Source organism: Ectopseudomonas oleovorans (assembly GCF_029845265.1).
GTDB classification, from domain to species: Bacteria; Pseudomonadota; Gammaproteobacteria; order Pseudomonadales; family Pseudomonadaceae; genus Aquipseudomonas; species Aquipseudomonas oleovorans.
Genome location: NZ_JAOCLK010000015.1, coordinates 1 through 57,051 on the forward strand (window position 1 = coordinate 1; position 57,051 = coordinate 57,051).

At 63.4% G+C, this 57,051-nt stretch carries 53 protein-coding genes and 1 other RNA gene (1 of these 54 only partly in view); 21 read left to right on the forward strand and 33 right to left on the reverse strand.

The features are described 5' to 3' along the window. Positions 1-443 (reverse strand): response regulator (locus N5J71_RS09890; RefSeq protein ID WP_279916780.1); only part of this gene is annotated, 443 nt, incomplete at its 3' end. Between the two features lie 202 nt (positions 444-645). Between N5J71_RS09890 and N5J71_RS09895 the strand changes: the two genes are divergently transcribed. The 4 genes from N5J71_RS09895 (at position 646) to rmf (ending at position 5,366) form a co-directional block, all read left to right on the forward strand. Continuing rightward, the gene (locus N5J71_RS09895) at positions 646-2,973 is read left to right on the forward strand and encodes a Tex family protein (protein WP_279916781.1); all 2,328 of its coding nucleotides are present in this window, start codon (positions 646-648) and stop codon (positions 2,971-2,973) included. Further along, positions 2,970-3,365, forward strand: a complete 396-nt coding sequence (locus N5J71_RS09900; RefSeq protein ID WP_092379401.1) for a PaaI family thioesterase — start codon at positions 2,970-2,972, stop codon at positions 3,363-3,365. Before N5J71_RS09895 ends, N5J71_RS09900 begins: the two co-directional genes overlap by 4 nt. 103 nt (positions 3,366-3,468) lie before the next feature. Next, positions 3,469-5,049: a glutamate--cysteine ligase gene (gene gshA / locus N5J71_RS09905; RefSeq protein ID WP_279916782.1), complete on the forward strand. Its 1,581-nt coding sequence runs from the start codon at positions 3,469-3,471 to the stop codon at positions 5,047-5,049. Positions 5,050-5,174: 125 nt separating this feature from the next. Next, a complete protein-coding gene (gene rmf / locus N5J71_RS09910; protein ID WP_279916783.1) occupies positions 5,175-5,366 on the forward strand; it encodes a ribosome modulation factor in 192 nt (63 codons plus the stop codon). Between the two features lie 207 nt (positions 5,367-5,573). On the opposite strand, the gene argA is transcribed toward rmf, so the two are convergent. The 4 genes from argA to N5J71_RS09930 form a co-directional block, all read right to left on the reverse strand. Next, the gene (argA, locus tag N5J71_RS09915; RefSeq protein ID WP_279916785.1) at positions 5,574-6,872 is read right to left on the reverse strand and encodes an amino-acid N-acetyltransferase; all 1,299 of its coding nucleotides are present in this window, start codon (positions 6,870-6,872) and stop codon (positions 5,574-5,576) included. Positions 6,873-6,935: 63 nt separating this feature from the next. Then, positions 6,936-8,102, reverse strand: a complete 1,167-nt coding sequence (gene argE, locus N5J71_RS09920) for an acetylornithine deacetylase (RefSeq protein ID WP_279916786.1) — start codon at positions 8,100-8,102, stop codon at positions 6,936-6,938. A 68-nt stretch (positions 8,103-8,170) separates the two neighbouring features. Continuing rightward, positions 8,171-9,442, reverse strand: a complete 1,272-nt coding sequence (locus N5J71_RS09925; protein WP_279916787.1) for an inorganic phosphate transporter — start codon at positions 9,440-9,442, stop codon at positions 8,171-8,173. Positions 9,443-9,480: 38 nt separating this feature from the next. Further along, positions 9,481-10,158, reverse strand: coding sequence for a TIGR00153 family protein (locus tag N5J71_RS09930; protein WP_279916788.1), 678 nt, complete (start codon positions 10,156-10,158; stop codon positions 9,481-9,483). 113 nt (positions 10,159-10,271) lie between these two features. On the opposite strand from N5J71_RS09930, the gene N5J71_RS09935 reads away from it, so the two are divergent. Further along, entirely contained in the window at positions 10,272-11,636 is a 1,365-nt protein-coding gene (locus tag N5J71_RS09935) for a CYTH domain-containing protein (protein WP_279916789.1), read from the forward strand. Positions 11,637-11,754: 118 nt separating this feature from the next. On the opposite strand, the gene N5J71_RS09940 is transcribed toward N5J71_RS09935, so the two are convergent. The 7 genes from N5J71_RS09940 to N5J71_RS09970 form a co-directional block, all read right to left on the reverse strand. Further along, the gene (locus tag N5J71_RS09940; RefSeq protein WP_024306476.1) at positions 11,755-12,642 is read right to left on the reverse strand and encodes an ABC transporter permease subunit; all 888 of its coding nucleotides are present in this window, start codon (positions 12,640-12,642) and stop codon (positions 11,755-11,757) included. 82 nt (positions 12,643-12,724) lie between these two features. Beyond that, positions 12,725-13,633, reverse strand: a complete 909-nt coding sequence (locus N5J71_RS09945; RefSeq protein WP_424960564.1) for an ABC transporter permease subunit — start codon at positions 13,631-13,633, stop codon at positions 12,725-12,727. Further along, positions 13,630-14,784 carry a polyamine ABC transporter ATP-binding protein gene (gene potA / locus N5J71_RS09950; protein WP_147809435.1) on the reverse strand — a complete coding sequence of 385 codons (1,155 nt, stop codon included), beginning with the start codon at positions 14,782-14,784 and terminating at the stop codon, positions 13,630-13,632. The genes N5J71_RS09945 and potA overlap by 4 nt, the downstream gene beginning before the upstream one ends. A gap of 53 nt (positions 14,785-14,837) precedes the next feature. Further along, positions 14,838-15,917, reverse strand: a complete 1,080-nt coding sequence (locus N5J71_RS09955; protein WP_371821443.1) for a polyamine ABC transporter substrate-binding protein — start codon at positions 15,915-15,917, stop codon at positions 14,838-14,840. A 221-nt stretch (positions 15,918-16,138) separates the two neighbouring features. Next, the gene (locus N5J71_RS09960; protein WP_279916790.1) at positions 16,139-17,236 is read right to left on the reverse strand and encodes a polyamine ABC transporter substrate-binding protein; all 1,098 of its coding nucleotides are present in this window, start codon (positions 17,234-17,236) and stop codon (positions 16,139-16,141) included. Positions 17,237-17,367: 131 nt separating this feature from the next. Next, positions 17,368-18,741: an aspartate aminotransferase family protein gene (locus N5J71_RS09965; RefSeq protein ID WP_279916791.1), complete on the reverse strand. Its 1,374-nt coding sequence runs from the start codon at positions 18,739-18,741 to the stop codon at positions 17,368-17,370. Positions 18,742-18,859: 118 nt separating this feature from the next. Continuing rightward, positions 18,860-20,218, reverse strand: coding sequence for a glutamine synthetase family protein (locus N5J71_RS09970; protein WP_074855158.1), 1,359 nt, complete (start codon positions 20,216-20,218; stop codon positions 18,860-18,862). Between the two features lie 942 nt (positions 20,219-21,160). On the opposite strand from N5J71_RS09970, the gene N5J71_RS09975 reads away from it, so the two are divergent. The 4 genes from N5J71_RS09975 to aguA all read left to right on the forward strand — a co-directional run bounded on the left by N5J71_RS09975 (position 21,161) and on the right by aguA (position 25,608). Continuing rightward, positions 21,161-22,540 carry a glutamine synthetase family protein gene (locus N5J71_RS09975; RefSeq protein ID WP_279916792.1) on the forward strand — a complete coding sequence of 460 codons (1,380 nt, stop codon included), beginning with the start codon at positions 21,161-21,163 and terminating at the stop codon, positions 22,538-22,540. Positions 22,541-22,647: 107 nt separating this feature from the next. Continuing rightward, positions 22,648-23,289, forward strand: a complete 642-nt coding sequence (locus N5J71_RS09980) for a TetR/AcrR family transcriptional regulator (protein ID WP_074855156.1) — start codon at positions 22,648-22,650, stop codon at positions 23,287-23,289. Between the two features lie 260 nt (positions 23,290-23,549). Continuing rightward, on the forward strand, positions 23,550-24,431 hold the full coding sequence (gene aguB / locus N5J71_RS09985; protein ID WP_084342368.1) for an N-carbamoylputrescine amidase: 882 nt from the start codon (positions 23,550-23,552) through the stop codon (positions 24,429-24,431). 70 nt (positions 24,432-24,501) lie between these two features. Further along, the gene (gene aguA / locus N5J71_RS09990) at positions 24,502-25,608 is read left to right on the forward strand and encodes an agmatine deiminase (protein ID WP_128578417.1); all 1,107 of its coding nucleotides are present in this window, start codon (positions 24,502-24,504) and stop codon (positions 25,606-25,608) included. Positions 25,609-25,709: 101 nt separating this feature from the next. Here the strand turns inward: aguA and N5J71_RS09995 are convergent, their stop codons facing one another. The 13 genes from N5J71_RS09995 to N5J71_RS10055 form a co-directional block, all read right to left on the reverse strand. Next, positions 25,710-26,699 (reverse strand): cytochrome-c peroxidase, encoded by a 990-nt coding sequence (locus tag N5J71_RS09995; RefSeq protein ID WP_279916793.1) that lies wholly within the window; start codon positions 26,697-26,699, stop codon positions 25,710-25,712. Positions 26,700-26,816: 117 nt separating this feature from the next. Next, positions 26,817-27,005, reverse strand: coding sequence for a YgaP family membrane protein (locus tag N5J71_RS10000; protein ID WP_003458674.1), 189 nt, complete (start codon positions 27,003-27,005; stop codon positions 26,817-26,819). Between the two features lie 14 nt (positions 27,006-27,019). After that, positions 27,020-27,439, reverse strand: a complete 420-nt coding sequence (locus N5J71_RS10005) for a DUF6691 family protein (protein ID WP_279916794.1) — start codon at positions 27,437-27,439, stop codon at positions 27,020-27,022. Between the two features lie 2 nt (positions 27,440-27,441). Further along, entirely contained in the window at positions 27,442-27,876 is a 435-nt protein-coding gene (locus N5J71_RS10010) for a YeeE/YedE family protein (RefSeq protein WP_106735105.1), read from the reverse strand. Next, a complete protein-coding gene (locus tag N5J71_RS10015) occupies positions 27,873-28,187 on the reverse strand; it encodes an ArsR/SmtB family transcription factor (protein ID WP_279916795.1) in 315 nt (104 codons plus the stop codon). The genes N5J71_RS10010 and N5J71_RS10015 overlap by 4 nt, the downstream gene beginning before the upstream one ends. A gap of 322 nt (positions 28,188-28,509) precedes the next feature. Beyond that, the gene (gene gcvH / locus N5J71_RS10020) at positions 28,510-28,899 is read right to left on the reverse strand and encodes a glycine cleavage system protein GcvH (protein WP_003458665.1); all 390 of its coding nucleotides are present in this window, start codon (positions 28,897-28,899) and stop codon (positions 28,510-28,512) included. 94 nt (positions 28,900-28,993) lie between these two features. Beyond that, entirely contained in the window at positions 28,994-30,076 is a 1,083-nt protein-coding gene (gene gcvT, locus N5J71_RS10025; RefSeq protein WP_279916796.1) for a glycine cleavage system aminomethyltransferase GcvT, read from the reverse strand. Between the two features lie 377 nt (positions 30,077-30,453). Then, complete coding sequence (locus N5J71_RS10030; protein WP_125874201.1) at positions 30,454-32,070, reverse strand: ABC transporter permease; 1,617 nt, start codon at positions 32,068-32,070, stop codon at positions 30,454-30,456. A 94-nt stretch (positions 32,071-32,164) separates the two neighbouring features. Beyond that, positions 32,165-33,166 carry an extracellular solute-binding protein gene (locus tag N5J71_RS10035; protein ID WP_279916797.1) on the reverse strand — a complete coding sequence of 334 codons (1,002 nt, stop codon included), beginning with the start codon at positions 33,164-33,166 and terminating at the stop codon, positions 32,165-32,167. A 110-nt stretch (positions 33,167-33,276) separates the two neighbouring features. After that, the gene (locus tag N5J71_RS10040) at positions 33,277-34,494 is read right to left on the reverse strand and encodes a 2-octaprenyl-3-methyl-6-methoxy-1,4-benzoquinol hydroxylase (RefSeq protein ID WP_279916798.1); all 1,218 of its coding nucleotides are present in this window, start codon (positions 34,492-34,494) and stop codon (positions 33,277-33,279) included. A 16-nt stretch (positions 34,495-34,510) separates the two neighbouring features. After that, positions 34,511-35,695: a 2-octaprenyl-6-methoxyphenyl hydroxylase gene (gene ubiH / locus N5J71_RS10045; RefSeq protein WP_279916799.1), complete on the reverse strand. Its 1,185-nt coding sequence runs from the start codon at positions 35,693-35,695 to the stop codon at positions 34,511-34,513. 4 nt (positions 35,696-35,699) lie between these two features. Next, positions 35,700-37,034 carry a Xaa-Pro aminopeptidase gene (gene pepP, locus N5J71_RS10050; protein ID WP_074857480.1) on the reverse strand — a complete coding sequence of 445 codons (1,335 nt, stop codon included), beginning with the start codon at positions 37,032-37,034 and terminating at the stop codon, positions 35,700-35,702. Between the two features lie 18 nt (positions 37,035-37,052). Further along, entirely contained in the window at positions 37,053-37,607 is a 555-nt protein-coding gene (locus N5J71_RS10055) for a YecA/YgfB family protein (protein ID WP_084341090.1), read from the reverse strand. Positions 37,608-37,956: 349 nt separating this feature from the next. Between N5J71_RS10055 and N5J71_RS10060 the strand changes: the two genes are divergently transcribed. The 4 genes from N5J71_RS10060 to N5J71_RS10075 all read left to right on the forward strand — a co-directional run bounded on the left by N5J71_RS10060 (position 37,957) and on the right by N5J71_RS10075 (position 39,366). Next, positions 37,957-38,166, forward strand: coding sequence for a TIGR02449 family protein (locus N5J71_RS10060; RefSeq protein WP_074857487.1), 210 nt, complete (start codon positions 37,957-37,959; stop codon positions 38,164-38,166). Then, entirely contained in the window at positions 38,163-38,468 is a 306-nt protein-coding gene (locus N5J71_RS10065; protein WP_074857491.1) for a cell division protein ZapA, read from the forward strand. Before N5J71_RS10060 ends, N5J71_RS10065 begins: the two co-directional genes overlap by 4 nt. A gap of 67 nt (positions 38,469-38,535) precedes the next feature. Continuing rightward, a non-coding RNA gene (gene ssrS, locus N5J71_RS10070) (6S RNA) lies at positions 38,536-38,714 on the forward strand. A gap of 55 nt (positions 38,715-38,769) precedes the next feature. Beyond that, on the forward strand, positions 38,770-39,366 hold the full coding sequence (locus N5J71_RS10075; protein ID WP_074857494.1) for a 5-formyltetrahydrofolate cyclo-ligase: 597 nt from the start codon (positions 38,770-38,772) through the stop codon (positions 39,364-39,366). Positions 39,367-39,420: 54 nt separating this feature from the next. Here the strand turns inward: N5J71_RS10075 and N5J71_RS10080 are convergent, their stop codons facing one another. Further along, on the reverse strand, positions 39,421-39,552 hold the full coding sequence (locus tag N5J71_RS10080) for a hypothetical protein (RefSeq protein WP_104728536.1): 132 nt from the start codon (positions 39,550-39,552) through the stop codon (positions 39,421-39,423). A gap of 195 nt (positions 39,553-39,747) precedes the next feature. Between N5J71_RS10080 and N5J71_RS10085 the strand changes: the two genes are divergently transcribed. The 5 genes from N5J71_RS10085 (at position 39,748) to N5J71_RS10105 (ending at position 47,064) form a co-directional block, all read left to right on the forward strand. After that, on the forward strand, positions 39,748-40,197 hold the full coding sequence (locus N5J71_RS10085) for an EVE domain-containing protein (protein WP_084341089.1): 450 nt from the start codon (positions 39,748-39,750) through the stop codon (positions 40,195-40,197). 49 nt (positions 40,198-40,246) lie between these two features. Beyond that, a complete protein-coding gene (locus N5J71_RS10090) occupies positions 40,247-42,103 on the forward strand; it encodes a sensor domain-containing diguanylate cyclase (protein WP_279916800.1) in 1,857 nt (618 codons plus the stop codon). Positions 42,104-42,170: 67 nt separating this feature from the next. Continuing rightward, entirely contained in the window at positions 42,171-43,238 is a 1,068-nt protein-coding gene (locus tag N5J71_RS10095) for an HlyD family secretion protein (protein ID WP_279916801.1), read from the forward strand. Further along, positions 43,235-45,940: a ribosome-associated ATPase/putative transporter RbbA gene (gene rbbA / locus N5J71_RS10100; protein ID WP_279916802.1), complete on the forward strand. Its 2,706-nt coding sequence runs from the start codon at positions 43,235-43,237 to the stop codon at positions 45,938-45,940. Before N5J71_RS10095 ends, rbbA begins: the two co-directional genes overlap by 4 nt. Beyond that, positions 45,940-47,064: an ABC transporter permease gene (locus tag N5J71_RS10105; RefSeq protein WP_279916803.1), complete on the forward strand. Its 1,125-nt coding sequence runs from the start codon at positions 45,940-45,942 to the stop codon at positions 47,062-47,064. Before rbbA ends, N5J71_RS10105 begins: the two co-directional genes overlap by 1 nt. A 151-nt stretch (positions 47,065-47,215) precedes the next feature. Here the strand turns inward: N5J71_RS10105 and N5J71_RS10110 are convergent, their stop codons facing one another. Then, positions 47,216-47,620, reverse strand: a complete 405-nt coding sequence (locus N5J71_RS10110) for a flagellar basal body-associated FliL family protein (protein ID WP_279916804.1) — start codon at positions 47,618-47,620, stop codon at positions 47,216-47,218. Between the two features lie 155 nt (positions 47,621-47,775). Here N5J71_RS10110 and N5J71_RS10115 point away from each other — a divergent pair, with 155 nt between their 5' ends. Continuing rightward, entirely contained in the window at positions 47,776-48,756 is a 981-nt protein-coding gene (locus N5J71_RS10115; protein WP_279916805.1) for an NADPH:quinone oxidoreductase family protein, read from the forward strand. Positions 48,757-48,921: 165 nt separating this feature from the next. On the opposite strand, the gene N5J71_RS10120 is transcribed toward N5J71_RS10115, so the two are convergent. The 5 genes from N5J71_RS10120 to N5J71_RS10140 all read right to left on the reverse strand — a co-directional run bounded on the left by N5J71_RS10120 (position 48,922) and on the right by N5J71_RS10140 (position 54,495). After that, on the reverse strand, positions 48,922-49,890 hold the full coding sequence (locus N5J71_RS10120) for a CDP-6-deoxy-delta-3,4-glucoseen reductase (RefSeq protein WP_279916806.1): 969 nt from the start codon (positions 49,888-49,890) through the stop codon (positions 48,922-48,924). Further along, positions 49,890-51,356 carry a 4-hydroxy-3-polyprenylbenzoate decarboxylase gene (gene ubiD / locus N5J71_RS10125; protein ID WP_116617666.1) on the reverse strand — a complete coding sequence of 489 codons (1,467 nt, stop codon included), beginning with the start codon at positions 51,354-51,356 and terminating at the stop codon, positions 49,890-49,892. The genes N5J71_RS10120 and ubiD overlap by 1 nt, the downstream gene beginning before the upstream one ends. Before the next feature lie 318 nt (positions 51,357-51,674). Further along, positions 51,675-52,934 carry a transcription termination factor Rho gene (gene rho / locus N5J71_RS10130; protein ID WP_104728523.1) on the reverse strand — a complete coding sequence of 420 codons (1,260 nt, stop codon included), beginning with the start codon at positions 52,932-52,934 and terminating at the stop codon, positions 51,675-51,677. 322 nt (positions 52,935-53,256) lie between these two features. Then, a complete protein-coding gene (trxA, locus tag N5J71_RS10135; protein ID WP_003458627.1) occupies positions 53,257-53,583 on the reverse strand; it encodes a thioredoxin TrxA in 327 nt (108 codons plus the stop codon). A gap of 171 nt (positions 53,584-53,754) precedes the next feature. Next, positions 53,755-54,495, reverse strand: a complete 741-nt coding sequence (locus N5J71_RS10140; RefSeq protein ID WP_411161673.1) for a FadR/GntR family transcriptional regulator — start codon at positions 54,493-54,495, stop codon at positions 53,755-53,757. A gap of 89 nt (positions 54,496-54,584) precedes the next feature. Between N5J71_RS10140 and N5J71_RS10150 the strand changes: the two genes are divergently transcribed. Both N5J71_RS10150 and ppx read left to right on the forward strand, forming a co-directional pair. Further along, complete coding sequence (locus N5J71_RS10150) at positions 54,585-55,094, forward strand: ureidoglycolate lyase (protein ID WP_247722963.1); 510 nt, start codon at positions 54,585-54,587, stop codon at positions 55,092-55,094. Positions 55,095-55,192: 98 nt separating this feature from the next. After that, positions 55,193-56,695 carry an exopolyphosphatase gene (ppx, locus tag N5J71_RS10155; protein WP_279916808.1) on the forward strand — a complete coding sequence of 501 codons (1,503 nt, stop codon included), beginning with the start codon at positions 55,193-55,195 and terminating at the stop codon, positions 56,693-56,695. Between the two features lie 315 nt (positions 56,696-57,010). Here ppx and ppk1 read toward each other — a convergent pair whose 3' ends face one another. Beyond that, a protein-coding gene (ppk1, locus tag N5J71_RS10160; protein ID WP_247722961.1) for a polyphosphate kinase 1 crosses the window boundary here: on the reverse strand, positions 57,011-57,051 show its end. Its footprint extends 2,143 nt past the window's final position; only the last 41 of its 2,184 coding nucleotides appear in the window; the start codon falls outside the window, past its right edge; it ends in the stop codon at positions 57,011-57,013.

The following is a 57,051-nucleotide window of genomic DNA, read 5'->3' on the forward strand; positions in this document are numbered from 1 at the left end:
CCGAAGGTCACACTTTCGTCTTCGGTGCCCGGCGCGCCCGGTACCACCGGTGCCTGACGGCGCAGTACGGCCTTGATCCGCGCCAGCAGTTCGCGCGGGTTGAAGGGCTTGGCCAGGTAATCGTCGGCGCCCAGCTCCAGCCCCTGGATGCGGCTGCCTTCGTCACCCTTGGCGGTGAGCATGATGATCGGCATTTGATTGCCGGCCTCACGCAGGCGGCGGCAGGCGGACAGGCCGTCTTCACCCGGCAGCATCAGGTCGAGCACCACCAGATTGAACAGCTCGCGGGCCAGCAGACGATCCATCTGCTCGACGTTTTCCACCGCGCGCACGCGATAGCCCTGCTCATCGAAGAAGCGCTCGAGCAAGCGGCGCAAACGGGCGTCGTCATCGACGATGAGGATCTTCTCGCCTTCGGCGACAGGGGCAGCGGACTGGGTCATGGCGTCTCCTTGGACAGCCGTACTGTGGACGGCAAGTGGCGGCATTATCGCTCAGGCGCATGGGTGGGCGCTCTAGCCATTGTTAGCAGATTTTTCCCCAACGGTTCGCAGCGCTCGCGAATGCGGTGTTTATAATGCGCCGCTTTCGTCTCTGGCCAGCATCTTTGCGGCCGCCCTGTCGCTTCAGTGGGTAGCTTTATTTATGGACAGTATCAACAACCGCATCGCCGATGAACTGGGCGTGCGCCCGCAGCAAGTCGCCGCCGCCGTGGCCCTGCTCGACGAAGGCTCCACCGTGCCCTTCATCGCCCGTTACCGTAAAGAGGTGACCGGCAGCCTCGACGACACCCAGTTGCGCCACCTGGAAGAGCGCCTGCGCTACCTGCGCGAGCTGGACGAACGCCGCGTGGCGATCCTCGCCAGCATCGAGGAGCAGGGTAAGCTCACCCCCGAACTCAAGCGAGAGATCGACCTGGCCGACACCAAGACGCGCCTCGAAGACCTCTACCTGCCGTACAAGCAAAAGCGCCGTACCAAGGGCCAGATCGCCCTGGAAGCCGGCCTTGGCGAGCTGGCCGATGCGCTGTTCAACGATCCGAATCTCGCACCGGAACAGGAAGCCGAGCGCTTCATCGACGCCGACAAAGGCTTCGCCGACGTCAAGGCCGTGCTCGAAGGTGCCAAGTACATTCTCATGGAGCGCTTCGCCGAAGACGCCGCGCTGCTCGACAAGCTACGCAGCTTCCTCAAGGACAACGCCACCCTCAGCGCCCGCCTGGTGCCGGGCAAGGAAAACGAAGGCGCCAAGTTCAGCGATTACTTCGAGCATGACGAGCCGCTCAAGGGCGTGCCGTCGCACCGTGCGCTGGCGATCTTCCGCGGGCGTAACGAAGGCATTCTCAGCGCCAGCCTGAAGGTCGGCGAAGAGCTGCCCGGCGCCATGCATCCGTGCGAGTTGATGATCGGCGAGCGCTTCGGCATCAGCGCACAAGGCCGTGCCGCCGACAAGTGGCTGGCCGAGGTGGTGCGCTGGACCTGGAAGGTCAAGCTGTACAACCACCTGGAAACCGACCTGCTCGGCGAGCTGCGCGAGAAGGCCGAGGACGAGGCGATTGCCGTGTTCGCCCGCAACCTGCACGACCTGCTGCTGGCCGCCCCGGCCGGCCCGCGTGCCACCCTGGCGCTCGACCCGGGCCTGCGCACCGGCTGCAAGGTGGCCGTGGTCGATGCCACCGGCAAGGTGCTGGAAACCGCCACCGTCTACCCGCACGCGCCGCGCAACGACTGGGACGGCACCCTGGCCATCCTCGCCAAGCTCTGCGCCAAGCACGGCGTCGACCTGATCTCCATCGGCAACGGCACCGCCAGCCGCGAGACCGACAAGCTGGCCGCCGAGCTGATCAAGAAGGTGCCGGGCTTGAAGCTGACCAAGGTAATGGTCTCCGAGGCCGGCGCCTCGGTGTACTCGGCCTCGGAGCTGGCCGCCCGCGAATTCCCCGATCTCGACGTCTCCCTGCGCGGCGCGGTGTCCATCGCCCGTCGCCTGCAGGACCCGCTGGCCGAGCTGGTGAAAATCGACCCGAAATCCATCGGCGTCGGCCAGTACCAGCACGATGTGTCGCAGCTCAAGCTGGCGCGCAGCCTGGACGCCGTGGTCGAGGACTGCGTGAACGCCGTCGGCGTGGACGTCAACACCGCCTCTGCCGCCCTGCTGGCACGCATCTCCGGGCTGAATGCGACCCTGGCGCAGAATATCGTCGCCCACCGCGACCAGAACGGTGCGTTCAAGACCCGCGCCGAGCTGAAGAAGGTGCCGCGCCTGGGCGAGAAGACCTTCGAACAGGCCGCTGGCTTCCTCCGCGTGATGAACGGTGACAACCCGCTGGACGCCTCGGCGGTGCACCCGGAAACCTACCCACTGGTCGAGCGCATCGCCCAGGACACCGGCCGCGATATCCGCTCGCTGATCGGCGACTCGAGCTTCCTCAAGCGCCTCGATCCGGCCAAGTTCACCGACGAGCGCTTCGGCCTGGTCACCGTCGGCGACATCCTCAAGGAACTGGACAAACCCGGCCGCGACCCGCGCCCGGAGTTCAAGACCGCCGAGTTCCAGGAAGGCGTGGAAACGCTGAACGACCTCAAGCTGGGCATGGTGCTCGAAGGCGTGGTGACCAACGTCACCAACTTCGGCGCTTTCGTCGACATCGGCGTGCATCAGGACGGCCTGGTGCACATCAGCGCGCTGTCGGAGAAATTCGTCAAGGATCCGCACGAGGCGGTCAAGGCCGGCGACGTGGTCAAGGTCAAGGTGATGGAGGTGGATATCCCGCGTAACCGCATCGCCCTGTCCATGCGCATGGGCGACACCCCCGGCGAGAAAGTCGAGGGCGCTCGCGGCGGTCAGCGTGGCAACGGCAACCGTGGCGGCAACACACCGCGCAGCGAGCGCCATTCCAGCCAGGACAAACCGGCACCCGCCACCGGCGGCATGGCCGCCCTGTTCGCCAACGCCAAGCAGTTGAAGAAATGAACATGACCGACAACACCGACAACGTAGGCGCCAGCAGCGCCTTTTCCCGCCTGCTCGGCCTGGAGATCCTCCAGGTCGGCGGCGGTGAGGCGCGCGTGCGCCTGACCCTCACCGACGAGCTGCGCAACCTGCACGGCAAGCTGCACGGCGGCGCGCTGTTCTCGCTGATCGACACCGCCATGGGTCAGGCCAGCCACAGCCTGGGCGATGGCGGCCCCAGCAGCGTGACCCTGGAGTGCAAGATCAACTACATCCGCCCGGTCTCCGAGGGCAGCGTGCTGTGCCACGCCAAGGTACTGCACGCAGGTCGCCGCACCCAGGTGGTGGAAGCCGAAGTGCTGCAGGGCGACAAGCTGATCGCCAAGGCACAAGGCACCTTCGCCTGCGTGTAATCGGCACCCCGCTCGCTGATCTAATCTGGGTAAGCGTTCGCCCCCTTGCAGAGTGCGGGGGCGATCCCCATATTATGGCGACTGCCCAGTTAGGAATTGCATCTTGAGCGACCTTCTCTCCCGCCGCCTGGCCCAGCTCGGCGAGCCGGCCAACCTGTCCCTGCTGGGCGAGTGTCTGCATGGCATCGAGCGCGAATGCCTGCGCGTCACTCGCGACGGCCAGCTGGCCCTGACTCCGCACCCGCAGGCACTAGGCTCGGCGCTGACCCATGCGCAGATCACCACCGACTATTCCGAGTCGCTGCTGGAGTTCATCACCGGCACCGCCAATGATCCGGCCGCCACCCTCGCCGAACTGGACAGCATCCACCGCTTCGCCTACGACAAGCTCAATGGCGAACTGCTGTGGAGCACGTCGATGCCCTGCCAGTTGCCGGACGAAGAGACCATTCCCATCGCCCGCTACGGCAGCTCCAATATCGGTCGCCTCAAGTACGTGTACCGCAAGGGTCTGGCGCTGCGCTACGGCAAGACCATGCAGTGCATCGCCGGCATCCACTACAACTTCTCCCTGCCGGAAAAACTCTGGCAACTGCAGCAACAGAGCGAAGGCAGCGAGCAGAGCGCGCGCGACTACCAGTCGGCACGCTACATCGCGCTGATCCGCAATTTCCGCCGCTACAGCTGGCTGCTGATGTACCTGTTCGGCGCCTCGCCGGCGCTGGACAAGGGCTTCATGCGCGGCCGCCCGCACCAGTTGCAGGAGCTGGACGCCGACACCCTGTACCTGCCGTACGCCACCAGCCTGCGCATGAGCGACCTGGGCTACCAGAGCAATGCGCAGTCTGGCCTGACCCCCTGCTACAACGATCTGGCCAGCTACACCGACAGCCTGCGCCTGGCCGTCGGCACGCCCTATCCGGACTATGTCGAGGCGGGCACCAAGCGTGGCGACGAGTGGCTACAACTGAACACCAACATTCTGCAGATCGAGAACGAGTACTACTCGAGCATCCGCCCGAAACGCGTGACCCGCAGCGGTGAGCGACCGATCCAGGCCCTGATGAGCCGTGGCGTGCAGTACGTGGAAGTACGCTGCCTGGACATCAACCCCTTCCTGCCGCTGGGTATCGACCTGGCGCAGGCGCGCTTCATCGACGCCTTCCTGCTGTTCTGCGCACTGGAAGACAGCCCGCTGCTGGGCAATGGCGAGTGCAGCAGTTGCACCGACAACTTCCTCAAGGTGGTCAAGGAAGGTCGCCGTCCCGGTCTGCACCTGGACAAGGGCAGTCAGCAGGTGGAACTCAAGGTCTGGGCCAGCGAGTTGCTCGAACGCATCCTGCCGCTGGCCGAGCTGCTCGACCGCCACCAGGGTAGCGCCGCACACGTCGAGGCACTGGCGCAACAGCAGGCCAAGGTCGCCGACGTGGCGCTGACCCCATCGGCGCAGGTGCTGGCGATACTCCGTCAGGGGCAGAGCTTCACCGACTTCGCCCTGCAGCAGAGCCTGCGCCATGCCGAGTATTTCCGTGGCCAAGCACTCCCAGCCGAACAGCAACAGGCCTTCGAACAGGCGGCCAGGGACTCGCTGGCGGCACAGGCAGAGCTGGAAGCACAGCCCGAGGGCGATTTCGATGCCTTCGTCGCGGCGTATCAGGCCAGCATTCTGGCGTTGGCCGTGTAAGGCGACGAAGCGTCGACTGCGTCACAAAGCCAACCAGCGGAGCAAAAGCCAGGATGGGCGGCCACTCCCACGGCCGCCCTGCAAGCTAGCATTGCCGGGTAAAGGACGATAGATGAGCAGCGCCCATGGCCGAAGAAGCCACGCCGCAATGGAGCCTGGAGAGCCTGACCAAGGCCTACCAACAAGGCTATATGGCCGGCCTCACCGGCCAGCCGAGAACCCGCCAGCCCTACCCTGACGAAACCCCTGCTGCGGCCTGGGAGGCCGGCTGGGACGATGGCTTCGAACAGATGCGCCTACAGCAGCACAGTGCCTGAGTCCTGAACGCATCGTGGGAGGGGCGTTAGCCGCGAGCGGTGAACCCGTCGCGGCTAAAGAGAGGTAGCCCGGATGAAATCCGGGGGTATTCTGCCTCACGCTCGCGGATTGCGGTCTCCTGCATCGCTCCAGTGTAGGAGCGACTTCAGCCGCGAAGCTCGCGGATAAATCCGCTCATACAGTTCGCTGCGATTCATACCCCTCGCTTACAACGTCTTCTCGAATACCTTCGAGTTGCGCTGGTAGTTGTACAGCGACGCCCGCGCGGCCGGCATGCGCTCGACACTGCTCGGCTCGAAACCGCGCTCGCGGAACCAGTGCGCGGTACGCGTGGTGAGCACAAACAGGGTCTTGATCCCCTGCGCCCGCGCCCTGGCCTCGATCCGCTCGAGCAATGCGTCGCCGCGACCGCCGTGACGGTATTCGGGATTGACCGCCAGACAGGCCAACTCACCGCAGTCGGAATCGGCGATGGGATAGAGCGCCGCACAGGCGATGATCAGCCCTTCGCGCTCAACGATGCTGAACTGCTCGATCTCGCGCTCCAGCACCTCACGCGAACGACGCACCAGAATGCCCTGCTCTTCCAGCGGGCTGATCAGCTCAATCAGGCCACCCACATCCTCGATGGTCGCCTCGCGCAGTGATTCGAACTGCTCCTGCGCCACCAGCGTACCGTTGCCAGTGCGGGTGAACAGCTCGCTGAGCAGTGCGCCATCGGTGGCGTAGCTGACGATATGGCTGCGTTTGACGCCGCCCCGACAGGCCTCGGCAGCGGCGTCGAGCAGCTCGCCCTGATAGTTGCTGCCCAGCCGTGCCAGGTGCGCGGGCACCTGCTGCGGACGCAGTTCGCGCACCAGCTTGCCCTGCTCGTCGAGCAGGCCATCCTCGGCGCCGAACAACAGCAGCTTGTCTGCGCCCAGGTCGATGGCAGCGCGGGTGGCGACATCCTCGCAGGCCAGGTTGAAGATTTCCCCGGTGGGCGAATAGCCCAGCGGCGACAGCAGTACGATGCTGCGCTCGTCGAGCTGGCGATTGATGCCCTTGCGGTCAATGCGCCGCACTTCGCCAGTATGGTGGTAATCGACCCCGTCGAGCACGCCGATCGGCCTGGCAGTGACGAAGTTGCCGCTGGTCAGGCGCAGGCGCGAACCCTGCATCGGCGAGGCGGCCATGTCCATCGACAGACGCGCCTCGATGGCGATGCGCAGTTGGCCAACAGCATCGATCACGCACTCCAGGGTCGGTGCATCGGTGATGCGCAGGTCGCGATGATAGTGCGGGGTTAGGCCGCGGGCAGCGAGGCGCGCCTCGATCTGCGGGCGCGAGCCGTGCACCAGCACCAGACGCACGCCGAGGCTGTGCAGCAGCACCAGGTCGTGGACGATATTGGCGAAATTCGGATGGGCAACGCCCTCGCCCGGCAACATGACCACGAAGGTGCAGTCACGATGAGCGTTGATGTAGGGCGAGGCGTGGCGTAGCCAGTTGACGTAGTCGTGCATGAGCAATCCATTAACGTAGAGACTAAGACGGCATGGCCGTCATGTTCGGTTAGAGAGTCGCTCTCATCGTCGCTGCACGTCTTCGCTCCGGGTCAGGCAATAGTGTTGAATCAATTGGCGCAACAGCGCCATGGTAGGTTCGATGCGGGCCAGTTCCAGGTGCTCCCCGGGTTGGTGCGCACAATCGATATCGCCGGGGCCGAGCACCAGCGTCTCGCAGCCAAGCTGCTGAAGATAAGGCGCTTCGGTACCGAATGCCACTGCCTGGGCCGTGTGCCCGGTCAGACGCTCGGCCAGACGCACCAGTTCGGCATCGGCGCGCTGCTCGAAGGGTGGCACTTCCGGGAACAGCGAGCCGTAATCGATACGCACCTGATGCTTGAGCGCCAGCGGCTGCAACTTGCCACGAATCGCCTCACGCAGCTGCTCCGGGTCCATGCCCGGCAACGGGCGCAGGTCGAACTCCAGCGCGCATTGGCCACAGATGCGGTTGGGGTTGTCGCCACCGTGGATGCAGCCGAGGTTCAGTGTCGGTTCTGGCACGCTGAATTGCGGGTTGTTGAACTCACGCTGCCATTGCGCACGCAGGCCGCGCAGCTCACCCATGACATCCTGCATGGCCTCCAGCGCACTGTGGCCAAGAGCCGGATTGGAGGAATGGCCACTTTGCCCAAGAATATCGATGCGCTCCATCATCACGCCCTTGTGCAGGCGTATGGGCTTGAGGCCTGTCGGCTCGCCAATCACTGCAGCCCGGCCAAGCGGTCGGCCGGCAGCGGCCAAGGCACGGGCGCCGGCCATCGAGCTTTCTTCGTCACAGGTGGCGAGAATCAGCAGCGGCTGCTGGAAGGGCTGATCGAGCAGCGGCCGTACGGCTTCGATGGCCAGGGCGAAAAAACCCTTCATGTCGCAACTGCCCAGCCCCACCCAGCGGTCGCCCACTTCGCTCAGCTTGAGCGGATCGGTCTGCCACAGGGCCGCATCGAAGGGCACGGTATCGCTGTGCCCAGCCAGCACCAGACCACCAGGGCCGGAGCCATAACTGGCGAGCAGGTTGAACTTGCCGGGGGCGATCTGCTGGGTTTCGCAGGTGAAGCCCAGATCACCGAGCCAGGCAGCGAGCAGCTCGATGACCGGCGCGTTGCTCTGGTCCCAATTGGGCTGGGTGCAGCTCACCGAGGGCGCGGCGATCAGCGCGGCGAACTGCTCTCGGAAGGACGGCAAGGGCATCGGCGCTCTCCTGGGTCGGAGCTCCATAATAGGAGCATCCAACCTCAGGGGAAACCGTCAGGCCGGGATCAAACCCCGCCGAACAGCGAGCGCAGAATGAAGAAGAAGATGATCGACAGGATCGCACCAGCCGGCAGGGTGATGATCCAGGACAGGAAGATCTTGCCGATCATGCCCAGGTTCAGCGCACCGATGCCGCGCGCCAGGCCGACCCCAAGAATGGCGCCGACCAGGGTGTGGGTGGTTGATACCGGCAGGCCGAGACCCGAGGCACTGACCACGGTGGTGGCGGCAGCCAGTTCGGCGGCGAAGCCGCGGCTGGGGGTCAGCTCGGTGATTTCCTTGCCGATGGTGGCGATCACCTTGTAGCCGTAGGTGGCCAGACCGACCACGATACCCAGCGCACCGAGCAGCAGGATCCAGCCCGGCACCAGCGACTTAGCGCCAGCGGCCATCTCGCCACCGCTCTGAATCACGCCGACGATGGCGGCCAGCGGCCCAACGGCGTTGGCCACGTCGTTGGAGCCGTGGGCGAAGGCCATGGAGCAGGCGGTGAAGATCATCAGGATGGCGAACACCTTCTCCACGCTGGAGAAGTGGAAGGCCTTGTCGGCTTCGGCGTCGACATGAATGCGGCTGAGCAGCGCGATACCGATCAGCATGACCAACACACCGATGCCGATCGAGAGCAGGAAGCCTTCGGTGCTGGAAAGTTTCAGGCCGACATGCTTGAGGCCCTTGGTCATGGTCATCAGCGAAATCATGAAACCGGTGATGAACATGTACAGCGGCACATAACGCTTGGCGTTCATGAACGGATTGTCGGTATCGATGATCAGCTTCTGCACGCTGACGAACAGGCAGAAAGAGATGATCCCGGCCAGCATCGGCGTAACCACCCAGCTGGCGACGATGGGGCCGACGCCGCTCCAGTGCACCGCATCCATCGACACGCCGACCGCGGCGAAACCGATCACCGCACCGACGATGGTATGCGTGGTCGAAACCGGCCAGCCGCGGGTCGAGGCGACCAGCAGCCAGGTGCCGGCAGCCAGCAATGCCGACATCATGCCCAGCACCATGAGGTTGGGGCTTATCAGGTTGGCATCGACGATGCCGTTCTTGATGGTTTCGGTTACCTCACCACCGGCCAGATAGGCGCCGGCGAATTCGAAGACCATGGCGATGATGATCGCCTGCTTGATGGTCAGTGCACGCGAGCCAACGGATGTACCCATAGCATTGGCTACATCGTTGGCTCCAACACCCCAGGCCATGAAAAAACCGAAAAGGCAGGCAAGAACGAGCAGAACCAGCCCGTAGTCCGCAATCAGAGACATAAATTAGTTTCCGTAGATCCCAGAAAGGACACTGGCGCTTAGCGCGCCAGCAGTTGTTCCAGTCGGTTGCCCACTCGTTGGGCACGGTCGGCGACGTCGCCGATCCAGTCGATGATCTGATAGAGGAACATCACATCGACCGGGGGAAGGTCCTTCTCCAGCTTGAACAGGTTGCGGCGTACCTCGATCTGCAGGCGATCGGTGTCGTTTTCGATCGACCCGAGCTCCTCGATCAGGGTTTCCACCAGCACCGCTTCACGGCCGGCGAAACCGGTCTCGAGCAGCTCGTCCAATTCGTTCATCGCCTTCAGCGCCTGGGCGCTGGCGTCCACACTGCGCTGCACGTAGGTACGCATCAGCGGCTGCAGCGGCTGCGGAATGGCCATCTGCCGACCGAGCATCAGGCCGGCGATGTCCTTGGCACGGTTGGCGACTTTGTCCTGTACACTGAGCAGCTCCAGCAGGTCCGAACGCGGCACCGGCAGGAACAGGCTCTTGGGCAGGTGCAGGCGCACGCTTTTCTTCAGCTTGTCGGCCTCGTGCTCCAGCCGGGACATCTCCTGTTGTACCTGTTCTACCTTGGCCCAGTCTTCGACCATTACGGCCTCGAAGAAAGGCACCAGGTTCGCCGCGCACTCATGGGCCTTGGCGATATGCTGTTGCATGGGGCCGATGGGTGAGCGGCCGAACAGGCTGACAAAGGGATTGATAGGCATAGGGTAAGCCCCTGTTTTGAGAAGGTCGCAAGTATAGGGATCGGCTTCGTCATTCGCCAGCGCGCGTCATCGGTCTGTCACATTTTCATAATAAGGCTACATAGCTCCCCATCATGGTCAAAGAAACCGAAATCAAACTGCGTGCCAGTCGCGCCACCCTGGCCGCCCTGCGCGAGCACCCGCTGCTGAAGAAACGCAACAAGAGCGGCTGGCAACGCAGCGAGCTGTTCAATCAGTACTACGACACCCCGGACCGCGACCTGGCCCATGCCAAGGTCGCGCTGCGCCTGCGCCGCGACGGCGAGCAGTTCATTCAGACGCTGAAAAGTCGCGGGCAGAGCGTTGCCGGCCTGTCCGAGCGCAACGAGTGGGACTGGTACCTGAGCAAGGCCAAGCTCGACCTGAAAAAGCTCGACGACAGTTGCTGGCCGGCCAGCCTGGCCGAGCTGGACAAGAAAACCCTGCAACCGCTGTTCACCACTGATTTCGTCCGCGAGAAGGCCGAGATCGCCTGGGGTCGCGGCAAGGCCAAGGTGGTCATCGAAGCCGCGCTGGACCTGGGCAAGGTAATCGCCGGCGAAGGTGAAGAAGAGATCTGCGAACTGGAGCTGGAACTGCGCCAGGGCGAACCCGCCGCGCTGCTGGAGCTGGCCTGCGAACTGGCCGCCGAACTGCCGCTGATGCCCTGCGACATCAGCAAGGCCGAACGTGGCTATCGCCTGTTCGATGCCGGCAGTTACAGCCTGAGCCTGCCGCCCCCCGAGCTGAACGCCGAGATGAGCCTGGACGACGCCTTTGCCGCCCTCGCCTGGCATCTGCTCGGCGCCAGCCAGCGCCTGGCCGAGCAATATCGCTGGAACGGCCACTGGAGTCTGTTGCAGCAATGGCTGGAGCAACTGATCGATCTGCGCGCCCTGCTTGCCAGCCTCGGCCAGGCCGCACCGCGCGCCAGCTCACGCGAACTGCGCGAAGCCCTCGACGCCCTGCTCGACGACTGGCGCCCGCGTCTGGCAGCCGGGCAGCACGACGACAGCATGCGCCGTAATGCGCCGGCACTGTTCGCCGCTGAGCTGGATGGCTGCCGTTGGGGCCTGCTGTCGCTGAAGCTGTCGCACTGGTTGCTGCAACGCAGCTGGACGCAAGCACGCAACAGCCGTGGCGATCGCCAGGGCAACGCGGCACTGGGTAACTGGCTGCCAACCCTGCTGGGCGAAGAAGGCACGGCCCTGCAGCTGCGCCGCTATCAGCAGCAGCCAGAGGATCTGGCCGAGCAGATGCCACGCCTGGAGCGCCTGCTGGTCTGGCTGCGCCTGGCGCGCGGCGTGCTGGAAGTGCCGGAGACTGACCGCCTGTATGGCGAGCTGAACAAGCTGTATGGCCTGGCACAGCAAGATCTGGATGACGAGCAACGGCAACTGCGGGCAACTCAGACGCAGATCGTCAGCAGCCTCAAGGGGTGGAAGGCGCTGGTGAAATAGCGGCTGAGCCTCACAACCTTCGCGGCTGAAGCCGCTCCTACAGATCGCGGTACTGCCCCGATCAGTGACACCATGAAAAACGGGCCCCGCGGGGCCCGTTCTGCTTTCAGCCAGAAGCTCAGTTGCTGCCAGGATTGCGACGGCTGTCGATGACCTGCTGCCAGGACGGATTGGCGGTCTCGTCCATGGCCTGCTGCATGGCCTTCTTGCGTTTTTCCTCGGCGCGATGGGCGAAGAACCAGGCCAGGAAGGTGGCGAACGACACCGCCAGCAGGATCAGGCTGGCCACCGCGTTGATCTCCGGTTTGACCCCCAGGCGCACGGCGGAGAAGATCTCCATCGGCAGGGTGGTCGAACCCGGACCGGAGACGAAGCTGGCCAGCACCAGGTCGTCCAGCGACAGGGCGAAGGACATCATCGCGCCCGCTGCCAGCGACGGCGCGATCATCGGCACGGTGATCAGGAAGAACACCTTCCACGGCCGCGCGCCCAGATCCATGGCCGCCTCTTCGATGGACATGTCCAGCTCACGCAGACGCGACGACACCACCACGGCCACATAGGCCGAGCAGAAGGTGGTGTGGGCGATCCAGATGGTGGTCATGCCGCGCTGCATCGGCCAGCCGATCAGTTGCGCCATCAGCACGAACAGCAGCAGCAGAGACAGACCGGTGATCACTTCCGGCATCACCAGCGGCGCGGTAACCAGGCCACCGAACAGCGTGCGTCCCTTGAAGTGGGTGATGCGAGTCAGCACGAAGGCCGCCAGGGTGCCCAGCGCCACCGCCGCGATGGCGGTGTAGCAGGCGATTTCCAGCGAGCGCATCACCGAGTTCATCAGCTGGGTGTTGTCCAGCAGGCCGACGTACCACTTCACCGACCAGCCGCCCCACACCGTTACCAGCCGCGAGGCGTTGAACGAGTAGATGACCAGGATGACCATGGGCAGGTAGATGAATGCCAGCCCCGCCCAGAGCATGATGCTGGAGAAACTGAAACGCTTCATGGGCGGCCCTCCAGCTCTTTGGCCACGCTTCTGGTTAAAAAGCCGGTTGAACAGGATGACGGGCTCATTGCGATTAGCTCAGTCATGGCCGGCCCTCCAGCTCTTTCGCCTGGTTACGGTTGAACAGGATGATCGGCACGATCAGGATCGCCAGCATCACCACCGCCAGGGCGGACGCCACCGGCCAGTCGCGGTTGTTGAAGAACTCCTGCCACAGCACCTTGCCGATCATCAGGGTCTCCGGGCCGCCGAGCAGTTCGGGGATGACGAACTCACCCACCACCGGGATGAACACCAGCATGGAGCCGGCGATGATGCCGTTCTTCGACAGCGGCACGGTGATCCGCCAGAAGTTGTTGAAGTTGCTCGAACCCAGGTCGGAGGCAGCTTCCAGCAGGCTGAGATCGTGCTTCACCAGGTTGGCGTAGAGCGGCAGGATCATAAACGGCAGGTACGAATAAACCACACCGATGTATACCGCGGTGTTGGTGTTGAGGATCTGCAGCGGCGTGTCGATCAGGCCGATACCCATCAGCAGGCTGTTGAGCAGGCCGTTGTTGCCGAGAATGCCCATCCAGGCATAGACGCGGATCAGGATCGCGGTCCAGGTCGGCATCATGATCAGCAGCAGCAGAACGGTCTGGCGTTCCTTCGGCGCGCGGGCGATGGCATAGGCCATCGGATAGCCGATCACCAGACACAGCAGCGTGCTGAAGAAGGCGATCTGCAGCGAGCCCAGATAGGCCGACAGGTACAGGGCATCTTCGCTGAGGAAGATGTAGTTGCCGAAGTTCAGCAGCAGCGTCAGCTTGTTGTCCGCCCACTGGTAGATTTCCGTGTAGGGCGGAATCGCCACATCGGCCTCGGCGAAGCTGATCTTCAGCACGATGACGAAGGGCAACAGGAAGAACAGGAACAGCCAGAGGAAGGGTATGCCGATCACGGCATGCCGCCCACTGGGCAGATAGCGCGCCAGTTTGCTCGGTTTCATGATTGCAGTACCACGCCGCTGTCGTCTTCCCAGTACACCACCACCGGATCGTCCCAGGTCGGGCGCTTGCCGCGGCGCTCGGCGTTGGCGATGAAGCACTGCACGATCTGCCCGGAGGTGAGCTTGACGTGGTACACCGAGTGGCCACCGAGGTAGGCGATGTCGTGTACGTGGCCGCGGCTCCAGTTGTACTCGGGGTGCTCGTGGTCGGCCGGCAAGGCGGTGGCCATCAGCAGTTTTTCCGGGCGCAGGGCGTAGCTGACCTTCTTGTCCTCGGCACGGGTGCTGACGCCGTGGCCAATGTAGATCGGCTTGTCCAGGTGCGGACAATCGATGATCGCGTGGTCGGCCTCGTCGCTGACGATCTGACCGTCGAACAGGTTGACGTTGCCGATGAATTCACACACCAGGCGGCTGGTCGGGGTCTCGTAGATGTCCACCGGGCTGCCGGTCTGGGCGATCCAGCCCAGGTGCATGATGGCGATGCGCTGGGCCATGGTCATGGCCTCTTCCTGATCATGGGTGACCATCACGCAGGTCACGCCGACACGCTCGATGATCTCTACCAGCTCCAGCTGCATCTGCGAACGCAGCTTCTTGTCCAGCGCGCCCATTGGCTCGTCGAGCAGCAACAGCTTGGGACGCTTGGCCAGGGAGCGGGCCAGGGCCACACGCTGACGCTGACCGCCCGAGAGCTGGTGCGGCTTGCGCTTGGCGTACTGGGTCATGTGCACCAGCTTGAGCATCTCGGCCACGCGCTCTTCGATCTCGGCCTTGGGCAGCTTGTCCTGCTGCAGGCCGAAGGCGATGTTCTGCGCCACGGTCATGTGCGGGAACAGCGCGTAGGACTGGAACATCATGTTGATCGGCCGCTGGTAGGGCGGCATGTCGGTGATATCGACGCCATCGAGAATGATGCGCCCGGAGGTGGGCCGCTCGAAGCCGGCAAGCATGCGCAGCAGCGTGGATTTACCGGAGCCGGAGCCACCGAGCAGAGCAAAGATTTCGCCCTTGTTGATGGTCAACGAGACGTCGTCGACGGCCACGGTCTCGTCGAACTTCTTGGTCACCCGATCGATCTTGACCAGCACCTCTTTCGGTGTCTGATCCCCCTCGAGGGCTTTTTTGTAGGCGCTGGAGGCAACAGCCATTTAGGAAAACTCCCGGAAGATTGTGCCCGACCCCTGCGGCCGGGCAGGAACGATTACTGACCCGACTTGACCTTGGTCCAGGTGCGAGTCATCAGACGCTGAGCCTTGGGCGGCAGTTCGGCCATCACGTACAACTTGTCCAGCACGGCCTGCGGTGGATACACCGATTCGTCCTGACGAATGTCCTGATCCATGATCTCCCCTGCATTGATGTTGGGGTTGGCATAGCCGACATAGTCGCTGACCCCGGCGATCACCTTGGGATCGAGGAGGTAGTTGATGAAGGCATGGGCTTGCTCGACATTGCGGGCATCCTTGGGAATGGCCAGCATGTCGAACCACAGATTGGCGCCCTCCTTGGGAATCGCATAGGCGATTTCGATGCCCTTTCCGGCCTCCTCGGCGCGGTCGGCCGCCTGTAGAACGTCCCCCGAATAACCGAACGCCACGCAGATGTTGCCGTTGGCCAGATCGGAGATGTATTTCGAGGAGTGGAAGTAGCTCACGTAGGGACGCACTTCCATCAGCTTGGCTTCGGCCTTGGCGTAGTCATCGGCACTCTGGCTGTTCGGATCCAGACCCAGGTAGTTGAGCACCGAGGGAATCATCTCGTCGGCCGAATCCATGAAGGACACGCCACAGCTGGCGAGCTTCTTCATGTTCTCCGGTTCGAACAACACTGCCCACGAGTCGATCTTGTCGACGCCCAGCGCCGCCTTGACCTTCTCGACGTTGTAACCGATGCCGTTGGTACCCCACAGATAGGGTACGGCGTACTGGTTGCCCGGATCGTTGGCTTCGAGCTGCTTGAGGAGGGCTGGGTCGAGGTTGCTCCAGTTCGGCAGCTTGGTACGGTCCAGCGGCTGGAACGCGCCGGCCTTGATCTGCTTGCCGAGAAAATGATTGGACGGCACCACCACGTCATAACCGGTACGACCGGCGAGCAGCTTGCCTTCCAGCGTTTCATTGGAGTCGAAGACGTCGTAGACCGGCTTGATGCCAGTGGCCTGTTCGAAGTCGGCCAGCGTCTCTTCGCCGATATAGTCGCTCCAGTTGTAGATGTGCACCGTCTGCTGAGCCAGAGCGGCTCCACTCAAGGTAGCGGCTGCCAGGGCGATCAGAGTCTTGGGCAGGGTTACTCGCACAGTTTCATCCTCGCTTTGGTGCGCCGCTGAAAAAAGCGCGGCACTTTATAGGAAAACGCGTTGGGAATCAGCGACTGCCAGATCAAGCCGCACCGGCATCATCCAAGGCTCTCGGCCTGAACACGCGCACATCGATGGCCATCGTGGCCCTGTAAAGGGTCCATGAGAAACCTGGCGGGCGTGCCCGCCAGGTCGTACTGCTGCTGCGATCAGCGACCGGACTTGATCTTGGTCCAGCTGCGGGTCATGTTGCGCTGCACCGCCGGCGCCAGGTCCGGGAAGGTGTAGATCTTCTTCAGCACTTCCGGCGTCGGGTATACACCCGGGTCGTTACGCAGGGCTTCATCCACCAGCGGCGTGGCCGCGGCGTTGCCGTTGGGGAACTGCACGTAGTTGGTGATGCTGGCCATCACCGCCGGCTCCATCAGGTAGTTGAGGAACACGTGTGCAGCCTCGACGTTCTTGGCATCAGCCGGCACGGCCAGCATGTCGAAGAAGGAGCCGGCGCCTTCTTTCGGAATGTTGTAGCCGACTTCCACGCCGTTCTTCGCTTCCTCGGCACGCGCCTTGGATTGGTAGATATCACCCGAGTAGCCGATAGCGACGCAGATGTTGCCGTTGGCCAGGTCGGAGATGTACTTGGAGCTGTGGAAATAGGCCACCGAAGGACGAATGGAGAGGAACAGCTCCTCGGCTTTCTTCAGCTCTTCGGTATTGCTGCTGTCCGGAGCGTAGCCCAGGTAGTGCAGGGCGGCCGGCAGGATCTCGGTCGGCGAATCGAGGAAGGAAACGCCGCAGGACTTCAGCTTCTCCATGTTCTCGGGCTTGAACACCAGATCCCAGGAGTCGACCGGCGCGTCTTCGCCGAGCACGGCCTTGACCTTCTCGACGTTGTAGCCGATGCCGATGGTGCCCCACATGTAGGGGATCGAGTACTGGTTGCCCGGGTCGCTCGGGTCCAGCGCCTTGAGCAGATCCTTGTCCAGGTTCGACCAGTTCGGCAGCTTGGACTTGTCCAGTTTCTGGAACACGCCGGCCTTGATCTGCTTGGCCAGGAAGGGGTTGGAGGGCACGACGACATCGTAACCGGAGCTGCCGGCGAGCAACTTGGCTTCCAGCACTTCGTTGCTGTCGAAGACGTCGTAGACGACCTTGATGCCGGTTTCCTTCTCGAAATTGGCCAGGGTGTCTTCGGCGATGTAATCGCTCCAGTTGTAGACATGCAGCACCTTGCTGTCAGCCTGAGCAGCGCCTGCCACGGCTGCGGTCAGGGACAACGCGAGAAGGGTCTTGCCGAATGTTTTCATGCGTACAGCTCCTGTTGTTGTGTCGGTAGTCCAGAGGTCGCGCAAACCGTTCCAATCAGGACGGCTCACGCATTCTGGCGCAGTCTGGCAAGGTCATGGCACCGCTGACAACTTTCCGTGACTGCAGGCTTTCAGACCGACAGGTCACGCAGGGTCAGATCCAGGCACTTGCGTGCTTTATCTACCAGCTCATCCACTTCCGCCTGGCTGATCACCAGAGGCGGCGCAATGATCATGGTGTCGCCCACGGCGCGCATGATCAGACCGTTATTAAAGCAGTGGCCGCGGCAGATCATGCCTACCGCCTTGTCACCCGGATAACGCGTGCGCGTCGCCTTGTCCTGCACCAACTCGATGGCGCCGAGCATACCGACGCCGCGTACTTCGCCCACCAACGGGTGATCCGCCAGCTCACGCAGACGACGTTGCAAATACGGTGCCGTTTCCGCTTTAACCCGCTCGACGATGCCTTCTTCCCTGAGAATGCGCAGGTTCTCCAGGCCCACCGCAGCGGCCACCGGGTGGCCGGAATAGGTGAAGCCGTGGTTGAAGTCGCCATGCGCCTCGATCACTTCGAACACCTTGTCGCTGACAATCAGCCCGCCCATCGGCACGTAACCCGAGGTCAGGCCCTTGGCGATGGTCATCAGATCAGGCTTGAGGTCGTAGTACTGGCTGCCGAACCACTCGCCGGTACGGCCGAAACCGCAGATCACCTCGTCGGCAACGAACAGGATGTCGTATTTGCCGAGGATTTCCTTGATCCGCGGCCAGTAGGTTTCCGGCGGGATGATCACGCCACCGGCGCCCTGGATCGGCTCGGCGATAAACGCTGCAACATTTTCTTCGCCCAGTTCGAGAATCTTCTTCTCCAACTGGTCGGCAGCCCAGATGCCGAACTCTTCCGGCGACTGCTCGCCACCCTCGCCGAACCAGTACGGCTGCGGAATATGGGCGATGCCCGGAATCGGCAGGTCGCCCTGCTCGTGCATGAACTTCATGCCGCCGAGGCTAGCCCCGGCCACGGTGGAGCCGTGGTAGCCGTTGTCGCGGCCGATGATGATTTTCTTGTTCGGCTGGCCTTTGCATGCCCAGTAGTGGCGCACCAGACGCAGCATGGTGTCATTGCCTTCCGAACCCGAACCGGTGAAGAACACATGGTTCATGCCGGCCGGCGCCAGCTGGGAAATGGCGCGGGCCAACTCAAGCACCGGCGGGTGCGCGGTCTGGAAGAAGGTGTTGTAGAACGGCAGTTGACGCATCTGCGTAGCGGCGGCTGCGACCAGCTCCTCGCGACCATAGCCGATGGCCACGCACCACAAGCCGGCCATGCCATCGAGGATTTTGTTGCCCTCGCTGTCCCACAGATGCACGCCCTTGGCCTCGGTGATGATGCGCGGGCCCTTCTCGGCCAGCTGCTTGTAATCACTGAACGGCGCCAGGTGGTGGGCCTGGCTCAGCGCCTGCCACTGCGCAGTCTTGGGGTTGTTCGCTTGCTGGTTCATTACCACACCTTCTTCTGTGAACGCTGCCGGCCACGGACTTGTAGAGCGGGCCGGGCGGCGATCCGCTTCAGCCCACCGAGTCGGCATGCAATGGTGGGCTGAAGCCCACCCTACCCTGCTAAACCGACAGCAGCAGGAACTCGCGTTCCCAGGAGCTGATCACGCGCTTGAAGTTCTCGTGCTCGGCACGCTTGACCGCGACATAGCCACGGATGAACTTCTCGCCGAGGAATTTCTCGGCGTCCTTGCAGGCTTCCATCCGCTCCAGAGCGCTCTCGATGGTCACCGGCAGGCGCAGGTTGCGACGCTCGTAACCACGGCCCTTGACCGGTGCACCGGGCCTCACCCCGCCGACCATACCCATGTAGCCGCACAGCAGAGTAGCTGCCAGCACCAGGTACGGGTTGGCGTCAGCGCCGGCCAGGCGGTTTTCCACACGACGGTTCTGCGGAGTCGCCTCAGGCACGCGCAGGCCGACGGTGCGGTTCTCCTCGCCCCACTCCACGTTCACCGGCGCCGAGGTATCGGGCAGGAAGCGGCGGAACGAGTTAACGTTCGGCGCGAACAGTGGCAGCAGCTCGGGGATGTACTTCTGCAGCCCCCCGATGTGATGCATGAACAGCTCGCTCATGGTGCCGTCTTCGTTGGAGAAGATGTTCTTGCCGGTTTTGATGTCGACCACGCTCTGGTGAATGTGCATGGCGCTGCCAGGCTCGTCGGTGATCGGCTTGGCCATGAAGGTGGCCGCCACGTCATGTTTGAGCGCGGCCTCACGCATGGTGCGCTTGAACACCAGAATCTGGTCAGCCAGGTGCAACGCGTCGCCGTGACGGAAGTTGATTTCCATCTGCGCCGGACCTTCTTCGTGGATCAGGGTGTCCAGATCCAGGCCTTGCAGTTCGCACCAGTCGTACATGTCTTCGAACAGCGGGTCGAACTCGTTGGCCGCATCGATGGAGAAGCTCTGACGGCCGGTTTCCGGACGGCCGGAGCGGCCAACAGGCGCCACCAGCGGGAAGTCCGGGTCGCTGTTGCGCTTGGTCAGGTAGAACTCCATCTCCGGCGCGACGATGGGCTTCCAACCCTTGTCGGCATACATCTGCAACACCTTCTTGAGGATGTTGCGCGGCGACAGCTCGATGGGGTTGCCCTGCTTGTCGAACGTATCGTGGATCACCATGGCGGTGGGCTCGATGGCCCAGGGCACGACGAAGACAGCGTTGGGGTCCGGACGGCAGAACATGTCGATGTCCGCCTCGTCCAGCAGGTCGTAATAGATATCGTCCTCGACGTAGTCGCCGGTCACGGTCTGCAGCAGCACGCTCTCGGGGAGGCGCATGCCCTTCTCGTCGAGAAACTTGTTGGTCGGCGAGATCTTGCCGCGGGCAATGCCGGTCAGGTCGCTGATCAGGCATTCGACTTCGGTGATTTTGCGTTCTTTCAGCCAGCTCGTGAGCTGGTCTAGCTTGGTACTCATAGAGACCTCAGGGTTGTAGAACCTGCTAGCAGGCTGTTGAAAAACTATCTGCGTTGGCAATGCTGCGTTAAAAACGGCCTCAAAATGCTCATTTACAACGCGTAAACTGCGCTTTTTCGGCCGTTTTTGCCTTGCCTTGCCTGCCTCGCCTACGTTTTTCAACGGCCTGCTAGACGTATAGCGGGTTCAGCGTTGCCCCGCCTTCCCCCTGCAAGCCTCACCAAAGGCCTGGAAGAAGACGAGATATTCAGGTGGATGCTACTAGGAGCAGAGCACCTCCGACACCCGAGTTTGCATACCAGGCAAAGAAAACTGCGTCCTCTTCGGCAGTTGCAGCAATGCCTCTGGCACGTGCAATGGCGGGCATTCGGCAGCTTCGGCAGATGCAGCAGGCGTCGCACTGGCCCGCACAAGCGGCCGACAGGGACGCGCCATGGCGTCGTGTGCGCTTTCGTGCAGGTTATCGAACGAAGGGAAAGCCCGATCAGGCAGGCCGAGCGGCGCTGCAAGGGCGAAAAGGCGAGACTGCTGCGTCACACCCTGGCGAGGCGCACTGCTACAGGTAGCTCGCCGCTTGCGCACACTCATTTCGAGGCAGCGCAAGGGATTGGCAAAACCCGTGACACTGGTACAAACGCTGACGCCGGTGGTCGGCAGGCAAAACATGAGGCACCCGTATTATTGCTGTTAGTGGGTTTGAGCCGAGCTTAGCTTTGTTCATTTTTTTACACAATAGCCCTGTAAAAAATTGAACACACCCCACTGAGCAGTCCGGCTGCTCAGCCTCTGAGGCGTACTGAAAGGCTCTGAAATGCCCCAAAAACGGCCATGACGCTCCAACGTAGAGCACGACGGGGCCAGCTTGACAGTAAAGAGCGTTTCGGATTGACTCACACCCATGCAGTTGCATGATTGATATATTTAACAAAAAGGTGTTGCATCATGTCGGTACCCCCGCGTGCCGTTCAGCTCAATGAAGCGAACGCGTTCCTCAAGGAACATCCCGAGGTCCAGTTCGTCGACCTTCTTATTGCAGATATGAATGGTGTGGTGCGCGGCAAGCGCATCGACCGCAATGCCCTGCACAAGGTGTACGAGAAAGGCATCAACCTGCCGGCCTCGCTCTTTGCCCTGGACATCAACGGCTCCACCGTCGAAAGCACCGGCCTCGGCCTGGACATCGGCGACGCCGACCGTATCTGCTTCCCCATCCCCAATACCCTGTGCAACGAACCCTGGCAGAAGCGCCCGACCGCGCAACTGTTGATGACCATGCACGAGCTGGACGGCACGCCTTTCTTCGCCGACCCGCGCGAGGTATTGCGCCAGGTGGTGCAGAAGTTCGACGAACTGGGCCTGCGTATCTGCGCAGCCTTCGAACTGGAGTTCTACCTGATCGACCAGGAGAACGTGAACGGCCGCCCGCAGCCGCCGCGCTCGCCGATCTCCGGCAAGCGCCCGCATTCCACCCAGGTCTATCTGATCGACGACCTCGACGAGTACGTCGACTGCCTGCAGGACATGCTCGAAGCCGCCAAGGAACAGGGCATCCCGGCCGATGCCATCGTCAAGGAAAGCGCCCCGGCACAGTTCGAGGTCAACCTGCATCACGTCGAAGACGCCATCAAGGCCTGCGACTATGCGCTGCTACTCAAGCGTCTGATCAAGAACATCGCCTACGACCATGAGATGGATTCCACCTTCATGGCCAAGCCCTACCCGGGCCAGGCGGGCAACGGTCTGCACGTGCACATCTCGCTGCTGGACAAGAAAACCGGCAAGAACATCTTCGCCGCCGACGATCCGCTGCAGAACAGCTCGCTGCGCCATGCCGTGGGCGGCATCCTCGATACCATGGCCGCGTCGATGGCCTTCCTCTGCCCCAACGTGAACTCCTACCGCCGCTTCGGCGCGCAGTTCTACGTGCCCAACGCGCCGAGCTGGGCGCTGGACAACCGCACCGTGGCCGTGCGCGTGCCCACCGGTAGCGCCGACGCCGTGCGCATCGAACACCGGGTGGCCGGCGCCGACGCCAATCCCTACCTGATGCTGGCGTCGATCCTCGCCGGCATCCACCACGGCCTGACCAACCAGATCGAACCGGGCGAGCCGATCGAAGGCAACTCCTACGAGCAGCTCGAACCCAGCCTGCCGAACAACCTGCGCGATGCCCTGCGCGAGCTGGACGACAGCGAGGTGATGAACAAGTACATCGGCTCGAAGTACATCGACATCTTCGTCGCCTGCAAGGAAGCCGAGCTGCAGGAGTTCGAGACCACCATCTCCGACCTCGAATACAACTGGTACCTGCATACCGTGTAAGCGCAGAAGCCGCCCACACCCGCTCAAGCGTGCCGGGCGGCTCAGCCTGCTTGCCCAAGTGACCGCGCCTGACGTCCAATAGCGCCTCACAACCGAGGAGCTTGTTCATGTCGCGCACTGCCAGCCCGCGCAAACCCCGCGCCAGCAGCCAGGCGAGGATCGCCCAGATCCTCACGGCAGCTCGCGAGCTGTTGGCCGAGCAAGGCATGGCCACCCTGTCGATCTACACGGTGGCTGAACGCGCCGGCATCCCGCCCTCGTCGATCTACCATTTCTTCGCCAGCGTACCGGCCCTGCTCGAAGGGCTGACCGCCGACGTGCATGCAGCCTTTCGCGCCAGCCTGCAGCAGCCGATCGATCACACTGCCCTGCGTAGCTGGCACGACCTCTCGCGCCTGATCGAGCAGCGCATGCTGGCCATTTATGCCGAGGATGCTGCAGCGCGCCAACTGATCCTGGCACAGCACGGCCTGGCCGAAGTGACCCAGGCCGATCAGCAGCACGACCTGGAATTGGGCCGATTGATGCATGCACTGTTCGACCGTCACTTCCCCCTGCCGCAATTGCCGACGGATATCGACGTTTTCAACCTGGCGATGTCGCTGGGTGATCGTGTTTATGCGCGTTCCGTGCAGTTGCACGGCCACATCACCCCGCGCCTGGCCGAAGAAGGCATGCGCGTATTCGATGCCTACCTCGGCCTGTACCTGCCGGCCGCGCTGCCGAAAAGGCCTGCACCGCTGACGTAATCCACCGTAGGGTGCGCCGTGCGCACCGATGGCATCTGACGCCGCGACCATCGTGTTGCCCAACCAAGCCCCCGCCACCTACGGCCCGAACCAATATAAATTCGATAAAAATCGCACTTATTTCGCCCTGACGACCAAATGCATCTTCTAATACCGATATTTATCGGATATAAATCGGATATCCCGCCCTGGTCGATGTTCAGCCACGGCACTCTGGATGGGCCGCCGAAGCGGCCTGCGAACGAGCCAAGAGGTGCTTCATGTCCCGTATCGTTACCGTCGCTGCGACCCAGATGGCCTGCTCCTGGGATATTCCCGCGAACATCGCCAACGCCGAGAGGCTGGTACGCCAGGCGGCAGCCCAGGGCGCCCAGATCATCCTGATCCAGGAGCTGTTCGAGGCGCCCTACTTCTGCCAGAAACCGAACGCCGACTACACCCAGCTGGCCACCACGGTGGCGGAAAATCCGGCCATCCAGCACTTCCAGAAGGTCGCTGCCGAGCTGCAGGTGGTGCTGCCGATCAGCTTCTTCGAGCGCGCCGGCCGCGCGCGCTTCAACAGCATCGCCATCATCGATGCCGACGGCAGCAATCTCGGTATTTATCGTAAAAGCCATATCCCGGACGGCCCCGGCTACCACGAGAAGTATTACTTCAACCCCGGCGATACCGGCTTCAAGGTCTGGGATACCGCTTATGCCCGCATCGGTGTCGGCATCTGCTGGGACCAATGGTTCCCGGAATGCGCGCGTAGCATGGCGCTGATGGGCGCGGAAATCCTCTTCTACCCCACCGCCATCGGCAGCGAGCCGCATGATGCCAACATCAGCTCGCGCGATCACTGGCAGCGTGTGCAGCAGGGCCATGCCGGCGCCAACCTGATGCCGCTGGTGGCCAGCAACCGCATCGGCCGCGAAGAACAGGACGGCTACGAGATCACCTTCTACGGCAGCTCGTTCATCGCCAACCAGTTCGGCGAGAAGGTCGAGGAGCTGAACCAGACCGAGGAAGGCGTGCTGGTGCACAGCTTCGATCTGACCGAGCTGGAGAAGGTGCGCACGGCCTGGGGTGTGTTCCGCGACCGCCGGCCGAACCTATACTGGCCGCTTTCCACACTCGATGGTGAAACCCTATCCGAATGAACGCAGCCCGGATGCAATCCGGGGCTTTTTCTCACGACTCCCCGGATTGCATCCGGGCTACAGGTGAAATATGACCACGCTGAACACCACGCCACGCGCCGATGGTTTCCGCATGCCGGCGGAATGGGAAACCCACAGCCAGACCTGGATGGTCTGGCCCGAACGCCCGGACAACTGGCGCAACGGCGGCAAGCCGGCGCAGGCGGCCTTCACCGCCGTGGCCAAGGCCATCGCCGAGTTCGAGCCGGTGACCGTGTGCGTATCCGCAGCGCAGTACGAGAACGCCCGTGCGCGCCTGGATGACGCCAACATCCGCCTGGTGGAAATCACCACCGATGATGCCTGGGTGCGCGATACCGGGCCGACCTTCGTCACCAACGCCAGCGGCGAAGTGCGCGGCGTGGACTGGGCCTTCAATGCCTGGGGCGGCTTCGATGGCGGCCTGTACTGGCCGTGGCTGCGTGACGACCAGGTGGCGCGCAAGATTCTCGAGATCGAAGGCTGCAAGCGCTATCGCACCGAGGGTTTCGTGCTCGAGGGTGGCTCGATCCATGTCGATGGTGAAGGCACCCTGATCACCACCGAGGAGTGCCTGCTGAACAAGAACCGCAACCCGCACCTGTCGCGCGAAGAGATCGAGAATGTGCTGCGCGACCACCTCTCCATCGACACGGTGATCTGGCTACCCGACGGCCTGTACAACGATGAGACCGACGGCCACGTCGACAACTTCTGCTGCTACGTGCGCCCAGGTGAGGTGCTGCTGGCCTGGACCGACGATGCGAACGACCCCAACTATCCGCGCTGCCAGGCCGCCATGCGCGTGCTGGAAAACGCGCGCGACGCCAAGGGCCGTCAGCTGACCGTGCACAAGATGCCGATCCCCGGCCCGATCCATGCCAGCGCCGAAGAATGCGCGGGCGTCGACATCGTCGACGGCAGCCAGGAGCGTAGTCCGGAGGTTCGCCTGGCCGGCTCCTACGTCAACTTCCTGATCGTCAACGGCGGCATCGTCGCGCCGAGCTTCGATGACCCGAAGGACGAAGAGGCCCGCGCCATTCTCCAGCGCATCTTCCCCGAGCATCGCGTGGTGATGGTGCCGGGCCGCGAGATTCTGCTCGGTGGCGGCAATATCCACTGCATCACCCAGCAGCAGCCGGCGCCGCAAGGGCGCTGAACCATGTAGGGCGTGTGCAGCCCGCACCGCTGCTGGCGGGTTTTACCCACCCTAGATCCATGAACGCCCGGCACATGCCGGGCGTTTCCGTTAGCGCCAACTCACTCGAACGGCTGCGGCCGCGGCGTATCGTTGTGCGACGGCGGAAGGATCGGCAAGGCGAAGCTCGGCTGCTCGCCGGTCAGGGTCTTTAGAAAGGCGGTGATCTTGCCGATCTCCTCCTCGCTCAGCTTACGACCCAACTGCAAGCGAGCCATGATGTCTACCGACTCTTCCAGCTTCCAATAGGCACCGTCGTGGAAGTAGGGATAGGTCAGTTCGACGTTGCGCAGGGTCGGCACCTTGAACTTGAAGCGGTCGGCATCCTTGCCGGTCAGGCCAGCCACCCCCTCGGCCGGATTGCTGGTTTCATAGGGTTCGACCAGCCCCATCTTCTGGAACGAGTTGCCGCCCAGCGCCGGGCCGTTGTGGCAAGCCACGCAGCCGATGGACTTGAACAGCTCGTAACCTTCCAGCTCGGTTTTGGTGATGGCCTCAGCATCCCCCTTGAGCCACAGGTCGAAGCGCGAGTTGGGCGTGACCAGGGTCTTCTCGAACTCGGCGATAGCATCGGTCACTTCGTCCAGGGTGATCTCGTCGGTTTTGTACACGGCCTTGAACGACTCGCGGTATTGCGGGATCGAGCGCAGCACGTCGACGGCGAGAATGTGGGTAAAGGCCATTTCCATCGGGTTGGCGATAGGGCCGGCGGCCTGTTCCTTGAGGTCGGCGGCGCGGCCATCCCAGAACTGCGCGAGGTTGAGACTGGAATTGAGCACGGTCGGCGAATTGATCGGCCCTTGCTGCCAGTTATGGCCGATGGAGCTCGGCAGGTTGTCGCTGCCGCCCATCGACAGGTTGTGGCAGGAGTTGCAGGAAATAAACCCCGAGCGCGACAGGCGCGGGTCGAAGAACAGCTGCTTGCCCAGCTCCACCTTGGCCGGATCAGTGATCTCGGCCGGTGCGATCGGCTCGACGGGTTCGTTGGCCGGTAGATTGGCCCAGGCGCTGGCGCCCAGGCACAACCCGGCCAGCAGGGTCAGAGTGCGCATGCGTGTATCTCCTCAGATATTGGCTGTTCTGGTTATGTCTCGACCATGCCCAGCGCACACCCGGGGCGACTTGATCTGCATCAAGCCGCATGCGCATCTCGCCTCAGTGGATATGTTTCATTTTATTTTGCAGGTGTTGATACCCAGCAATGGATACGCCGGGCAGAAACGCAAGATGCCGGTCGCCAGTGGCACCACACCGATCCAACCCCACAGACCGATGACACCGGCAAGACTCAGCGCGATAAGAATCAGACCTGCGGCGATGCGCAGACTGCGGTCGAGCGTTCCAACATTGGCTTTCATCGAGGTTCTCCAGGTCAACGTCCGCGCCAGCCTTCCAGCGCAGTAAAGATCAGCATGCCGGCGAGCATCGCCGCGACGAACAGCAGGGCCTGCCAGTGCCCGGTCAGCAGGATGGCAACAGCCGGCCCCGGACAGATGCCAGCGATACCCCAACCGACCCCGAACAGCAGGCTGCCGCCAATCAGGCGAGCATCGAGGTCACGACGCGTCGGCAACTGCATGGCGCCGCCGAGCAGTGCCTTGGTGCGCCGTTGCGCCAGATTCAACGGTAACGCTGCTACGCCTATGGCCCCGGCCATCACCAGCGCCAGCGAGGGATCCCAATTGCCGGCCAGATCGAGAAAAGCCAGCACCTTGGCCGGGTCGGCCATGCCCGCCAGCAGCAGGCCCAGACCAAACAGCAGGCCGCAGACGAATGCACTGAGTCTGGCCATGTTCAAGCTCCCAGCAGATGACGCAGGACAAAAACCGTGACGAAACCCGTGGCCATGAAGCACAGGGTTGCCAGCATCGAGCGCGGCGACAGGCGGGAGATACCGCAGACACCGTGGCCGCTGGTGCAGCCCGAGCCATAACGGGTGCCGATACCGACCAGCAAGCCGGCGACGATCAAGCCGAGACTGCTCGTCTCGAAATGAATCGACGGTAATGCCGCGAACAATCCCCAGAGCAGGGGCGCCAGGAGCAGGCCAACAAGGAACGCTGCTTTTTCGCCGCGCCCTTCGCCCTGACGCTGCAGCAGGCTGCCGAGCAGGCCGCTGATACCCGCTACCCGGCCATTGGCCAAGGCGAATATGGCAGCCGCCAGACCAATCAGCGCCCCCCCAGCCAGGGCGCTCCAGGGTGTGAAGCTGGCCCAGTCGATGTTCATTGCCGGCTCTCGCAGAACAGGCGGTAGAGCGTCTCGATCACCGCCAGCGCCGCCGGGCTGCTGATGCGATAGAAGATCTGCTTGCCGTCACGACGAATCTTCACCAACCCCTCGCGGCGCAACACCGCCAGTTGCTGGGACAGCGTCGGCTGCTGGATACCGAGCAGCGCCTCCAGCTCGCTGACGTTGCGCTCGCCTTGCGACAGCTGGCAGAGCAGTAACAGGCGATCAGGATTGGCCAACGCCTTGAGCAGTTGCCCGGCGGCGTCGGCATTGGCACGCAGCTGCTGGATATCGATGGGCTCAGTCATGGAACACCCTCACTTAATACAATATGTATTTATATATATTGTATTTCGAACAAATGTTAGCCCAACCGACCAGCGGTTAAAGAGGGAGTTGAACGGGCCTTACAAGAACGCGCCTACCTGCATCAACCGATGCATGCACAGCACAAATCGTGGGAGGGGCTTTAGCCGCGAAAAGAACTCGCCGCTAAAGCGCCTCCTACAGGGGGTATTACTCCCAGGGTTACATACGGGCTATCACTGACGCCCTGGACGCGAATTCATTAGCAGAGCCCAGAAACGCAGAAACCCGCCGCAGCGGGTTTCTGGATCGAGGCCTGATGAATCAGGCGTCGGCGTCAGCAGCAGCCTGATAGGCGGCAGCGTCCAGCAGCTTGTCCAGCTCGCTGGTGTCGCTTGGCTTGAGCTTGAAGAACCAGCTGCCGTACGGATCGCTGTTAACGCTTTCCGGGCTGTCGGCCAGTGCCTCGTTGATGGCGATCACTTCGCCGCCAACCGGTGCGTAGATGTCGGAAGCAGCCTTGACCGACTCCACCACGCCAGCTTCCTGGCCAGCGTTCAGCTGCTTGCCAACTTCCGGCAGCTCGATGAACACCACGTCACCAAGGGCTTCCTGGGCGTGGTCGGAGATGCCCACGGTCACACTGCCGTCAGCCTCCAGGCGCGCCCACTCGTGGCTGGCGGCATAACGCAGATCGGCGGGGATATTGCTCATGTGTCTTTCCTCGTAAGCGATGACGGCAAGTGGGCCGTCAGGACAATTTAGCAGGCCGCGGCGCCAGGGGAAGCCAGCACCGCGACCTGATGATTCAGATAAGGGTTTTACCGTTGCGCACGAAGCCCGGCCTGACCACACGCACCGGGTACCACTTGCCGCGGATCTCCACCTCGGCACGATCCCCGGTGGCTGCCGGCACCCGTGCCAGCGCGATGGATTTGTTCAGCGTAGGCGAGAAGCTGCCGCTGGTGATCTCACCGTCACCGATACCTTCGACGCGCACCACCTGGTGCGCGCGCAGCACGCCACGCTCCTCCAGCACCAGGCCAACCAGCTTGCTCGAGCAGCCGGCGGCGCGCTGCGCTTCCAGCACTGGACGACCAATGAAGTCGCGCTCGGCTGGTTCCCAGGCGATGGTCCAGGCCATGTTGGCAGCCAGCGGGCTGACCTGCTCGTCCATGTCCTGGCCATACAGGTTCATGCCCGCCTCCAGGCGCAGGGTGTCACGCGCGCCCAGGCCAATCGGCGAAATACCGGCACCGACCAGATCGTTGAAGAAAGACACCACCTCTGCCGCCGGCAGCACGATTTCCAGACCATCCTCACCGGTATAACCGGTTCGGGCGATGAACCAATCACCCTCGGGCAGACCCTGGAACGGCTTGAGCTCGTGAATCAGTGCGGCACGGGCCTGGCTCAGCAGCTCGCAAACCCGTGCGCGCGCCTTCGACCCCTGAATGGCGAGCATGGCCAGATCGCGACGCTCGCGCAGTTGCACGTCGAAGTCACCCGCTTGCGCATGCATCCATGCCAGGTCCTTGTCACGGGTACCAGCGTTGAGCACCAGACGGTAGCCGCCTTCGGTGAGGTAGACGATCAGGTCATCGACCACCCCGCCCTGCTCGTTGAGCATGGCGCTGTACAGCGCCTTGCCGGGCGTCTGCAGGCGCGCCACGTCATTGGCCAGCAGGTGCTGCAGGTAGGCCTGCGCCTGCTCACCGCTGACGTCCACCACACACATGTGCGAGACATCGAACACGCCGCACTCGCGGCGCACCTGATGATGCTCCTCCACTTGCGAACCGTAGTGCAGCGGCATGTCCCAGCCGCCGAAATCCACCATCTTGGCCCCCAGTGCCAGGTGCAGGTCATAGAGGGGGGTGCGCTGTCCCATGGGTAAATCTCCTTCCGGGCTTGGCGAAGCGATTCAGACCCCCGAGAAGCTAGCTGCGTTGCCATTGCTGCGTTGCAGCCAGGCTCAAAATGCTCATGTGTATGAGCACAGTCGGGCGCGACCCCGGCCGTTTTTCACCTGCCTGCGCCTTGCACTGGCGGCCTCGGCTCGAGCATCCTGCTTCGCTCTACCTCCTGCATCCATGCAGTCGTCGCCTACGCTTCTCGGCACGTCCGCCGGGTTACCCCGGCTCGCGAATGGCGCGCATTGTAGCCGCATGCGTCCGGGGGGTCATCCTGGCTTCAGGTCGTAGGGCGGGTGCAACCCGCCATGCCCCGACACTGGCGGGTTGCACCCGCCCTACATCGTTGTCTTGATCAACCGAAACCGCGGGCCGAACGGCGGATCAGCAGGATCACCGGCAACAGGCCGACCAGCACCAGGGTCAGCGCCGGCAGCGAGGCGCGTGCCCATTCGCCTTCGCTGGTCATTTCAAATACCCGTACCGACAGCGTGTCCCAGCCGAACGGGCGCATCAGCAGGGTAGCCGGCATTTCCTTGAGCACGTCGACGAATACCAGCAGCGCGGCCGACAGGGTGCCTGGCAGCAGCAGCGGCAGATAGACCTTGAAGAACAGCCCGAAGCTGCCAACACCGAGGCTGCGCGACGCCTCCGGCAGCGACGGACGAATCCGCGCCAGGCTGGTTTCCAGCGGCCCGAATGCCACGGCCATGAAGCGGATCAGATAGGCCACCAGCAGCGCCGTGAGGCTACCCATCAGCAGCGGCTTGCCGGCTCCACCCAGTGCCGTGGATAGCGGAATCACCAGTTCACGATCAAGGAAACTGAAGGCCAACATGATCGCCACCGCCAGCACCGACCCCGGCAGGGCATAACCGAGGTTGCCCAACGCCACACCGAAACGCACGCCGCGATTCGGCGCCTGACGCCGGGCGAAAGCCAGCAGCATGGCCACACTGACGGTGATCAGCGCCGCCATGCCGCCCAGATAAAGGGTATGCAGAATCAGCCCGGCGTAGCGCTCATCAAGGTCGAAGCGACCGCGTTGCCAGAACCAGGCCAGCAGTTGCAGCAGCGGGATGACGAAGGCGCAGGCGAACACTAGGCCGCACCAGGCGCTGGCGGCAAAGGCCTTCCAGCCATGCAGGTGGTACAGCGCCTTGCCGCGTGGCCGCTCGTTGGCAGGCCGTGCGGCACCACGCGCACGGCGCTCGCCATAGAGCACCAGCGCCACCGCCAGCAGCAGCAGGCTGGCCAGCTGGGTGGCACTGGTCAGGCTGTAGAAGCTGTACCAGGTCTTGTAGATCGCCGTGGTGAAGGTGTCGAAGTTGAACACCGACACCGCACCGAAATCGGCCAGGGTTTCCATGATCGCCAGGGCTAGACCGGCGCCAATGGCCGGCCGCGCCATCGGCAGCGCCACCCGCCAGAACGCCTGCCAGGGGCTCTGCCCGAGCACCCGGGCCGCCTCCATCAAGCCCTTGCCCTGAGCCAGGAAGGCGCCACGGGCGAGCAAGTAGACGTAGGGGTAGAAAACCAGCACCAGCACGATGATCACACCACCGGTGGAGCGCACCCGCGGCAAGCGCAAGCCGCTGCCGAACCATTCGCGCAGCAGCGTCTGCACCGGGCCGGCGAAATCCAGCAAGCCGACGAAGACGAAGGCCAGGACATAGGCGGGAATGGCGAAGGGCAGCATCAGCGCCCAGTCCAGCCAGCGCCGACCCGGGAACTCGCAAAGGCTGGTGAGCCAGGCCAGGCTGACGCCCAGCAGTGTCACGCCCACACCGACGCCAATCACCAGCGTCAGCGTGTTGCCAATCAGCCGCGCCATCTGTGTCTGCCACAGGTGCGCCCAGATCTGCTGATCCACCTCATGCCAGCTCAGCAGCAATACCGACAACGGCATCAGCACCAGAACGGCGACGGCAAGGACGATGGGGTACCAGCGACGCTGGACGGGATGCGGCACGCGGATTCCTCGACTACGGAAATGACGACGCCCCGGCTAGGCGGGGCGTCGCAGTATAACGGCAGCGCTGTGCTCGTCGATGATCGTTACGCGCTTACTGCCAGCCAGCACGATCCATCAGCATGGTCGCTTCGGCCTGGCGCTTGCCAGCCACTTCGGTGGCCACGGTATCGGCCTTGAAAGTGCCCCAGGAAGCCACCTCGGCAGACGGTTTCACCGCCGGGTTGGCCGGGTACTCCTGGTTAACACCGGCGAAGATGCTCTGCGCTTCTGCGGTGGTCATCCATTCCAGCAGCTTCTTGGCCTGTTCGGCATGCGGTGCATGCTTGGTCACACCGGCACCGGCCAGGTTGACGTGCACGCCACGGTCGTTCTGGTTCGGCCAGAACGGCTTGACCTTCAGATCCGGCTGCTGCTTGTGCAGACGGCCGTAATAGTAGGTGTTGGTGATACCCACGTCGCACTGGCCGGCGTCGATGGCCTGCAGCAGCGCGGTGTCATCCGGGAATACGTCGGTGGCCAGGTTGTTGACCCAACCCTTGACGATTTCTTCGGTCTTCTCGGCGCCGTGGGCTTCGATCAGGGTAGCGGTCAGCGACTGGTTGTAGACCTTCTTGCTGGTGCGCAGGCACAGACGGCCTTCCCAGTTCTTGTCGGCCAGGGCTTCGTAGGTGGACAGCTCCTCCGGCTTGACGCGCTCGGTGGAGTAGAAAATCGTCCGTGCGCGCAGCGACAGGCCAGTCCAGCTGTCGGTGCTGGAACGGTACTGAGCGGGGATGTTGGCATCGATCACGGCGGACTTGGTCGGCTGCAGCACGCCTTCCTGCTCGGCCTGCCAGAGGTTGCCGGCGTCGACGGTGATCAGCAGATCAGCCGGGGTGTTGGCACCTTCAGCCTTGAGGCGGGCGATCAGAGGGGCTTCCTTGTCGGTGATGAACTTCACCTTGACCCCGGTTTTCTCGGTATAGGCATCGAATACCGGCTTGATCAGCTCATCGATACGGGCGGAATAGACCACCACTTCATCGGCAGCCTGGACGGCAGTTGCCAGGGTGCTGAGCGTGAATGCAGCGAGAAGCGCGTTGCGAGCCTTCATGGGACCAGCCTCTTGTGGATTACAAAGTGGCTGAATAGTAGTGAATGTTATTTGCCTTCTCAACGTAAACAGCAAGACCACACACAGCAGTTATTACAAGTTGCGTCAGCTCAGACTCGTGCCAGCTCCGGCAAGTCGCCCGTTAGCCCAAGCGCCTGACGCACGAACAGCGCCTTGGCCTCGGCCTGGCTGTCGACCAGATCGAGGCCGACGTTGCGCAGCAGGCGCAGCGGCAGCGGGTCGGCCTGGAACAAACGCTGGAAGCCCTCCATCGCCCCCATCATCGCCAGGTTGTGCGGCATGCGCCGACGCTCGTAGCGGCTCAGCACGCGCTCATCACTGAGGTTCTCACCTCGCATAGCGGCATGCAGCAGCACCTCGGCCAGCACCGCCGCATCGAGAAAGCCCAGGTTGACGCCCTGCCCCGCCAGCGGGTGGATGGTGTGTGCGGCATCGCCGATCAGCGCCAGCCCCGGCTCCACGTAGCGCTTGGCATGGCGTTGACGCAGCGGGATGCACAGACGGCGATCGGCATGCAGCACCTTGCCCAGACGGGATTCGAAAGCCTTGCCCAGCTCGGCGCAGAAGGCCTCATCATCCAGCGCCATCAAGCGCTCGGCTTCGACCGGTACGGTGGACCAGACGATCGAGCACCAGTGCTCGCCGGCCGGCCCGGCCAGCGGCAGGAAGGCCAGCGGCCCATCATCGGTGAAACGCTGCCAGGCAGTGGCCTGGTGCGCACGCTCGCAGCGCACGCTGGTCACGATGGCGTGGTGCAGATAATCCCATTCGCGCGTCGCGCAACCGGCCAGGCGGCGCACCGCGGAGTTGGCGCCGTCGGCCGCGACCAGCAACGGTGCGCGCAACTGACGGCCATCGGTAAGCGTCAGCAGCCATTCATCGCCGCTGCGGCGCAGTTGCTCCAGGCGTGCGCCGGGCAGCAGGCCGATCTGGCTGTCGTGCAAGCGCTCGAGCAGGGCATCCTGCACCACGCGATTCTCGACGATATGGCCCAGCGTCTCGGCATGCACGCTGGCGGCAGCGAAGTGAATGCTGCCGGTACCGGAGCCATCCCACACGCGCATCTCGCCATAGGGGCAAGCACGCCGTGCAGCGATGCCTGGCCAGGCGCCCAGGCGCTCGAGAATGCGCTGGCTGGCCATCGACAATGCGCTGACGCGCGGCTCGAACGGCGCCTGCGCATCGAAGGGCGACACGCTCAGCGGGCTGCCGTCGACGATCAGGATGTCCAGACCGCTGTGCTCCAGCGCCAAGGCCAGGGTACTGCCAACCATACCGGCGCCGACGATGATCAGATCCGCTCGCATATTCATTCCTTGGCTGTCACAGACTTCGCGTACCCATGCCCATCGCCTGCCGGGCGAACCAGCGCTTGGCCGGCGGCAGCAGGTCGAGGCCGAGCAAACCCAGGTTGCGCCCGGCAGTCAGCAGCGGCTGGGCGTTGCTGAACAGACGCGTCACCTGGTCGGAGAAGCCGACGGTCATCTGTTGATCGAGCTGCTGCCGTTGCAGGTAACGCTGCAGGGTGGCGAAATCGCCCAGTGTTGCCTCGCTATCGATCAGCACCTCGGCCAGCGCCAGGGTATCGCGCAGCGACAGGTTGTAGCCCTGGCCGGCGATGGGGTGCAGGCTGTGCGCGGCGTTGCCCAGCACCACCAGATGCGGACGCACCTGCTCCTGCGCCTCGACCAGGCTCAGCGGATACAGATGCCGCGCACCCACCTGGCGCAAGGCGCCCAGGCGATAACCGAAGGCCTGCTGCAACTCGCTTAGAAAACTCGACTCGCTGGCGCGCAACAGACGTTCGGCGTCAGCCGCGGCGCGTGTCCAGACCAGTGCACAGCGGTTATCGCTCAACGGCAGCAGCGCCATCGGGCCGTCATCGGTGAAACGCTCGAAAGCCTGCCCACGATGCGCTTCCAGCGGGCTGACGTTGGCGATCAGCGCACTCTGCCCGTAAGGCTTGCTGCTGACGCCGATGCCGAGCTGCTCGCGCAGGCCGGAACGCCCACCATCGGCAAGAATCGCCAGGTCGCAGTCAAGGCAGGTTTCGTCGTTCAGGGTCAGGCGATAGCCATCGTCGAGGCGCTGCATGCCGACCACTTCGGCCGGGCAGCGCCATTCGATCACACCCACATCCAGCGCCTGCCACAGACAATGGCCGAGCCAGGCGTTCTCAGCTACGTAACCGAGCGCCGGCACGCCTTCCTCGATGGCCTGCAGGCGCGTGGCGCCGAAGCGGCCGCGGTCGGAAACATGAATCTGTTGAATCGGCTCAGCCCGCTGGGCAATGCTCTGCCACAGGCCCAGGCGCTCGTAGATCAACCGGCTGCCATAGGACAGCGCGGTAGAGCGCGCGTCATAGCTGGGCTGGTATTCGCTGCCCGGGGCAAAGGGTTCGATCAGAGCGATGCGCCAGCCACGCTGACGCGCGGTGTCCTGCAGCGCCAGCGCCAGGCTCGCGCCGACCAGACCGCCACCGATGATCGCCAACTGTACGCGTGACATGGGCTCAGGCCGCCTCGCTACGCGCGGCCGCCATCAGCGCCTCGATCTCGGCAACGGTCTTGGGCACACCGTTGGTGAGAATCTCGCAGCCCTTCTTGGTCACGACCACGTCGTCCTCGATGCGCACACCGATGCCGCGCCATTTCTTGGCAACCTTGTCGTTGTCAGGGGCGATATAGATGCCTGGCTCGACGGTCATCGCCATGCCGATCTCCAGCACGCGCCACTGCCCGCCGACCTTGTAATCGCCGACGTCATGCACATCCATGCCCAGCCAGTGGCCGGCGCGGTGCATATAGAAAGGCTTGTAGGCTTCGCTGGCGATCAGCTCGTCAACATCACCCTCGAGCAGACCCAGATCAACCAGGCCGGCAGTGATCACCCGCACGGTGGCCTCATGGGCCTCGTTCCAGTGCCGGCCTGGAGCAATGAACTTGAATGCCTCCTCGTTGGCCTTGAGCACCAGTTCGTAGATGGCCTTCTGCTCGGGCGAGAACTTACCGCTGACCGGGAAGGTTCGGGTGATGTCGCTGGCGTAGCAGTCGATCTCGCAGCCGGCGTCGATCAGTACCAGGTCGCCGTCCTTGAGCGGTGCATTGTTCTCACGGTAGTGCAGGATGCAGGCATTTTTGCCCGCGGCGACGATGCTGCCGTAGGCCGGCATCTTCGCCCCGCCCTTGCGGAACTCGTACTCCAGCTCGGCTTCCAGGTGGTATTCGAACAGACCGGCGCGGCTGGCCTGCATCGCGCGCACGTGCGCACGCGCACTGATCTCGGCCGCCTCCTTCATCACCTTCACCTCGGCAGCCGACTTGTACAGACGCATGTCGTGCAACAGGTGATCGAGGGCGACGAACTCGCTCGGCGGCGTGGCGCCCTGACGGGCCTTGGCGCGGATGTGGTTGATCCACTCCATCAGCCGATGATCGAACTCCTGGTTGCAACCGATGGCGTAGTAGACGCGCTCGCGGCCTTCGATCAGCCCCGGCAGGATGTCGTCGATATCGCCGATGGGGAAAGCGTCATCGGCGCCGAATGTACTGATCGCACCGTCCTGGCCGGCGCGCAGGCCGTCCCACAATTCGCGCTCCGGGTCACGCTCGCGGCAGAACAGCACATATTCGCCATGCTCGCGCCCGGGAATCAGCGCCATCACCGCCTCCGGCTCGGGGAAACCGGTGAGGTACTGGAAGTCGCTGTCCTGGCGGTAGACATGCTCGACGTCACGGTTGCGGATATACACCGGCGCTGCCGGCAGAATGGCGATGCTGTTGGGTTCCATCTGCGCCATCAGCGCCTTGCGCCGACGGGCATATTCGGACTTGGGGATGCTGATCACGGCAGGCTCCGGCAAAAATCAGTGCAGGGAGGGTTTGGCGGCAGGCGCAGCGGGCTTGGCGCATTCGCTAAACAGCAGCAGCGGCGCCACCCGCAAGTACTCCATGACCTCCATGTAGTCGCTCTCGCCATCTTCGGACTCTTCCAGGGCACTCTGCACCTGAGCGATGGCGGAGAGATCCTGCAACACTTCCATGGCTTCGGCGCTCAGCGCGCCGTCGCGGGCGGCCAGGCCGAAACCGGCGAGAAAGCCCTGGCACCACTGCCCCAGCGCGACCGCGCGCTGCGCCAGCGGAGCTTCGTCATCGGGCAACAGCAGCACCACGGTGATGTCCTCGCTGCACAATTCGCCCTTGACCATCTCCTGCAGGCCGATCAGCGCCTGGCGCACGTTGTCCTGCGGCTCGCCGCCGAGCAGATCAGCCGCGTCGAGCAGCCAGGCATCGGCGTCGAAGCCGGCGCCTGCACAGCTGCGACCAAGCAGCAGGCCGTGCAGTTCGGCAGGGGAAACGGAATGCCCGGCGCTGTTGAGCAAAGCGGCGAAGGCGGCGTAGGGAGAGCTTGGAATCGACATAGATAGCTAGGCGCCAGGCGGCGCAATCTCTAGAATGGAGGCCTCGTATCCTAGCACCGGCAGACGCGGCAAGACCATCCGAGGCCGCCGGGGTGATGCCGTCATCTGCATCACACCACTGCCAAGCATGGTTTGACCCATGACGGGCGCATCTAAGAACGTAGGCGAGGCAGTCAGCACAAGGCAAAAACAAGCGAGAAACGGTCGGAGTCGCGCTCGACTTTACGAGTTGCAATTAACATTTTGAGCTTGTTTTTAACGCAGTGATGACAACGCAGGTAGTTTTTAGAGGTGCCCTGAACGGGACAGGCCTATATAGTCCAGCCATTCCCTCCCATAGCGAGAGCCCATGGAAGACGCCGATTTGCACGCATTGACCGCCAAGCTGGAGCTGCTGATCCAGCGTGTCGAGCAGCTAAAGGCTCACAACCGACTCCTGCTGGCGAATGAACAGGCCTGGCGCGAGGAACGCGCTCATCTGATCGAAAAGAACGAATTGGCCCGGCACAAGGTCGAATCGATGATTTCGCGCCTCAAAGCCCTGGAGCAGGACTCATGACCCAGTCGAACACCGTGACCGTCCACATTCTGGACAAAGAATATTGCATCGCCTGCCCGCAGGATGAACGCGCCAACCTGGAAAGCGCTGCCCGCTACCTGGACGGCAAGATGCGTGAGATCCGCACCAGCGGCAAGGTGATTGGCGCCGACCGCGTGGCGGTGATGGCCGCGCTGAACATCACCCATGACCTGCTGCACAGGCAGCAGCGCCTGGATCAGGACGCCAGCTCCACCCGCCAGCAGGTGCGCGATCTGCTCGATCGTGTCGACCATGCGCTGGCCGACGACCCGACGCCCTGAGCACCTTCATGCCTGCCATTTCGTCGCAGGCCGCCCCGCACACCCTCTGTTCGGGTATACTAAGCCCAACTTCCTGGGGTGTGCGCCAGTCGGTGATGTCCCTGAGCCGATACGCACAACCACGGGGGTTGCAAGTTGGGGCCGGTGTGCATGTCCGCCTGACGGAAAGCCTTAACGCCTCCTGCAACCTCCACCTTGAACTTTCGGGTTCAAGGGCTAAACCGACAGCGGCACGCCGGGAAGTCATCATTTCCTGCAGCGCGTTTCAGCACTGCTATCTGCCTCAGCACAACCTCACCTCATGACCACGTCCAGCACTCCCAGTCGCCCGCAACTGCGCCGCGTACTGCGCCTGCGCCGGCGTGCGCTCAGCCGCAGCCAGCAACGTGTTGCTGCACGCAACCTGTATCGGCAACTGGCACAAAGCCCGCAGTTTCGTCGCGCCCGGCACATCGCCCTGTACCTGCCCAACGATGGCGAAATCGATCCGCGGCCACTGCTCGCCGCTGCGCAGAAACGCGGCAAGCACATCTACCTGCCGGTGCTCAGCGCCTGGCCGCGCACCAAGATGGTCTTCCAGCGCGTCAGCCGGCACGAGAAACTGGCAGGTAATCGTTTTCGCATCCTCGAACCACGCCCGCAGCCAAAGCGCCAACGCAAGGTCTGGGCCCTGGATCTGGTGCTGCTGCCGCTGGTGGGCTTCGATGATCGTGGCGGGCGCCTGGGCATGGGGGGCGGCTTCTACGACCGCAGCCTGGCCTATCTGCACAGGCGCAAGAATTGGCACATGCCGACGCTGCTGGGCCTGGCGCATGAATGTCAGCGCGTGGACGAACTGGCGATGGCCAGCTGGGACGTGCCCTTGCAGGCAACGGTGACGGACAAGGCGTGGTATTGAGGTGAACCCTGCGGCACCGCACTCCCTGCGGTGCTCACGCGGGCAAACGGAGCGTCAGGGCTGCTGCGTGATATTGGCTGGAGCGTCGCCCTGGCGTTCCCAGAGACTCTGGGTGTAACCCGTGGTAACCACGCCCAGGCTGAACAGTACGACGAGAACCCACAAAAGATCTGGCTTGCGTTTCATCTATTGCCTCCCCCTTCAAGGCAATGCGCACGTTAGTCGCGCGCTATTGTTGTGTGCAATAAGGCGGCGCCAGGTGTTTAGCCGAGCATTTTCCGCCAGTCCCGAACGCAGTGCAATTTCCGGCGTCAACCGACCGTCGGAGACTTTCACTCAAACAAGCGTCCGCTTACGGACAGACCTGCAGGAGCAAAGTTCATGCCCCATTGGCTAATGAAATCCGAACCCGACGAACTGTCGATTCTCGATCTGCAACGCCTGGGCAAAACGCGCTGGGATGGCGTACGTAATTACCAGGCGCGCAACTTCATGCGCGCGATGCGGGCAGGCGACCTGTTCTTCTTCTATCACTCCAGTTGCCCGCAGCCGGGCATCGCCGGCATTGCACGCATTGCCGGCGAGATCTACCCGGACCCAACCGCGCTCGACCCAGACAGCCATTATCACGACCCCAAGGCCAGTATCGAGAAGAACCCCTGGAGCGCCCTGGACGTCGAATTCGTCGAAGCCTTCGACGAGGTCCTGCCCCTGCAGCAGCTGAAGAACAACCCGCTACTGGCCGAACTGGCGCTGGTACAGCGCGGCAGCCGCCTGTCCGTGATGCCGGTCAGCGATGACCAGTGGGCGGCCATTCTCGCCATGCGTTGAGTCAACTGCGGCACTGTGCTATCACCCTACAGAGCCTCGGGAGTTTTCCATGCCGGCATCCTCCGTCTGGCCGGCGCGCCTTGCGCTGGCGTTCCTGTTAGTGGTGCTGAGCAGCGCCAGCGTTCTACTGTGGCGCCAGATCGATGCCGTGCAACAGCAGCGCATCGACGAGCGTATCGGTTATCAGGCACGCAGCCTGGCACGCCAGCTGGAAAGCACCCTGCACCTGGAAGTCGCCAACCTCGAGCGTATCGCCCGCCTGTGGAACAGTCTGGGCCGCCTGCCACGTGCCAGCTGGGACGAGGAGGTCGAACTGACCCTGCGCGGCTTTCCGGTCTACCAGTCGATCCAGTGGGTCGGCGCCGATCTGCACATGCGCTGGCTGTTGCCGGTCGCCGGCAACGAAGCGGCGCTGGATTTCACGCTGGCCCCCGAACACCCGAATTACCCGCTGGCCATGGAAGCCCGTGACAGCGGTGAGCAGCGCTTCTCCGGCAGTGTCGAACTGGTGCAGGGCGGACGCGGCTTCGTCCTCTACACCCCTCTGTACCGGATGCAGGAAGGCACGCGAGTGTTCGACGGCTTCCTCCAGGGCGTATTTCGCGTCGAGCCGCTGATGCTGCAGTTGCTCACCCAGATCGACCGCGAAGCCTTCAATCTCGAGCTACTTGAGCATGACCAGAGCCTGTACCGACATGGCACGGCGGATAGCGATGCACCGCACAGCCTGCAACTGGGCCTGAGCCTGCTCAACAACCAGAGCTTCAGCCTGCGCCTGAGCCCCACCGAGCAATTGCTCGACCAGCTCGAATCGCCCCTGCCCGGCGTGGTGCTCGGTGCCAGCCTGGCCATCAGCCTGCTGCTGGTCGCGGCCCTGGCCCTGGCGCTGGAGAACAGTCGCCGCGCCCGAGCCTTGCAACTGGCCAATCGACGTTTCCGCGAGGAAGCCGAACGCCGCGAAGAAACCGAACAGCGTCTGCGCGAGAACCGTGAGCGGCTGCAGTTGGTGCTCGACCTGACCGACTCCAGCCATGACGGACTGTTCATCTTCGACAGCGACAGCCGCGAGCTGCTGCACATGAACCAGGCCACCTACGCCACGCTCGACTACCGCCCTGAACAGTTCGCCGAATTGCTGCGCGATGCCCCGGACAAGCTCATGCCGGGTTTTCATCGCTGGCTGGAGCAGGCGCGCCAGGCGCAGCGCGACAACCTGTCGCGGATCTTCCAGCGCGAACTGATTCGCCGCGACGGCAGCCGGCAACCGGCCGAGATCAACACCCAGCTGGTGCAACTGCATGATCACGAATACCTGATCGCCGTTTCCCGCGACAACAGCGAGCGCCTGCAATTGGAAGCGCAACTGCAGCGCCTGTCACAGCTCGACGGCCTGACCGGCCTGTACAACCGTCGCTACTTCGACCAACAATTGCTGGCTGAATGGCGCCGCCTGCGCCGCCTCGCAGCACCACTGGCACTGCTGATGCTGGATATCGACTACTTCAAACCCTACAACGATGCCCTCGGCCACCTCGCCGGTGACGACGCCCTGCGCAAAGTCAGTGCTGCCCTGCGCGAAAGCCTGCAGCGCGAAGGCGACACCGCCTGCCGTTACGGCGGCGAGGAGTTCGCCATCATCCTCGCCAACACCCATCAGGAGGGTGCCGAGCAGGTCGCCGCACGCATCCATGCGGCGGTTGCCAGCCTGGATATCAAGCACCCAAGCAGCCCGCTGGGGCGTTTGACCCTGAGTATCGGCATCACCGTAGTGGATCCGGTGATTGACGAACAGCCAGGCGAATTGCTTGCCCAGGGCGATCAGGCGCTGTACCGTGCCAAACATGAAGGGCGTAACCGCACCTGCCTGTGGCAGCCGCCCGTGCTTGACCTGCATCAAGCCACCTAATGCGCATTCGACAGACAATCGACAGGTCGTGAAAACCCCGCAACCGGGGTTCAACAGGGAAGCCGAAATGATCAACGTCACATCTCGCCAGGCCGTTCTGCTCGCTGCCGCCGTCGCCGTACTGGCTGCCACAGCCTGGTGGCAGCTGCGCCCGAACGGCCTGGGCGAGGGCTTCGCCAGCGGCAACGGACGCATCGAGGCCACCGAAGTGGATGTGGCCACCAAGCTCGCCGGGCGCGTTGCCAGCATCGAGGTCGATGAAGGTGACTTCGTCGAGCCAGGCCAGGTTCTCGCGCGCATGGACACCCAGGTGCTCGAGGCCCAACTGGCGCAGGCCCGCGCCCAATTGCGCCAGGCCGAGAATGGCCAGACTACCGCCGCCAGCCAGATCAGCCTGCGTCAAAGCGAGAAGCTGGCCGCCGAAGCCGTAGTACGCCAGCGCCAGGCCGAGCTGGATGCCGCGCGCAAACGTCACGCGCGCAGCGCCACCCTGGTCAAGCGCAACGCCCTGCCTCAGCAGACGCTGGATGACGATCTGGCCCGCCTGCAGAGTGCCGAGGCTGCGCTGGCCGCCGCGCGCGCTCAGGTAAGCTCGGCCGAGGCCAGTATCGCCGCCGCGCAATCGCAGGCCATCGAAGCGCAATCGGCGACCGAGGCGGCCCGTGCCAGCGTCGAGCGCCTGCAGGTGGACATCGATGACAGCTTGCTCAAGGCGCCTCGCGCCGGTCGCGTGCAATACCGCGTGAGCCAACCCGGCGAAGTGCTCGGTGCCGGCGGCAAGCTACTCAACCTGGTGGATCTCACCGACGTCTACATGACCTTCTTCCTGCCCGGACGTCAGGCCGGTCGCGTCGCCCTCGGCAGCGAGGTACGCCTGGTGATCGATGCCGTACCGCAGTACGTGATCCCGGCCAGGGTCAGCTATGTCGCCAGCGTCGCCCAGTTCACCCCGAAGAGCGTGGAAACCGCCAACGAGCGCGAGAAACTGATGTTCCGGGTCAAGGCGCGCCTCGATCCCGAGTTGCTGAGCAAGCACCTGCAGCAGGTCAAGACCGGCGTACCGGGCATGGCCTACCTGCGCCTCGACCCTGACGCCGAGTGGCCCGCGCATCTGACGATCAAGGTCCCGCAATGAACGCGCCGGTCGCACGCCTGAGCGGCGTCGGCCTGCGCTACGGCCAGACCCACGCGCTGCAACAGATCGAGCTGGCACTGCCGGCCCGCTGCATGGTCGGCCTGATCGGCCCCGACGGTGTCGGCAAGTCCAGCTTGCTGGCGCTGATCGCCGGGGCACGCAAGATTCAGGACGGCCGCGTCGAGGTGCTCGGCGGCGACATGGCCGACGCCCGCCACCGCCGCAACGTCTGCCCGCATATCGCCTATATGCCGCAGGGCCTGGGCAAGAACCTATACCCGACGCTGTCGGTGTTCGAGAACCTGGATTTCTTCGGTCGCCTGTTCGGCCAGGACGCCGCCGAACGCGCACGGCGCATCGACGACCTGCTGCGCAGCACCGGTATGTCGGCCTTCCGCGAGCGTCCGGCGGGCAAGCTGTCGGGCGGCATGAAGCAGAAGCTCGGGCTGTGCTGCGCGCTGATCCATGATCCGGATCTGCTGATCCTCGACGAGCCGACCACTGGCGTCGACCCGCTATCACGCAACCAGTTCTGGGAGCTGATCGCGCGCATCCGCACGCAGCGCCCGCAGATGAGCGTGCTGGTGGCTACCGCCTACATGGAAGAGGCCGAGCGTTTCGATCACCTGGTGGCGATGGATGCCGGCCGCGTGCTGGCCGAAGGCAGCCCGGCGGAACTGCGCGCACGCACCAACAGCGCCAGCCTGGAACAGGCCTTTATCGCCTTGCTGCCCGAGGAACGCCGCCGCGGCCATCAGCAGGTGGTCATTCCCCCCCTGCAAGACAGCAACGAGATCGCCATCGAGGCCAAGGGACTGACCATGCGCTTCGGTGATTTCGTCGCCGTCGATTCGGTGTCGTTTCGCATCCGCCGGGGCGAAATCTTTGGTTTTCTCGGCTCCAACGGCTGCGGCAAGAGCACCACCATGAAGATGCTCACCGGCCTGCTACCGGCCAGCGAGGGCGAGGCGCTGCTGTTCGGCCAGGCGGTCGACCCGCGCGACATGGCCACGCGCAAGAGGGTCGGCTACATGTCCCAGGCGTTCTCCCTGTATGGCGAACTGACGGTGCGGCAGAACCTGGTGCTGCACGCGCAACTCTTTCACGTACCCGCCGAGGAGATCGAGCCACGCGTGGCGCAGATGGCCGCACGCTTCGACCTCGGCGAGGTCATGGACATGCTCCCCGAGCGCCTGCCATTGGGCATCCGCCAGCGCCTGTCGCTGGCCGTGGCGGTGATTCACAAGCCGGAAATCCTCATCCTCGACGAGCCCACCTCAGGCGTCGACCCGGTGGCGCGTGACGGTTTCTGGCAACTGATGCTCGACCTGTCGCGCCAGGACGGCGTGACCATCTTCATCTCCACCCACTTCATGAACGAGGCGCAGCGCTGCGATCGCATCTCGCTGATGCACGCCGGCCGCGTGCTGGACAGCGACACGCCGCAGGGCCTGATGGACAAACGCGGCCTGGACAACCTGGAAGCCACCTTCATCGCTTACCTGCAGGAGGCGGCTGGCGAGCAAGCGGTCAGCGAGGCGCCGCCGCTGGAACAGGCGCCGCCACAACAGCGTCAACGCTTCAGCCTGCGCCGCCTGCTCAGCTATGCCCGCCGCGAAGCGCTGGAGCTGCGCCGCGACCCGATCCGTGGCGGCATGGCGCTGCTCGGCACCGTGCTGCTGCTGTTCATCATCGGCTATGGCATCAGCCTCGACGTCGAAGACCTGACCTTCGCCGTGCTCGATCGCGACCAGACCACCACCAGCCAGGAATACCACCTCAACCTGTCCGGCTCGCGCTATTTCCTGGAAAAGGCGCCGCTGCGCGACTACGACGAACTGGAACGGCGCCTGCGCAATGGCGACATCAGCCTGGCCGTGGAGATTCCGCCGCACTTCGGCCGTGATCTCAAGCGCGGCGCCAGCCCGCAGATCGGCATGTGGATCGATGGCGCCATGCCGACCCGCGCCGAAACCATCAAGGGCTATGTCACCGGCCTGCACCAGCACTACCTGGCAGAGCTGGCGCGTCGCTCACCCCAGCCGCAGGCAGCCAGCGCCGCCGAACTGGAAGTGCGCTATCGCTACAACCCCGACGTGGAAAGCCTCAAGGCCATGGTGCCAGCGGTGATTCCGCTGCTGCTGATGCTGATTCCGGCGATGCTCACCGCCCTCGGCGTGGTGCGCGAGAAGGAGCTGGGCTCGATCATCAACCTCTACGTCACCCCGGTCACCCGCCTGGAATTCCTGCTCGGTAAACAGCTGCCCTATATCGCCCTGGGTTTGTTCAATTTCATCCTGCTGATGCTGCTGGCAGTCACGGTGTTCGACGTCCCGCTCAAGGGCAACCCGCTGACTCTGCTGGCCGGCGCCCTGCTCTACCTGGCCTGCGCCACCGGCCTCGGCCTGCTCATGTCGACCTTCACCAACAGCCAGATCGCCGCCGTGTTCGGCACCGCCATCGTCACCCTGCTGCCGGCCATCCAGTTCTCCGGGCTGATCTACCCGGTGGCCTCGCTGGAAGGCGCGGGCGCGCTGATCGGCCAGCTCTACCCGACCTCGCAGTTTCTGGTGATCAGCCGCGGCATCTTCTCCAAGGCGCTGGAGCTGCAGGACCTGACCGGCTACTTCGCCGCCCTGGCCCTGACCATCCCGCTGCTGACGCTGCTCAGCGCCAGCCTGCTGCGCAAACAGGAGGTGTGATGGAACGCCTGGCCAATATCCTCCACCTCGGCATCAAGGAGCTGCGCAGCCTGCAGCATGACCTGGCGCTGGTGCTGCTGATCCTCTGGGCCTTCAGCATGGGCATCTATTCGGCAGCCACCAGCATGCCGGAGAGCCTGCACAACGCCGCCATCGCCGTGGTCGATGAAGACCAGTCGCAACTCTCCGAACGGCTGATCCAGGCCTTTCAGGCGCCCTACTTCCGTACCCCGCAACGTATCGACCTGAACGAGATGGATCGCGGCATGGATGCCGGGCGCTACACCTTCACCCTGAACATTCCGCCGAACTTCCAGCGCGACGTGCTCGCCGGTCGCAGCCCGGCAATCCAGCTCAACGTCGACGCCACCGAGGTCAGCATGGCCTTCACCGGTGCCGGCTACATCCAGAATATCGGCGCCAGCGAAGTGGCCGAGTTCGTCCGCCGCTACCGGGGCGAGCTGCAGCAGCCGGCGGAACTGGTGGCACACATAGAGTTCAACCCCAACCTGACGCGTGCCTGGTTCGGCTCGGTGATGGAGGTGATCAACCAGATCACCATGCTGTCGATCATCCTCACCGGCGCGGCGCTGATCCGCGAACGCGAGCACGGCACCGTCGAACACCTGCTGGTGATGCCGGTGACGCCACTGGAAATCATGCTGGCCAAGGTCTGGTCGATGGGGCTGGTGGTGCTCACAGCTGCGGCGCTGTCACTGCTGCTGGTGGTGCAGGGCTGGCTGCAGGTGCCGATCGAGGGTTCGATTGCGCTGTTTCTGACTGGCGCGGCGCTGCACCTGTTCGCCACTACCTCGATGGGCATCTTCTTCGGCACGGTGGCGCGCTCGATGCCGCAATTGGGCCTGCTGATCATCCTGGTGCTGTTGCCGCTGCAGATCCTCTCCGGCGGCACCACGCCGCGCGAAAGCATGCCGGAGCTGGTACAGCAGATCATGCTCGCGGCGCCGACCACCCACTTCGTCGCGCTGGCCCAGGCCATTCTCTATCGCGGCGCCGGGCTGAGCATCGTCTGGCCTTACATGCTGGCCATTGCCGGCATCGGCACGCTGTTCTTCATCGCCGCGCTGACGCGTTTTCGCAAGACCCTGGCGCAGATGGCCTGACAGAAGCGGAACCGCTTAAGCCGCGAAAAGCGGCTTTTCGTAGGAGCCCCGCCCCGGGGCGAAGCTTTTCAATTGCGCCTCGTCCTGGTTCGCGGCGGGGCGCCGCTCCTACGCATTCGCAGCGTCGACGCTTAACTGACTGCGCCCTCTTTTACTGAATGATCAGGTTGTTGAACAGCAGATCTTCGACGATGGGCTTGCCCTCTTCGCCATTGATCGCGTCCTGCACCTTCTTCAACGCCTCCAGGCGCAGATTCTCACGGCCATCGGGGGCGTTGATGGTATCACTGGTCTGCGCCGAGAACAGCATCACCAGTTGGTGGCGGATCAGCGGCTCATGCAGCTTGAGCTTCTCCTTGGCCTCGGTGCCGTTCACCCGCAGCGACACATCGGCCTTGAAGAACTTCAGGCGATTGCCCGGATCCGCCAGATTGCCGATCAGCGCCGGGAACAGGTTGTGATACAGCGGTGCCGGCACCTCTTCCTTCTTCTCCGAAGAGGCCAGGGCAGGCAGGCAGATCGACAGGCTCAGCAGCAGGGCGGTCAACAGTTTCACGTTCGGCACTCCATCGGGGATGTGCCTAGCATAGCCATCCGCGCGCACGTACCCAAGCCCGGCGCTTATGCCGACCTATCAGGTATCGGCATGCTCGTTGACCCTCGGCGGGCGTTTTCTACACTGCAAGGCACCCTGCAAGAGGAATGACCTTGATGAAAGCCCTGCTGTGCAAAGCCTTCGGCCCTGCCGACACCCTGGTACTGGAAGACCTGCCAAGCCCCGAACCGAAGAAAAACGAGGTGCTGATCGAGGTGCAGGCTGCCGGGGTCAACTTCCCCGACACGCTGATCATCGAAGGCAAATACCAGTTCAAGCCGCCCTTCCCCTTCGCCCCGGGTGGCGAGGTAGCCGGCGTGGTCAAGGCCGCCGGCGAGAAAATCAGCCACCTGCGCGCCGGTGATCGGGTCATGGCGTTGACCGGTTGGGGCGGCTTTGCCGAAGAGGTCGCCGTGCCGGCCTACAACGTATTGCCGGTGCCCAAGAGCATGGACCTGACCACCGCTGCTGCATTCGGCATGACCTACGGCACCTCGATGCATGCCCTCAAGCAACGCGCCAACCTGCAACCGGGTGAAACCCTGCTGGTGCTCGGCGCCTCGGGCGGCGTCGGTCTGGCCGCGGTGGAAATCGGCAAGGCCATGGGCGCCAAGGTCATCGCCGCCGCGAGCAGCGCCGAGAAGCTGGAAGTGGCGCGTAACGCCGGCGCGGATGAGCTGATCAACTACAGCGAGCAGAGCCTGAAGGACGAGGTGAAACGCCTCACCGGTGGCCAGGGTGTGGATGTGATCTACGACCCGGTGGGCGGCCCGCTGTTCGAGGAAGCCTTCCGCAGCATCGGCTGGAACGGCCGTTTCCTGGTGGTGGGTTTCGCCGCTGGCGGCGGCATCCCGGCGCTGCCAGCCAACCTGCCACTGCTCAAGGGCGCCTCGCTGGTCGGCGTATTCTGGGGCTCCTTCGCCCAGCGCCAACCGCAGGACAACGCTGCGAACTTCCAGCAACTGTTCGCCTGGCACGCCGAAGGCAAACTCAAGCCACTGGTATCGCAGACCTTCCCGCTGGAGCGCGGCGGCGAAGCGATCGATGCCCTCGGCCAGCGCAAGGCCGTGGGCAAGGTGGTAGTAACCGTTCGCTGACGGTGCAGCTAATGCCGATCAGATAAGCTTGCCAAAGCGGTCTTTCGTAGGAGCCCCGCCCCGGGGCGAAGCTTTTCAATCTCGTATCGCCCTGGTTCGCGGCGGGGCGCCGCTCCTACTCATTGGCAGCGTCGACGCTTAACTGACAGACATTAGCTTGTTAATTCAACTTCGTGGCGCGTAGGCGAACACGTCGGCGCGCATCTGGTGCGCGTCCATACCCGCTTCGACCAGTGCATCGAGGGTGGCGTAGACCATCGCTGGCGAACCGCTGGCATAGACGTGCAATGCCTTGAGATCCGGAAAATCCTCGCGCACCGCTTCGTGCAGCAGGCCGCAACGACCCTGCCAGCCACACTGGTCGCTGACCACCTGATGCAGGTGCAGATTATCCAGCTGCTGCCACTCGGCCCAATGTGGCAGCTCGTAGAAGTCTTCGGGCCGGCGCGCGCCCCAGTACAGATGCACTGGGTGAGCGAAACCCGCCGCGCGGCAGTGCTCGATCAGGCTGTGCATCTGGCCCATGCCGGTGCCCGCGGCGATCAACACCAGCGGGCCATCAGGCAGATCGGCGAGGTGAGTGTCGCCATAAGGCATCTGCACGCGAGCCATGCCGGTGCTGCGCAGATGCTCCAGCAGCGCGATGCTGCTGTCTTCGCGGGCGAGGATATGCAGTTCCAGCTCACGCCCTGCATGCGGGGCCGAAGCCAGGGAGAACGCCGCCATCTCGCTATCCGGGCGCTGCAACAGCAGGTACTGCCCGGCGTGATAGCGCGGCGCCTTGCCGGCCGGGGCGCGCAGGCGCACACGGAACACGTCGCCGCCCACGTCCTGGCACTCGACCACCTGGCAACTCAGCTCGCGCACCGGCAGTTCGCCCGGCGCCAGCACGCCATCCCAGTGCAGCACACAGTCTTCCAGCGGCTCGGCCAGGCAGGTGAACAGCTCACCATGGTCCAGCTCCACGCCGTTTTGCCTGACACGGCCTTCAACCAGCAGCGCAGCGCAGATATGGCAGTTACCGTTGCGACAGCTTTGTGGGCAGTCGTAGCCCAGGCGCCGAGCACCATCGAGGATGCGTTCGCCCGGCTGCAGCGAGAGGGTGACGCCGGAAGGTTGCAGGGTGACGTTCATCAATCGATTCCCAGCTCGCTCCACAGCGCGTCGACACGCGCCACCACGGCCGGATCCTTCTCGATGGCGCGGCCCCACTCGCGAGTGGTTTCACCGGGCCACTTGTGGGTGGCGTCCAGGCCCATCTTCGAACCCAGGCCGGAGATCGGCGAGGCGAAGTCGAGGTAGTCGATCGGCGTGTTGTCAATCATCACCGTGTCGCGCTTGGGGTCCATGCGCGTGGTAATCGCCCAGATCACGTCATTCCAGTCCCGTGCGTTGATATCGTCGTCGGTGACGATAACGAACTTGGTGTACATGAACTGGCGCAGGAACGACCACACACCGAGCATTACGCGCTTGGCGTGGCCCGGGTACTGCTTCTTCATGGTCACCACCGCCATGCGGTAGGAACAGCCTTCCGGCGGCAGATAGAAATCGGTGATCTCGGGGAACTGCTTCTGCAGGATCGGCACGAACACTTCGTTCAGCGCCACGCCGAGGATCGCCGGCTCATCCGGCGGCCGGCCGGTGTAGGTGCTGTGATAGATCGGCTCGCGGCGGCGGGTGATGCGCTCGACGGTGAACACCGGGAAGGTGTCGACCTCGTTGTAATAGCCGGTGTGGTCGCCGTAGGGGCCTTCCGGCGCGGTCTCGCCCGGATGGATCACACCCTCCAGCACGATCTCGGCACTGGCCGGCACCTGCAGGTCGCTGCCGCGCGCCTTGATCAACTCGGTGCGATGGCCGCGCAAGAGGCCGGCGAAAGCGTATTCGGAGAGGGTATCGGGCACCGGCGTCACCGCGCCGAGAATGGTCGCTGGGTCGGCACCCAGCGCGACGCAAACCGGATAAGGCTTGTCCGGATGCTTCTGGCACCACTCGCGGTAATCCAGCGCGCCACCACGGTGGCTGAGCCAGCGCATGATCACCTTGTTGCGGCCGATCACCTGCTGGCGGTAGATGCCGAGGTTCTGCCGCTCCTTGTTCGGGCCCTTGGTGATGGTCAGGCCCCAGGTGATCAGCGGCGCCACGTCACCCGGCCAGCAGTGCTGGATCGGCAGTTTGCCGAGGTCGACGTCATCGCCCTCCTCGATCACCTCATGGCACGGCGCATCCTTGACCACCTTGGGTGCCATGGAAATAACCTTCTTGAAGATCGGCAGCTTGCTCCAGGCATCCTTCAGCCCCTTCGGCGGCTCCGGCTCCTTGAGAAAGGCCAGCAGCTTGCCGATTTCGCGCAGCTCGGAGACATCCTCGGCGCCCATGCCCAGCGCCACGCGCTTGGGCGTACCGAACAGGTTGCCGAGCACCGGCACATCGAAGCCTGTGGGCTTTTCGAACAGCAGCGCCGGGCCGCCCTTGCGCAGGGTGCGGTCGCAGATTTCGGTCATCTCCAGAACGGGCGATACCGGGGTCTGGATGCGCTTGAGTTCACCGCGCTTTTCCAGTTCACGGATGAAGTCGCGCAGGTCGCGATACTGCATGCAGGAGCCTCGTGTCGGACAGGCAAGAGTCGGCCGCAAAGTTTAGCGCCGAAGTCGGGCTTTCAGAAGGCTTGAACGCCTCCAGATACGACAAGGCCGGGTTTCCCCGGCCTTGTGGCGGTGCAATGGATCGTAGCGAGCGAAGGTCAGGCAAGGCGCAACGACCAACGGGAGTAACAGCCGAAGGCTGGCCCGAAGGGTGAGCGCCAGCGAATCAAACAGGCGAGAAACGGTCGGAGTCGCGGGCGACTGTACTTTTGTACATGAGCATTCCGAGTCAGTTTTTAACGCAGCATCACCGAAGCGCAGTAGATCCTCTTATTTGCGCTTCATCGACAGGAAGAACTCATCGTTGGTCTTGGTGGCCTTGAGCTTGTCGATCAGGAACTCGATCGCCGCGATCTCATCCATCGGGTGCAGCAGCTTGCGCAGAATCCACATGCGCGACAGCTCTTCCTCGCCGGTCAGCAGTTCTTCACGACGAGTGCCCGACTTGTTGATGTTGATGGCCGGGAACACGCGCTTCTCGGCCACACGGCGATCGAGGATCAGCTCCATGTTGCCGGTGCCTTTGAATTCCTCGTAGATTACTTCGTCCATCTTCGAGCCGGTTTCCACCAGCGCGGTGGCGATGATGGTCAGCGAGCCGCCTTCTTCGATGTTACGCGCTGCGCCGAAGAAGCGTTTCGGCTTCTCCAGGGCGTGGGCATCGACACCACCGGTGAGTACCTTGCCGGAGCTCGGGATCACGGTGTTGTAGGCACGCGCCAGACGGGTGATGGAGTCGAGCAGGATGACCACATCCTTCTTGTGCTCGACCAGGCGCTTGGCCTTCTCGATCACCATTTCGGCGACCTGCACGTGGCGGGTCGGCGGCTCGTCGAAGGTCGAGGCGACCACTTCGCCGCGCACGGTGCGCTGCATCTCGGTCACTTCTTCCGGGCGCTCGTCGATCAGCAGAACGATCAGGTGGCACTCGGGGTTGTTGCGGGTGATGTTCGAGGCGATGTTCTGCAGCATGATGGTCTTGCCCGCTTTCGGCGGAGCGACGATCAGGCCGCGCTGGCCCTTGCCAATCGGCGCGCAGAGGTCGATCACACGACCGGTGATGTCCTCGGTGGAGCCGTTGCCGGCTTCCATGGTCAGGCGCTGATTCGGGAACAGCGGCGTCAGGTTCTCGAACAGGATCTTGTTCTTGGCGTTTTCCGGGCGGTCGAAGTTGATGCTGTCGACCTTGAGCAGGGCGAAATAGCGCTCGCCTTCCTTCGGCGGGCGGATCTTGCCGACGATCGTGTCACCGGTACGCAGGTTGAAACGGCGGATCTGGCTGGGCGAGACGTAGATATCGTCCGGGCCGGCCAGGTAGGAAGAGTCGGCACTGCGCAGGAAGCCGAAACCGTCCTGGAGGATCTCCAGCACGCCGTCACCGGAAATTTCCTCGCCGCTTTTGGCATGCTTTTTCAGCAGGGCGAAGATGATGTCCTGCTTGCGCGAACGAGCCATGTTTTCCAGGCCCATTTGTTCGGCCATGTCCAGCAGTTCGGCAATCGGCTTTTGCTTGAGTTCGGTCAGATTCATAGGAATGACGTGATCATCGAGAGGAGAAGAAAGCTGTTAGCTTGAGAGGCCGCGCCGCAGAGAAGGCGACAGGATCGCGAACGAATTCGTATAGGAATGAATCGGCGACGGCGTGCAGAGAGCTGCATGGAGGATGCAGCGGGATCGAATTTAACACCGTGAAAAAACAGCGTCTAGCCCTAAAAACGAAAAACCCCGCAAAAAGCAGGGTATTCCAGAGCGACTTGCCTCAGAGGTGTAGGGTGGGCCGGGCGGCGCTCCGCTGCAGCCCACCAGCACACCATCTGCGACCAGCTCGGTGGGCTAAAGCCCACCCTACTTCTTAGATGTTGCTATCGAGGAAAGCAGCCAGCTGCGACTTGGACAGCGCGCCAACCTTGGTCGCTTCGACGTTGCCGTTCTTGAACAGCATCAGGGTCGGGATACCACGTACGCCGTACTTCGGCGGGGTTTCCTGGTTCTCGTCGATGTTCAGTTTGCAGATCTTCAGCTTGCCTTGGTATTCCTTGGCGATCTCGTCGAGCACCGGTGCAATCATCTTGCACGGGCCGCACCACTCAGCCCAATAGTCGACCAGAACCGGACCTTCAGCCTGGATGACGTCCTGGTCGAAGCTGGCGTCGCTGACGTTGGTGATGAATTCGCTCATGAGGAGTCTCCGTATATTCGGAAGCAAAAAATTGCCGGGAGGAATTTTTGACGTCGCTTGCGACGGCCCGAAAGGTTGCCGCCAAAGATGGCAGGCAACCAAAAAGTGGCGCCATCATAGCCCGGCTTGAGTGACACCGAAAGGCACTGGCGATTGAGCCACTCAATAGTTTCAATCACCAAGCGTGATGAAGGCTATTCCAGTGCGCAGCGCTGCCGAGCGGATGTGCTGCAGCATGGCTTTCTGTGCCGGCCCGGCGGCATGCCGGGCCAGGGCCTTGAGGATCTTGCGATGCTCCTGCCAGGTTTCCTGCGCACGCTCCGGGCGGATGAACGGCAGCTTCTGACTTTCCAGAAAGATCTCCGCGCTGGACGTCACCAGAGCACACATCGCCTGATTGCCGCTGGCAACAAGAATGCGCTGGTGAAATTCGAAATCCAGCCGGTTGGCCTGCTCGAAATCGCCTGCACGCAGCTCGCGGCGCTTCTGCTCGACGTTGTCTTCGAGAATATCCAGCACCTCGGCGGTCATCACCCCGACCGCCAAACCACAGGCAAAACCCTCCAAGGCGAAGCGCAACTGAAAGGTATCGGCCGCCGACACCTGCGCGGCGAAGGGCCAGGCGAAAGCGCCGGCCACCTCCGCCCTGGTCGGTTCCTGAACGAACACACCCTTGCCGGCTTGCACGCTGACCAGGCCCAGCGCTTTCGCGTGGCCATCGCCCGCGCCCTGGCCATGTCGCCCAAGGTGCTGCTGTGCGACGAGATCACCTCGGCGCTCGACCCGGAGCTGGTCAACGAGGTGCTGGCGGTGGTCAAGCAACTGGCCAGCGAGGGCATGACCCTGATCATGGTCACCCACGAGATGCGTTTCGCCCGCGAAGTGGGTAACAAGCTGGTGTTCATGCACCATGGCAAGGTGCATGAGATCGGCGATCCGAAAGCGCTGTTCGCCGCCCCGCAGACCGAAGAGCTGCGCAATTTCATCGGCTCGGTGAACCTGTGAACGCGCCGGCGCCCCTACCGCTGCGCATCGAGCCGCTGACCCGCGCAGCCTTCGCGCCCTTCGGTGACGTGATCGAAACAGCCGGCGCCCAATCCTTTCCGATCAACGCCGGCACCACCACGCGCTACCACGACCTGGCACAGGTGGAGCTGGCCGGCGATTCGCCGCGCACTCTGGTCAACCTGTTCGAGGGCAGGGCCTGGCACGCGCCCATCGCCATCCGCATGCTCGAACGCCACCCGCTGGGCAGCCAGGCCTTTTATCCGGTGGACGGCGGGCGCATGCTGATCGTCGTTGCCCCACCCGGCGACCTGGACGAGTCGCAGATCCGCGCCTTCATCAGCGCGCCAGACCAGGGCGTGAACTACGCCCGCGGCACCTGGCACCACCCGCTGCTGTGCTTGCAATACCCCGGCCGATTCATCGTGGTGGACCGCGGCGGCGAGGGTCACAACTGCGACGAACAGCTTCTGAAACAGCCGCTGAGCGTGCTGAACCTGCGATAACCACAGTTCTAGACCAGTTTCGTACGACATCCGAATGCGTTGGCTCATGCGCTCAGTCGTGGCACGATGGCGCGGAAATCGAACGAGATGCCGCAATCATGCCCCAAGCCCCTGCCGAGAGTTTTCCCCTGATCGCCGCCATCGACCTGGGCTCGAACAGTTTTCATATGGTTTTGGCCAAGGCCGACAATCATGAAATCCGCATCCTCGAGCGCCTCGGCGACAAGGTGCAACTGGCGGCAGGCCTGGATGACGAGCGCCAGCTCAGTGAAGAAGCGATGCAACGCGGCCTGGATTGCCTGCGCCGCTTCGCCCAACTGACCAGCACCCTGCCGGAAGGCGCCGTGCGCATCGTCGGCACCAACGCCCTGCGTGAGGCGCGCAACCGCGCGGTGTTCATCCGTCGCGCCGAGGAAATTCTCGGTCACCAGGTCGAGGTGATTTCCGGTCGGGAAGAAGCGCGTCTGATCTACCTCGGTGTTTCCCACAGCATCGCCGACACCCCCGGCAAGCGCCTGGTCGCCGACATTGGCGGCGGCAGCACCGAGTTCATCATTGGCCAGCGTTTCGAGCCGCTGCTGCGCGAAAGCCTGCAGATGGGCTGCGTCAGCTTCACCCAGCGTTACTTCAAGGACGGCAAGATCACCCCGGCGCGCTATGCCCAGGCCTACACCGCCGCTCGCCTGGAACTGATGGGCATCGAACAGGGCTTGCGCCGCCTCGGCTGGGAAGATGCCGTCGGCGCCTCCGGCACGATCAAGGCCATCGGCCTGGCGACCAAGGCCGCCGGGCTGGGCACTGGCGAGGTGACGGTCGAAGGCCTGGCCTGGCTCAAGCGCAAGGTGTTCAAGCTGGGCGAGGTGGACAAGCTCGACCTCGACGGCATCAAGCCGGATCGCCGCGGCATCTTCCCCGCCGGCCTGGCGATTCTCGAAGCCATCTTCGATGCCTGCGACATCCAGCGCATGAGCCATTCCGAGGGCGCCCTGCGCGAAGGCGTGCTCTACGACCTGCTCGGCCGCCATCAGCATGAAGACGTACGCGAACGCACCCTAGCGGCGTTCATGGAGCGTTACCACGTCGATCTCGACCAGGCCGCGCGGGTCGAGGCCAAGGCACTGTCGGCGCTGGACAAGGTGTCCGCCGATTGGGGCCTGACCGACGACTGGCATCGCGAACTGCTGAGCTGGGGCGCCAAGGTGCACGAGGTGGGTCTGGATATCGCCCACTACCAGTACCACAAGCACGGCGCCTATCTGATCGAGCACTCCGACCTGGCCGGCTTCTCGCGCCAGGATCAGCAGATGCTCGCCCTGCTGGTACGCGGCCACCGCCGCAACATCCCCAAGGACAAGTTCGCCGAGTTCGGCGAGGAAGGCGTGAAGCTGATGCGCCTGTGCGTGCTGCTGCGCTTCGCCATCCTCTTCCACCACATCCGTGGCTCGCAGGACATGCCGCAGGTGCAGTTCAAGGTGGGTGACAACAGCCTGGAGATCGTCTTCCCCGAGGGCTGGCTGGCCGCCAACCCGCTGACCCTGGCGGACTTCGAAGCCGAAGCCGAGTGGCTCAAGCGTATCGATCTGACGCTGAGCGTGCGCTGATACCCCGGCTGAACACATGGCGCACCCTAGGGTCTGTTGCCGTTTCGACGCGAGCCGTGCGCGAAACGGCAACAGACCCTAGGGGCGCGGCTCGGCCTGTAGGGCGGGTGAAACCCGCCAGGACCACAAAGCCCCTCTCCCGCACTTCGGGCACCCCGCTCCGCGCCACGGCCTGATCGCCAGCGATCAGGCGCTCATCGGCGTAGGAAGTGCTTCAAAAAACTACGGCACGCGGCCATCTAAGCCCTCTCCCGCCCTTCGGGCACCCTCTCCCATAAATGGGAGAGGGTCATCAGATGGCCGCAAGCGGCCTTTTTAACGCGGCACGATCACTGGTGCGGTCAGTTTCTCCAACA

Coding starts and splice junctions, on each gene's coding strand:
- N5J71_RS09895 (WP_279916781.1), top strand. CDS start 646: ATGGACAGTATCAACAACCGCATCGCCGATGAACTGGGCGTGCGCCCG.
- N5J71_RS09900 (WP_092379401.1), top strand. CDS start 2,970: ATGAACATGACCGACAACACCGACAACGTAGGCGCCAGCAGCGCCTTT.
- rmf (WP_279916783.1), top strand. CDS start 5,175: ATGGCCGAAGAAGCCACGCCGCAATGGAGCCTGGAGAGCCTGACCAAG.
- argA (WP_279916785.1), bottom strand. CDS start 6,872: ATGCACGACTACGTCAACTGGCTACGCCACGCCTCGCCCTACATCAAC.
- argE (WP_279916786.1), bottom strand. CDS start 8,102: ATGCCCTTGCCGTCCTTCCGAGAGCAGTTCGCCGCGCTGATCGCCGCG.
- N5J71_RS09925 (WP_279916787.1), bottom strand. CDS start 9,442: ATGTCTCTGATTGCGGACTACGGGCTGGTTCTGCTCGTTCTTGCCTGC.
- N5J71_RS09930 (WP_279916788.1), bottom strand. CDS start 10,158: ATGCCTATCAATCCCTTTGTCAGCCTGTTCGGCCGCTCACCCATCGGC.
- N5J71_RS09935 (WP_279916789.1), top strand. CDS start 10,272: ATGGTCAAAGAAACCGAAATCAAACTGCGTGCCAGTCGCGCCACCCTG.
- N5J71_RS09940 (WP_024306476.1), bottom strand. CDS start 12,642: ATGAAGCGTTTCAGTTTCTCCAGCATCATGCTCTGGGCGGGGCTGGCA.
- N5J71_RS09945 (WP_424960564.1), bottom strand. CDS start 13,633: ATGAAACCGAGCAAACTGGCGCGCTATCTGCCCAGTGGGCGGCATGCC.
- potA (WP_147809435.1), bottom strand. CDS start 14,784: ATGGCTGTTGCCTCCAGCGCCTACAAAAAAGCCCTCGAGGGGGATCAG.
- N5J71_RS09960 (WP_279916790.1), bottom strand. CDS start 17,236: ATGAAAACATTCGGCAAGACCCTTCTCGCGTTGTCCCTGACCGCAGCC.
- N5J71_RS09965 (WP_279916791.1), bottom strand. CDS start 18,741: ATGAACCAGCAAGCGAACAACCCCAAGACTGCGCAGTGGCAGGCGCTG.
- N5J71_RS09970 (WP_074855158.1), bottom strand. CDS start 20,218: ATGAGTACCAAGCTAGACCAGCTCACGAGCTGGCTGAAAGAACGCAAA.
- N5J71_RS09975 (WP_279916792.1), top strand. CDS start 21,161: ATGTCGGTACCCCCGCGTGCCGTTCAGCTCAATGAAGCGAACGCGTTC.
- N5J71_RS09980 (WP_074855156.1), top strand. CDS start 22,648: ATGTCGCGCACTGCCAGCCCGCGCAAACCCCGCGCCAGCAGCCAGGCG.
- aguB (WP_084342368.1), top strand. CDS start 23,550: ATGTCCCGTATCGTTACCGTCGCTGCGACCCAGATGGCCTGCTCCTGG.
- aguA (WP_128578417.1), top strand. CDS start 24,502: ATGACCACGCTGAACACCACGCCACGCGCCGATGGTTTCCGCATGCCG.
- N5J71_RS09995 (WP_279916793.1), bottom strand. CDS start 26,699: ATGCGCACTCTGACCCTGCTGGCCGGGTTGTGCCTGGGCGCCAGCGCC.
- N5J71_RS10000 (WP_003458674.1), bottom strand. CDS start 27,005: ATGAAAGCCAATGTTGGAACGCTCGACCGCAGTCTGCGCATCGCCGCA.
- N5J71_RS10005 (WP_279916794.1), bottom strand. CDS start 27,439: ATGGCCAGACTCAGTGCATTCGTCTGCGGCCTGCTGTTTGGTCTGGGC.
- N5J71_RS10010 (WP_106735105.1), bottom strand. CDS start 27,876: ATGAACATCGACTGGGCCAGCTTCACACCCTGGAGCGCCCTGGCTGGG.
- N5J71_RS10015 (WP_279916795.1), bottom strand. CDS start 28,187: ATGACTGAGCCCATCGATATCCAGCAGCTGCGTGCCAATGCCGACGCC.
- gcvH (WP_003458665.1), bottom strand. CDS start 28,899: ATGAGCAATATCCCCGCCGATCTGCGTTATGCCGCCAGCCACGAGTGG.
- gcvT (WP_279916796.1), bottom strand. CDS start 30,076: ATGGGACAGCGCACCCCCCTCTATGACCTGCACCTGGCACTGGGGGCC.
- N5J71_RS10035 (WP_279916797.1), bottom strand. CDS start 33,166: ATGAAGGCTCGCAACGCGCTTCTCGCTGCATTCACGCTCAGCACCCTG.
- N5J71_RS10040 (WP_279916798.1), bottom strand. CDS start 34,494: ATGCGAGCGGATCTGATCATCGTCGGCGCCGGTATGGTTGGCAGTACC.
- ubiH (WP_279916799.1), bottom strand. CDS start 35,695: ATGTCACGCGTACAGTTGGCGATCATCGGTGGCGGTCTGGTCGGCGCG.
- N5J71_RS10055 (WP_084341090.1), bottom strand. CDS start 37,607: ATGTCGATTCCAAGCTCTCCCTACGCCGCCTTCGCCGCTTTGCTCAAC.
- N5J71_RS10060 (WP_074857487.1), top strand. CDS start 37,957: ATGGAAGACGCCGATTTGCACGCATTGACCGCCAAGCTGGAGCTGCTG.
- N5J71_RS10065 (WP_074857491.1), top strand. CDS start 38,163: ATGACCCAGTCGAACACCGTGACCGTCCACATTCTGGACAAAGAATAT.
- N5J71_RS10075 (WP_074857494.1), top strand. CDS start 38,770: ATGACCACGTCCAGCACTCCCAGTCGCCCGCAACTGCGCCGCGTACTG.
- N5J71_RS10080 (WP_104728536.1), bottom strand. CDS start 39,552: ATGAAACGCAAGCCAGATCTTTTGTGGGTTCTCGTCGTACTGTTCAGC.
- N5J71_RS10085 (WP_084341089.1), top strand. CDS start 39,748: ATGCCCCATTGGCTAATGAAATCCGAACCCGACGAACTGTCGATTCTC.
- N5J71_RS10090 (WP_279916800.1), top strand. CDS start 40,247: ATGCCGGCATCCTCCGTCTGGCCGGCGCGCCTTGCGCTGGCGTTCCTG.
- N5J71_RS10095 (WP_279916801.1), top strand. CDS start 42,171: ATGATCAACGTCACATCTCGCCAGGCCGTTCTGCTCGCTGCCGCCGTC.
- rbbA (WP_279916802.1), top strand. CDS start 43,235: ATGAACGCGCCGGTCGCACGCCTGAGCGGCGTCGGCCTGCGCTACGGC.
- N5J71_RS10105 (WP_279916803.1), top strand. CDS start 45,940: ATGGAACGCCTGGCCAATATCCTCCACCTCGGCATCAAGGAGCTGCGC.
- N5J71_RS10115 (WP_279916805.1), top strand. CDS start 47,776: ATGAAAGCCCTGCTGTGCAAAGCCTTCGGCCCTGCCGACACCCTGGTA.
- N5J71_RS10120 (WP_279916806.1), bottom strand. CDS start 49,890: ATGAACGTCACCCTGCAACCTTCCGGCGTCACCCTCTCGCTGCAGCCG.
- ubiD (WP_116617666.1), bottom strand. CDS start 51,356: ATGCAGTATCGCGACCTGCGCGACTTCATCCGTGAACTGGAAAAGCGC.
- rho (WP_104728523.1), bottom strand. CDS start 52,934: ATGAATCTGACCGAACTCAAGCAAAAGCCGATTGCCGAACTGCTGGAC.
- trxA (WP_003458627.1), bottom strand. CDS start 53,583: ATGAGCGAATTCATCACCAACGTCAGCGACGCCAGCTTCGACCAGGAC.
- N5J71_RS10140 (WP_411161673.1), bottom strand. CDS start 54,495: ATGGTGCATGAACACCAGCTTGTTACCCACTTCGCGGGCGAAACGCAT.
- ppx (WP_279916808.1), top strand. CDS start 55,193: ATGCCCCAAGCCCCTGCCGAGAGTTTTCCCCTGATCGCCGCCATCGAC.